At 39.3% G+C, this 51,507-nt stretch carries 45 protein-coding genes; 5 read left to right on the top strand and 40 right to left on the bottom strand.

Annotated features, from left to right (window positions below):
* Nucleotides 1-218: 218 nt before the first annotated feature.
* The 25 genes from A2536_10085 to A2536_09965 all read right to left on the bottom strand — a co-directional run bounded on the left by A2536_10085 (nucleotide 219) and on the right by A2536_09965 (nucleotide 30,223).
* Nucleotides 219-770 carry a hypothetical protein gene (locus tag A2536_10085; GenBank protein ID OGF46636.1) on the bottom strand — a complete coding sequence of 184 codons (552 nt, stop codon included), beginning with the start codon at nucleotides 768-770 and terminating at the stop codon, nucleotides 219-221.
* A gap of 63 nt (nucleotides 771-833) precedes the next feature.
* Nucleotides 834-2,075 (bottom strand): hypothetical protein, encoded by a 1,242-nt coding sequence (locus tag A2536_10080; protein ID OGF46635.1) that lies wholly within the window; start codon nucleotides 2,073-2,075, stop codon nucleotides 834-836.
* A gap of 68 nt (nucleotides 2,076-2,143) precedes the next feature.
* The gene (locus A2536_10075) at nucleotides 2,144-3,232 is read right to left on the bottom strand and encodes a hypothetical protein (GenBank protein OGF46634.1); all 1,089 of its coding nucleotides are present in this window, start codon (nucleotides 3,230-3,232) and stop codon (nucleotides 2,144-2,146) included.
* The gene (locus A2536_10070) at nucleotides 3,229-5,643 is read right to left on the bottom strand and encodes a hypothetical protein (protein OGF46633.1); all 2,415 of its coding nucleotides are present in this window, start codon (nucleotides 5,641-5,643) and stop codon (nucleotides 3,229-3,231) included. The genes A2536_10075 and A2536_10070 overlap by 4 nt, the downstream gene beginning before the upstream one ends.
* Nucleotides 5,640-7,010, bottom strand: coding sequence for a hypothetical protein (locus tag A2536_10065; GenBank protein OGF46632.1), 1,371 nt, complete (start codon nucleotides 7,008-7,010; stop codon nucleotides 5,640-5,642). The genes A2536_10070 and A2536_10065 overlap by 4 nt, the downstream gene beginning before the upstream one ends.
* A complete protein-coding gene (locus A2536_10060; protein OGF46631.1) occupies nucleotides 7,007-8,137 on the bottom strand; it encodes an oxidoreductase in 1,131 nt (376 codons plus the stop codon). The genes A2536_10065 and A2536_10060 overlap by 4 nt, the downstream gene beginning before the upstream one ends.
* 3 nt (nucleotides 8,138-8,140) lie before the next feature.
* Nucleotides 8,141-9,691: a hypothetical protein gene (locus A2536_10055; GenBank protein ID OGF46630.1), complete on the bottom strand. Its 1,551-nt coding sequence runs from the start codon at nucleotides 9,689-9,691 to the stop codon at nucleotides 8,141-8,143.
* A 144-nt stretch (nucleotides 9,692-9,835) separates the two neighbouring features.
* Nucleotides 9,836-12,034, bottom strand: a complete 2,199-nt coding sequence (locus A2536_10050) for a hypothetical protein (protein ID OGF46629.1) — start codon at nucleotides 12,032-12,034, stop codon at nucleotides 9,836-9,838.
* Between the two features lie 44 nt (nucleotides 12,035-12,078).
* Nucleotides 12,079-13,116 carry a hypothetical protein gene (locus tag A2536_10045; GenBank protein OGF46628.1) on the bottom strand — a complete coding sequence of 346 codons (1,038 nt, stop codon included), beginning with the start codon at nucleotides 13,114-13,116 and terminating at the stop codon, nucleotides 12,079-12,081.
* A 183-nt stretch (nucleotides 13,117-13,299) separates the two neighbouring features.
* Nucleotides 13,300-14,736 carry a hypothetical protein gene (locus A2536_10040; protein OGF46627.1) on the bottom strand — a complete coding sequence of 479 codons (1,437 nt, stop codon included), beginning with the start codon at nucleotides 14,734-14,736 and terminating at the stop codon, nucleotides 13,300-13,302.
* 69 nt (nucleotides 14,737-14,805) lie between these two features.
* Nucleotides 14,806-15,240: a hypothetical protein gene (locus A2536_10035; protein OGF46626.1), complete on the bottom strand. Its 435-nt coding sequence runs from the start codon at nucleotides 15,238-15,240 to the stop codon at nucleotides 14,806-14,808.
* 76 nt (nucleotides 15,241-15,316) lie between these two features.
* Complete coding sequence (locus tag A2536_10030) at nucleotides 15,317-17,161, bottom strand: hypothetical protein (protein OGF46625.1); 1,845 nt, start codon at nucleotides 17,159-17,161, stop codon at nucleotides 15,317-15,319.
* Nucleotides 17,162-17,306: 145 nt separating this feature from the next.
* A complete protein-coding gene (locus A2536_10025; GenBank protein ID OGF46624.1) occupies nucleotides 17,307-18,200 on the bottom strand; it encodes a hypothetical protein in 894 nt (297 codons plus the stop codon).
* A gap of 11 nt (nucleotides 18,201-18,211) precedes the next feature.
* Nucleotides 18,212-18,661: a ribosomal-protein-alanine N-acetyltransferase gene (locus A2536_10020; protein ID OGF46623.1), complete on the bottom strand. Its 450-nt coding sequence runs from the start codon at nucleotides 18,659-18,661 to the stop codon at nucleotides 18,212-18,214.
* 151 nt (nucleotides 18,662-18,812) lie between these two features.
* Nucleotides 18,813-19,559 carry a tRNA (adenosine(37)-N6)-threonylcarbamoyltransferase complex dimerization subunit type 1 TsaB gene (locus A2536_10015; protein OGF46622.1) on the bottom strand — a complete coding sequence of 249 codons (747 nt, stop codon included), beginning with the start codon at nucleotides 19,557-19,559 and terminating at the stop codon, nucleotides 18,813-18,815.
* Nucleotides 19,522-19,833, bottom strand: a complete 312-nt coding sequence (locus A2536_10010; GenBank protein ID OGF46638.1) for a hypothetical protein — start codon at nucleotides 19,831-19,833, stop codon at nucleotides 19,522-19,524. Before A2536_10010 ends, A2536_10015 begins: the two co-directional genes overlap by 38 nt.
* Nucleotides 19,834-20,042: 209 nt before the next feature.
* The gene (locus A2536_10005; GenBank protein ID OGF46621.1) at nucleotides 20,043-21,455 is read right to left on the bottom strand and encodes a hypothetical protein; all 1,413 of its coding nucleotides are present in this window, start codon (nucleotides 21,453-21,455) and stop codon (nucleotides 20,043-20,045) included.
* Nucleotides 21,436-23,979 (bottom strand): nucleotidyltransferase, encoded by a 2,544-nt coding sequence (locus tag A2536_10000; GenBank protein OGF46620.1) that lies wholly within the window; start codon nucleotides 23,977-23,979, stop codon nucleotides 21,436-21,438. Before A2536_10000 ends, A2536_10005 begins: the two co-directional genes overlap by 20 nt.
* A 111-nt stretch (nucleotides 23,980-24,090) precedes the next feature.
* Nucleotides 24,091-24,282, bottom strand: coding sequence for a hypothetical protein (locus A2536_09995; GenBank protein ID OGF46619.1), 192 nt, complete (start codon nucleotides 24,280-24,282; stop codon nucleotides 24,091-24,093).
* Nucleotides 24,279-25,964: a hypothetical protein gene (locus A2536_09990; GenBank protein ID OGF46618.1), complete on the bottom strand. Its 1,686-nt coding sequence runs from the start codon at nucleotides 25,962-25,964 to the stop codon at nucleotides 24,279-24,281. The genes A2536_09995 and A2536_09990 overlap by 4 nt, the downstream gene beginning before the upstream one ends.
* 386 nt (nucleotides 25,965-26,350) lie before the next feature.
* Nucleotides 26,351-26,830 (bottom strand): hypothetical protein, encoded by a 480-nt coding sequence (locus A2536_09985; protein ID OGF46617.1) that lies wholly within the window; start codon nucleotides 26,828-26,830, stop codon nucleotides 26,351-26,353.
* 403 nt (nucleotides 26,831-27,233) lie between these two features.
* Nucleotides 27,234-27,707: a hypothetical protein gene (locus A2536_09980; protein ID OGF46616.1), complete on the bottom strand. Its 474-nt coding sequence runs from the start codon at nucleotides 27,705-27,707 to the stop codon at nucleotides 27,234-27,236.
* A 140-nt stretch (nucleotides 27,708-27,847) separates the two neighbouring features.
* Nucleotides 27,848-28,537 (bottom strand): DNA-binding response regulator, encoded by a 690-nt coding sequence (locus A2536_09975; GenBank protein OGF46615.1) that lies wholly within the window; start codon nucleotides 28,535-28,537, stop codon nucleotides 27,848-27,850.
* Entirely contained in the window at nucleotides 28,534-30,048 is a 1,515-nt protein-coding gene (locus A2536_09970) for a hypothetical protein (protein ID OGF46614.1), read from the bottom strand. The genes A2536_09975 and A2536_09970 overlap by 4 nt, the downstream gene beginning before the upstream one ends.
* A complete protein-coding gene (locus tag A2536_09965; GenBank protein ID OGF46613.1) occupies nucleotides 30,035-30,223 on the bottom strand; it encodes a hypothetical protein in 189 nt (62 codons plus the stop codon). The genes A2536_09970 and A2536_09965 overlap by 14 nt, the downstream gene beginning before the upstream one ends.
* Here A2536_09965 and A2536_09960 point away from each other — a divergent pair.
* Nucleotides 30,216-31,934 carry a hypothetical protein gene (locus tag A2536_09960; GenBank protein OGF46612.1) on the top strand — a complete coding sequence of 573 codons (1,719 nt, stop codon included), beginning with the start codon at nucleotides 30,216-30,218 and terminating at the stop codon, nucleotides 31,932-31,934. The two genes, A2536_09965 and A2536_09960, sit on opposite strands and share 8 nt — an antisense overlap.
* 222 nt (nucleotides 31,935-32,156) lie before the next feature.
* Here A2536_09960 and A2536_09955 read toward each other — a convergent pair whose 3' ends face one another.
* From A2536_09955 to A2536_09940, 4 genes are read right to left on the bottom strand one after another with little or no spacing between them, the layout of a single operon-like run.
* Complete coding sequence (locus A2536_09955) at nucleotides 32,157-32,432, bottom strand: hypothetical protein (protein ID OGF46611.1); 276 nt, start codon at nucleotides 32,430-32,432, stop codon at nucleotides 32,157-32,159.
* A gap of 19 nt (nucleotides 32,433-32,451) precedes the next feature.
* Nucleotides 32,452-32,739, bottom strand: a complete 288-nt coding sequence (locus A2536_09950; GenBank protein OGF46610.1) for a hypothetical protein — start codon at nucleotides 32,737-32,739, stop codon at nucleotides 32,452-32,454.
* 47 nt (nucleotides 32,740-32,786) lie between these two features.
* A complete protein-coding gene (locus tag A2536_09945) occupies nucleotides 32,787-33,863 on the bottom strand; it encodes a hypothetical protein (protein OGF46609.1) in 1,077 nt (358 codons plus the stop codon).
* Nucleotides 33,863-34,432 (bottom strand): hypothetical protein, encoded by a 570-nt coding sequence (locus A2536_09940; GenBank protein OGF46608.1) that lies wholly within the window; start codon nucleotides 34,430-34,432, stop codon nucleotides 33,863-33,865. The genes A2536_09945 and A2536_09940 overlap by 1 nt, the downstream gene beginning before the upstream one ends.
* A 268-nt stretch (nucleotides 34,433-34,700) precedes the next feature.
* Here A2536_09940 and A2536_09935 point away from each other — a divergent pair, with 268 nt between their 5' ends.
* Nucleotides 34,701-35,249, top strand: coding sequence for a hypothetical protein (locus tag A2536_09935; protein ID OGF46607.1), 549 nt, complete (start codon nucleotides 34,701-34,703; stop codon nucleotides 35,247-35,249).
* A 38-nt stretch (nucleotides 35,250-35,287) separates the two neighbouring features.
* On the opposite strand, the gene A2536_09930 is transcribed toward A2536_09935, so the two are convergent.
* From A2536_09930 to A2536_09910, 5 genes are all read right to left on the bottom strand, one after another.
* Nucleotides 35,288-36,358 (bottom strand): butyrate kinase, encoded by a 1,071-nt coding sequence (locus A2536_09930; GenBank protein ID OGF46606.1) that lies wholly within the window; start codon nucleotides 36,356-36,358, stop codon nucleotides 35,288-35,290.
* On the bottom strand, nucleotides 36,348-37,247 hold the full coding sequence (locus A2536_09925) for a hypothetical protein (GenBank protein OGF46605.1): 900 nt from the start codon (nucleotides 37,245-37,247) through the stop codon (nucleotides 36,348-36,350). The genes A2536_09930 and A2536_09925 overlap by 11 nt, the downstream gene beginning before the upstream one ends.
* Nucleotides 37,237-37,728 (bottom strand): acetolactate synthase small subunit, encoded by a 492-nt coding sequence (locus tag A2536_09920; protein OGF46604.1) that lies wholly within the window; start codon nucleotides 37,726-37,728, stop codon nucleotides 37,237-37,239. The genes A2536_09925 and A2536_09920 overlap by 11 nt, the downstream gene beginning before the upstream one ends.
* Nucleotides 37,725-38,783, bottom strand: a complete 1,059-nt coding sequence (locus tag A2536_09915; GenBank protein ID OGF46603.1) for a leucine dehydrogenase — start codon at nucleotides 38,781-38,783, stop codon at nucleotides 37,725-37,727. The genes A2536_09920 and A2536_09915 overlap by 4 nt, the downstream gene beginning before the upstream one ends.
* A 127-nt stretch (nucleotides 38,784-38,910) precedes the next feature.
* Nucleotides 38,911-40,269, bottom strand: coding sequence for a beta-glucosidase (locus A2536_09910; protein ID OGF46637.1), 1,359 nt, complete (start codon nucleotides 40,267-40,269; stop codon nucleotides 38,911-38,913).
* A gap of 132 nt (nucleotides 40,270-40,401) precedes the next feature.
* Here A2536_09910 and A2536_09905 point away from each other — a divergent pair, with 132 nt between their 5' ends.
* On the top strand, nucleotides 40,402-41,691 hold the full coding sequence (locus A2536_09905) for a hypothetical protein (GenBank protein ID OGF46602.1): 1,290 nt from the start codon (nucleotides 40,402-40,404) through the stop codon (nucleotides 41,689-41,691).
* Between the two features lie 316 nt (nucleotides 41,692-42,007).
* Here the strand turns inward: A2536_09905 and A2536_09900 are convergent, their stop codons facing one another.
* From A2536_09900 to A2536_09890, 3 genes are all read right to left on the bottom strand, one after another.
* Complete coding sequence (locus A2536_09900; GenBank protein OGF46601.1) at nucleotides 42,008-43,141, bottom strand: hypothetical protein; 1,134 nt, start codon at nucleotides 43,139-43,141, stop codon at nucleotides 42,008-42,010.
* Between the two features lie 83 nt (nucleotides 43,142-43,224).
* On the bottom strand, nucleotides 43,225-43,470 hold the full coding sequence (locus tag A2536_09895; protein ID OGF46600.1) for a hypothetical protein: 246 nt from the start codon (nucleotides 43,468-43,470) through the stop codon (nucleotides 43,225-43,227).
* Nucleotides 43,467-43,676, bottom strand: a complete 210-nt coding sequence (locus tag A2536_09890; protein OGF46599.1) for a 2-oxoisovalerate dehydrogenase — start codon at nucleotides 43,674-43,676, stop codon at nucleotides 43,467-43,469. Before A2536_09890 ends, A2536_09895 begins: the two co-directional genes overlap by 4 nt.
* Before the next feature lie 206 nt (nucleotides 43,677-43,882).
* On the opposite strand from A2536_09890, the gene A2536_09885 reads away from it, so the two are divergent.
* Together A2536_09885 and A2536_09880 are read left to right on the top strand one after the other, a co-directional pair.
* Nucleotides 43,883-44,785, top strand: coding sequence for a hypothetical protein (locus tag A2536_09885; GenBank protein ID OGF46598.1), 903 nt, complete (start codon nucleotides 43,883-43,885; stop codon nucleotides 44,783-44,785).
* Nucleotides 44,782-46,329 (top strand): hypothetical protein, encoded by a 1,548-nt coding sequence (locus A2536_09880; protein ID OGF46597.1) that lies wholly within the window; start codon nucleotides 44,782-44,784, stop codon nucleotides 46,327-46,329. Before A2536_09885 ends, A2536_09880 begins: the two co-directional genes overlap by 4 nt.
* Nucleotides 46,330-46,632: 303 nt before the next feature.
* On the opposite strand, the gene A2536_09875 is transcribed toward A2536_09880, so the two are convergent.
* The 3 genes from A2536_09875 to A2536_09865 are packed head-to-tail and all read right to left on the bottom strand — an operon-like array spanning nucleotide 46,633 to nucleotide 51,350.
* Complete coding sequence (locus A2536_09875; protein ID OGF46596.1) at nucleotides 46,633-49,380, bottom strand: hypothetical protein; 2,748 nt, start codon at nucleotides 49,378-49,380, stop codon at nucleotides 46,633-46,635.
* Nucleotides 49,364-50,515, bottom strand: coding sequence for an N-acetylglucosamine-6-phosphate deacetylase (locus A2536_09870; protein ID OGF46595.1), 1,152 nt, complete (start codon nucleotides 50,513-50,515; stop codon nucleotides 49,364-49,366). The genes A2536_09875 and A2536_09870 overlap by 17 nt, the downstream gene beginning before the upstream one ends.
* Nucleotides 50,516-50,561: 46 nt before the next feature.
* Complete coding sequence (locus A2536_09865; GenBank protein ID OGF46594.1) at nucleotides 50,562-51,350, bottom strand: hypothetical protein; 789 nt, start codon at nucleotides 51,348-51,350, stop codon at nucleotides 50,562-50,564.
* Between the last annotated feature and the right edge of the window lie 157 nt (nucleotides 51,351-51,507).

Raw genomic sequence — 51,507 nt, 5'->3', positions numbered from 1 at the left:
GCGAATTTGCTTAAACAGGTAATAATCGTTTTTCTCAGGGTATATACAGGTTTTTATAGGGCTATTTATTATAGTTGCGGAATCGCTGGCCCGAAATGACGAAAATACTAATTCGGGCCTAATGACACCGATATAAATGAGATGGCACAGATAAAACAAGATTAAAACATGAAAACGGATGTCTTCATGTATATATCATTCCTGCCGTTAAAACTTGCTTATGAACCTTTTCGAACTTTTTTCAGTTCGGCAAATATTTTTTCCCAGATAATTGCATCACCTACATTCCTTAATTGGGGTTTAAAGCCAAATTTTAAATATAGAGATATGGCAGGCAGTTTCGGAGGCTGCGTGGTAAGATATGCGTTTTTATGACCAAGTTCTTTCATTCTCATTAAAGAAATTGAGAGCATCGGTTTTGACAGCCCTTTTCCCTGTTCCTCCGGCAGTATTGACACCCAGTGTATCCGGCCTGAACCTTTATCTTTCCCTTCGGTACCAAACCAGGAGGTACAGGTCCCGACAGGTTTTCCGATACCGTTTAAAATAAATAATTGTCTTTGGCTGATAATATTTGCATCTTCGCCAAACTGCTCCTTATACTTTTGCAAATTTCCAACATAATTAAGTTCTGCGGCAGAAACAATATTCACCCAGGTTCTTTCATCTCCTTTTTGATACCACTTTACGGAGTAAGGGGCCGGTAATTCGCAGGCCAAAACACCCTCAAGATTATCCCTTAACATATATACAGTAGGCAATTCACTCATTGTTATACCTCCTCTTTTCTTTTCGTTAGCAACTTGATAACGTGGAACGTTCATAACGTTTCTCTACGGTCTATATCCTGTCTTTTTCCAGATCTCCTTTGCTTTTTTTCTCATTGCCGGAGTCCATTCCATATCGCCTTCTATACTGGAAGGCGGAAGGCCGTTCTTCTTATCCTCTTTGAACGGGGACCAGTTGTCATTTTCGTACTTTTTTCTCTCAGACTCTTTGCTGAAATCAGGTATAGGATAATAATTACCGTTATCAAGACAACTTCTCCAGCCCTGAATAGCAACCGCAGACTGCGCAACGCTCCTGTAAACATTCATAAATGGCTGCTTGCCGGTTCTTATAGCTTGTGCAAAAATATGATTTGTGAAAAAATCCCCGCCGCCATGATCAGCTTTTTCCGCCAACTCTTTTGCCCAGCCGGGAAACTCAGGTTTGTAGGATTTTTCTCTGCTTTCTCCGGACTTGAGGTCAAAAGGTTCATGCACTATTCTGACCTGACCGTTACCCCAGTATCCCTCGCTTCTTACATTTTCCATACTTCCCCTGGTTCCATGAAGACGGTACCAGATTGAATGTCCGGGAGTGAATGTACCGAATATTCGAAAAACTGATCCGCCTTTAGTTCTGACAAGCATCACTGACCCCGGATCCTGAAACCTTATCATTTTTCTTGCGTATTCCCAGTTTGCCATCGCCTGCCCGTTCACGGAAACCGGCATTTCCCCCGTAATTGCCATAAGCGGTGCAAGCGCGTGAGTACAGTAGTAAGTAGCCGGCATCCAGCTTCTCCAGTGGTTCCACCCCGGAGATATTCCGAGAAGTTGTTCCGCTGACATCGGATGATTATACTCACCTTCAGCATAAATAATCTTTCCTATCTCCCCGGTTTTGTACAATCTCGCCATCTCCTGGTTAAAGGCCGTAAAAGGATAATTCTCCGCCAGTACGTATATTTTTTTACTTTTTTCCACTTCTCTGGCAAGCTCAACACATTCCGCCATGGTCTTTGCGGGAGTGCATTCACTCATCACATGTTTTCCCGCTCTAAGCGCTTTGATAGCAAAAGGTGCATGTTCGTGAAAGTAATTTGCCACAATCACCGCATCCATTTTATGATTAAGGAACTTGTCATAGTCAGTATATACCGCAACATTATATTTTTTATTAACTTCTTTCAGCTTTTCTTTCCATTTGTCACAGATCGCGACCAGCTCCATTCCTGCATATTTGGTACCATTCATAAAAGATCGCCCCCTGCCTACACCAATTACCCCTACTTTTATTTTATCTTTCATAAAGCCTCCTGTAATTTCATACCGATGTTGCTGTTTTCGCTTTATACCTTTAATATTATACTTGTATTTCATCTGTCATGCGACCATTTTTCCGTATTTTTCAACAGTGTTTCAACATCTTCTTTGGATCCTAAAATATTATTGACATGAATAAACAATCCCTTTGCTGAAAGAAGTTTAAGAGCTTCTTCAACTTCATTTTGTTCCAGAGTTATATGCAGGTTCTTTTTTGCCGCCTGGACTTTTTTCAAAAGCGGAAGATAATGTAAAGGAGTTGGTTTACCGTCCCCCGGCAGGATCTGCACTGCTTGAAGTTTTTTTATCTCAAGTATCGCATCAAGATGATTAAAACATCCTTCCCCGTCAACATGATAAACGGAATAATCCAGAAACTCCATTTGTTTCTCCAACGACGGCATAAATACTTTTCTGAAAGACTCCGGGGATATCATATAGGCAAAATCATTTTGCAAAGGATAGAATTTTCCGGGAGCCCATAAAGGAAACCAGGCAGAGGAACCCTCTGCAGCCTCTTTTGCCAATTCATAAAAACAAGAATAATATTTGATAAATAATTCTATTAAGCGAAGATCCGCTTTTTTTACCTCTTCCGGAATATCCAGAATATCATAAAGGAGCTGTTCACTGCCCCTTATCCCGGCAAGCGCATCACCGCAGGCACCGAGCGCCGTCACAACCGGAGGAACAGAACAGCCCCGGGCCTTTTCTACGGCAAACTTCTGCCATTTCAGAGCAAACCTAAAATGTGGATTATTCTCATTAAACACAAGTTTATCAGTTTCATATTTTTCTACGGTACATAAAGGATTCACCCAGCCGGTTGTTTCCTCAAGTTTTACCTTGCACCCGAGAAAAACAGGCATGGAATCATGTCCGGGATGACCTATGTCCCAGGAAGGAAAAGCTTCTCCGCCATAGAAGGTACTTTTTTGATTATTATCAATTTTAATTGCATGATATTCAAGGTTGCGCCATTTAACCTCCGGATCCGAGGAAACTTCAGGAAGCATGGCCGGCTTTACGCCTTTTAACCGTGCCGTTACCCACATACCGCAGCGGCCGTTATTGTCATGAGCCCACCAGGCTTTATATCTCTTCTTGGTTTCTTCCCAGTCGCTTTTATATTTCAGGTTCATAGACTTCTCCCTAATAACTTCACCGCATTGTTATAGAAAACATCCTCAACTTCTTTTGAAGTGATTTTCATTTTCTGTGCGGCTTTTTTAAAGGCCAGTAGCTCTTCATATATAAATAAAGTCATCTTCTCTATCGTTTTTGCCGAAGCCTCCCGCATTGACGGATCTCTTGACACATCCCCATAGAGTCCGGGCGGAACAAGATTGACATATTTTCCGTTCTCATTGATTCTTTTCATCCTCATTCTGGTTATGGGAAAATCCGAGCCGAAAACCAACCGACCCGGGCCAAAGGTCCTCAAAAATTTCTCCATTATTTCCGAATTAGTATTAGCACTAAAATCAAACATCATATTTTTTGTTTTTACTAATAATTTACACGCATCCCCAAGATCCTCTTCGCAATACGTCCTGCCCAAATGCGCCACCACAAGTTTTATTTCCGGATATCTCTTTTCTATTTCCAAGAGTTGTTTTATATTGACAGGATCCTTAAGCCTTCCCGGGCGGGGAATATGAAGTATTATTACAAGGCCAAACCTGGATGCAACTTCAAGCTGCTCCTTTGGAAGAAAATCAAATATTTCTATATCTTTACTTTTAATATACCCCGGCGCAAAATTCAAATAGGGTTTTAATCCGATAAATCCCCCGGTTTTCACTCTATTCTCCAGTTCTTTTCCTCTCCATTCCGGCGTACTGACCAGAAGGCTTGGAAAATTTTCTTTTTTGGCAGCTATTGACGCATAATTATTAGTTTTTTCAAGCGACAAGTATTTTTCAGGCATACCAAAGACAACAGGGATAACCTTCTTTCCCGGAAAAAGAAGAGAGTAGGTAGCTTGAAGATCTTCCATAGAATTTTCCTCAGCCACAAGCTTAGGCCACTCTGCCCCTCTGTCTTCTGATTCTGTTTTAATTTTAAACTTCTTAAGCCAAATATGTGAGTGTATATCTAGAATTTTTTCAGGCAAAAACTCAGCCAACTCTTTAGAATAAACATCCTTGTCAATTTCTTTTATGTTAAAAAGTTTTTTTCGTATGCCGGATTCCGGTTTAAAGACAGTTACGTTCTCTCTTCTTTTCTCCCACGCCTCAAATTCATCTTTAAAAACTCCTGCACCTATTGAAGCAGTCAGAGCAGCTCCTGCCGCGCCTGTATATTCTTTATTCAGGCATCTTATTTCAACTCCGAGCGTTTCCGCCATTATTTTTGGCCAGATACCGCTCCTTGACGGCCCGCCGGCCATATATACTTTATTAGCCTTTATCCCTATTTTCTTTAATTCTTTGATCTTTTTTTTCATCAATATACATAACCATCTCATAACATGAAAAGCAGCTTCTTCTCTTCTCATTTTTTTAAATGTTGTAGACCAGGAGGATGGTTTGGTAATCCTCTTTAATCTGCCATTATAGGTTCCGGCCAGAACATCAAAAAGCTTATACCGCCCTTTCCCCGCAATTTCTTTTACCGCTTCGTCGATAACAGTTCCAAGTTCAGGAATGGAAAACATACCTGCCCAGGTATTCTTCTTACGCAGGAACGGATCCGCAAGCATTTTTAACTTTAATATCTTCTTCCTATCTTTAACAGGGAAAAATCCAACCCAGGAAGTTCCACAGGATAAAAGGATCTGACCGGGACAAAGTACTCCGGCACCCCTTGCGCAGGCCGGATGATCAAAAGTACCCGGTATTACAATTACCTCTCTTTTTAAACCTGTTTCTTTAGACGCATTTTTCGTCAAACACCCTAAAATACTGTTTGCTTTCATAATTGCAGGAAGCATTTTTCGTTTAATATTCAACTGATCAAGATATGGTTTGTAGTATTGAGCCTTTTTCTGATCCACCAGGTAAAAAGGTGTAGCGGAAGACGGATCCATTCCCCATTTACCGGTTAAACGAAAAGCCGCATACTCTGAAGTCATTCCTATAAGCGCGGTTTTTTTAAAAATAGTTTTTTTAAACTCTTTAAACCAGGTAATATGCGCTAACGGGAACATTTCAAGAAAAGGCCAGCCTAAAATTTCCTGAACCAATTTTGTATCAAGCTCTTTGAAACATCCCTTAAGTCTGCCTATCATTCTTTTATCCTGCCAGCTTATTGCATTCCAAAGCGGTTCTCCGTTTTTTCCGATTAAAAGAGTGTTCCCGCTTGCAGAAGCCATGCTGAGAGCTCGTATTTTGTATTTGTTTTCCTGCACTTCTACGGCAAGCGCCTTAATCAGTTTGCAGATCTCAAAGTAATATTTTTTTGAATCTATTTCAAACTTACCGCCGCCTTTTTTAATTACCGGTGAAATACATTTTTTGGCAATAAGAATATTTCCTTCTTTATCTGCCGCTACTCCTTTAAGTTGGGAAGTACCCAGGTCCAATCCTATAAAAACATCTGTTTTTCTCATATTTTTAATGCCTGCATCCCTAAAACTGTTCCGGCATTCAATATATCCCCTGTAATATTGCCTTTTGCTATATAAATATGGTGACCTCCCCCGGCCATAGAGTATTTTTCCAGAAAATCCCCCACCGGAATAAAGGGTTTAACCGAAAACTGAGGCATATCCAGACAATCAAATAATTTTTCATCAATAATATTGAGAAGCCCGGTTACCAGTTTAAATCCGCCATCCGGCAGTTTGGAAATATTCACAAAGGTGATCATTCCCTTCTCTGCTTTGTATTTATGGTACATAGTAAGTTTATCACTGCCAAAAGCTTTTTTCGCTATAATGCTGTGACGTGTCTTTTTTTCAGCAAACACAGGATTACTCTCTCCCATATGCGACATCAAAATAAGCCCCCGTTTCCAATCCGGACAGAAAAACTCTGTAAACATTAAATTGCGGGCAAATGGTTCTATGAGTTTTTTTAACATTGCAGTCAGTACATCACCTTCACCTGCATAACCCAATCCGTCTTCCATTAATCTGTCAATTGCATAAAAAGGTACAGATATTATTTTATAATCCAAAAAGTTCATGGTAAAAGCATCCAGTTTTTTCCTGCACACAATACTCTTCATCGCAAGATAGCTGCGCACGCCTTCTTCATGTACATTTTCCGGAACGTTTAGCATGCGGTATTTTATCCTGTCACTCTTTATCTCTTTTGTTATTGCCGTGGATTTTATTTTCTTCATTTCGGAGACAACTTCAGATTCTTTTACAGTAACTACACTTGCTCCGTACTTTTTCTTTAAAAGCCCAAAAGGTACTGCAAAATCACCCATCATCTCAAACGGTTTTCCAGTAATACCTATCTTTTGCCCTTTAAAAGATCCGGCCGCAGCTATATTCTTTAAAGTTTTCTTTATTTTTTCTTTAAATTCTTTATCTTTATGATACCCTGAGATAATATTATAACTTTTTCCATACGAACGTAAAACAGAGGCCAGGTCCATAACCCCGTGAATACCATGATTTTGCATAAGAAATTCAGGCTTCATTCTTTTATAACTCCCGGTCATCGTGGTATTTAGAAAGAACACCGGTTTACCAAACCTTGCCAGAATGCTTGAGACCAGATAACTCGGAGAGTACGAAAGATGAAAAGTAAAGACAGCCTCAACTTTTGCTTTTTTAAAAATTCTTTCCATGCAATCTGCTTCTTTTTTTTTGGTTACAATCCCTGAAGAAACCACAAAAGCGTTCAAAGAAAGCATCTTCTTCAGCTCTTCTACTATATTTTTAAATTCATCTCTTATTTTCGGATCAAACTTATCGTAAAGTTCAAGATAAAGAGGTAAAAATCCGATTTTTGGTTCTCTCATTTTACCTCCACCGTCATATTTGTTTTTTGAGATTCTAAAGCCGCCGTATGAAGCGAGTGGGATATTTTTGTCTCTTCCGGCCTGAAACATCCGAACTTTATTTTTTTCCCAGCAGCTTCACAGATAAAAGCCGCCCACATCTGCAGGATTGCGTCGGTAAATCCAAATTCAAATATATTTCCGGTAATTACCGGAAACTGAGGTTTACAGCCGACAACTATCCTCGACCACGGCTGTTCCTTTCCGTCAGTTTTCAGATAATGAAAGGCGTTAGAATCATCCGTGGTAAAATATGCAGACCCGTTCATACCTTTGACCTGAAGATACCACATATTTGTAGCACCGGGATCCATTCTCTTAGTTTCTATAAACATAGGGAACGGTCCCTGCTCTGTTTTTACCTCGCAAGAAAGAGAAGCATTATCCCAGACATCGCATTCTGCCATTTTACCACTGCCGTCAGGACGTTTTTCAACAAACTTTGAAAGCCGCGCGTGGACATTTTTTGGAACCCAACCCGCCCGGAAGGGTATATGTTCTGCATGTATTCCCAGGTCTCCCAAACAGCCATATTCCCCGTTGTATTTTGACTGTCTCTTCCAGTTAACAGGTTTATTTAGGTCCATATCGCTCGAATGACAAAAACCGGCTTTAACTTCTAATATACGCCCGAACTCTTTCTTCTCTATCCAGTCCCAGAGTCTCTGAGCCGCAGGATAGAACGGAAACTCTGAAGAACACCTGACAAAAACCTTTGGGTTCTTCTTAACAGCGGCAAGTATATTTTCATTTGCAGTCTTGTCAATTCCAAAGGGTTTTTCACCAAGAAGATGTTTTCCCGAGTTTATTATATCTATATATAATTTCTCGTGAAGGTTGTGCGGTACGGCGCAATAGATTGCCTCTATTTCTTTCATATTTAGAAGCTCATTACAATCAGAACTTTTCTTTTTTATTCCGGGGAAATGTTTATCAAACCAACCAAATGACGCGGCATTCGTATCCGAGATGCCTATTATCTCGGGCGCCGGAATATCTCCTTCAAGATGGCACCACCTTGCAGCTGCACTTGCAAACTCCCGGCCCATAAGACCGCATCCTATTATTCCAAACTTAACTTTTTCCATAATTTACTCCGTTTTCATGCGCATAAACGCTGATTCCATTTTACAGATAAGGTACTTCACCATTTTTTTTGTAGAAATAATGGGAAGTTTTGTTAAAGCCGCGGGCGGACAATTTGCTTTGTATGTCTGGGCGCTTATGTCAATGCCTTCAGCAGCCAGCAACTCGGCAAACTTCGCAGCTTGTTCGGCTGTTTTAAAACATATTGACGAAAGAAGTTCCCTGCCTTCAATCATATTTACGATACCCTTGTATTTTTCCGCCATTTTTCTCAGAGATTTTTCATAGTACTTTCCGATTTCATTTATATGCGGCGCATTCGCTTCCGCAAAAGCCATAGTTATCAAATACGCAAGCGAGGCCAGCTCCTCCTGCCCGTTCGTAACAAGCGCGCCAAACTGGTTAAGAGTATCCATTTCTTTTGTCATTATTATTTTTGATGCAGGATATTGTCCTCCCGGAAAACCCTTGCCGATTGCGACGAAGTCGGGATGCAGCCCGTAAAGTTTAAAAAGATACATTCCGGGATACCAGATGCAGGATTGAATCTCGTCAACAAGAACCGGGACATTATTTTTATGGCAAATTTTATAAACTTTTTTCAGATAATTCTGTTTTAATTTTATCCCGCCATAATTCATCATTATTATCTCGTGCAAAAACCCGGCAATCATGTATTTGCCTGTATTATACTTTTTAAATTTCTTTTTGAAATCTTTAATATCATTTATGCTTACAGGAATAGTCAGCGAAACACCCGCCTTAACCGCTTTTTCATGCATCTTTGGCCACATACCGCGCATCATCTGCGCGAAAATAGTCGTTCCGTGATAATTTGAATTTTTCCCTCCCTCATTATCTCCCATTACAAGAAAGACCGGCGTCTTTCCAGCATTTATGGGCACGTCCGATTTTTTATCCAACCGGTAAAATCTCGAAAGCATCATCTTAATCCCTGCTTCTACGGCCAGTGACCCGGTTTCGAGATTTAAAACCCTGCTAAGAATGTGTTTATCTCCGGATATCCTTATCTTTTCAACATCTTTAATATCGTTTTTTTTCAATCCATTGACCGTGCGGATCAGCTCTTCCTCAAGACGGCGGGTAATAAAACCCCGAGTATTGTTATGGGTGATATTGGTAATACCAAGCATTCCGGCGATCTGCAGCAACCTATATCCGGGGAAGTTGTGACCCAGCGATGCGTGGTAATGCTCGCTCTTAGAGATCAAATAAAGGCGCCCATCCTCGCCGATGCGAAAAAACGCAAAACCGCCAAGAGGAGCCGCTTTTAAATTCGTTGCCTTATTAAAACTATCAGTTGCCGCTCCAGAAGCCGTTTTATATAGTGATTTACAAACCCGGGTCCCGATACTTTTAATAAGATTATCCGCCCTCTTCTCGTAATCCCCGGGATAAAACTCCACCTTCTCAGCCGCAAGTTTAAGAGCTTCGTTTTTCTTTAACCCTAAAAATAGAACGGCGTTTTCAACAACACCTTCCATATATTCTTTTCCTAAAAGGTCTTTGAGAGATAATTTAATAGAACGTATCATGTTACCTCCGGCTTTTAATGATTTAGCAGTTATTTGAAATTAATCTATTTTTCTTTCATTATACCCCTGTTCACAAAAGACAATTCTCCCGGAGAATTTCAGTGTATAGCCTTAAATCGAGTTTTTCAACAGATTACTAACTCACTATTTAACTAAAAAGATCCCTTTATTTGATGCTTCTTCAATAAGAGTTAATGTATCTTTTTTGGGTTTATAACTGCCTATCTTTTGAATAGCTGCCGGATTCCAATAATTCCAGTCCGGCTTGATTTCTTTTAAAGCGGCATCTATTTCGCTTTGAGCAGGCAGTTTTCCCTGCGCTATTGATTTCTCAAGGACCCTTAATGATGCAACATATTGTCTGTAAAAATTAAGGTACCAATTTTCATATACTATAATTTGAAAGGTTCTTGATCCTATTGTAAGGGCTACTTCAGATTTATCTGCCATCGGAGACCTGGAAGTAATACTATCAAAAGTTATACTCAATTTATCGCGATTCTGACTTGCCATAATATCGTTCAACATTTCTATATATTCTTTGGCTTTAGCAAGATATTTCTTTGTATCAGAAGATTTCGGGTCTTTACTGAAAGAATCCTTTATAAGCTGATATTTTGCCCACCCGGAGTCCCAAAGAGCCTGCGTCACCATGTCATACATATAATACACATATCGCTGATTGTCTTTTTGTCTGTCTTTCTCTTTTAGCGCCAGTTTTACGGCATTATCTATTATCTTGTCTTCTCCTTCAATATATTTACCGTCTCCAAGGTTCGCTTTAAAAGTTTCTTTTAAGCTTGCTCCCATATTAATTGCAGATTCTTTTCCGTATCTTTCAATAATATACCTTTCCAGCCATTCCCCTTTGTCAAAAGACTTCTTTATTTTACCCGGATTCCACTCGGTATCCATAGCTATGGAGAAAGCAAGAAAATTCCCGGAATCAAGCTCATTATAAAAAGTAGCACCTTTGCATCCGACAGGTATCTTACTCTCAGCAGTAACCCCGTCATTTATTATTCGGTCGCCCCTGAAATCCCCGAAACCTTTGCCTAATCTGTCTCCAGAAAAAAACTCCCCTATGGCTCTTTCACAATGTATCCAATCCCTGCCGCCAAAATGATTACCCTCGGACTTTAAACCCCGTTTTGCTTCGGATTGATCCTGAACTAAACAATCCTTGGGAAGCCTTTTATTAAACTCTTCTATGTTTTTATTTCCCGTCCCCCAGTCCAGGTCCCAGCTCCAAAACATAAACTTAGCAGTCGGATCCAGCTCCCTGAATATTTTGACGGCCTTATCATAAGCATCATACCTCATCTCCGCCTTGCCCTCAGGATTATATATGATAAAATATCTGTCCGCTTTTCCAAATTCTTTTATATACTCTGCCCATATTTTTTTCATTATTGCATCAAAATCCTTATCTTCCGGCAGTAAAAGAGTAGCATTTAACATACTATGCCCGGGGTAAGCTGAGTTAAAAGATTTTGGTACAGAACCCCAGGTACCGCCAAATCCGTACCAGATATCAACATCAAGAGTTCTCATATAATCAAGCATTTTCTTATTAAGGGCTGACCTGTCTTTGGGAGCCAAAACATCCCCTGACCGGTTGACAGCATCATTTATATCAAGTTTGTCAAATACTTTATAGGGAATATCACCCCACATAACATAATGATGCAGAACATTCGCCCCTGTCTTCACTGAAAAATCCGCCCATAATTTCCAGTACTCAAAATCCCAGCAATTGGAGTACTTGGACATCGGTCCTTTAATAGACGTAAACGCAAATCCCTCCCTTATGGGAAAAACAGGTATGTCGGAAAATTCTATATTTTTAACCGGAATACTTATTCTTTTTGGAATATAATCCCCATCTCTGAAATACCCGCAGTCACAATATTTTCTCAGATAGTTATAGACGGCATACATCGCACCCCTGCCCCTGGTCCCGGCAAACACTATATTTGTTCTGCCGTCATCAATTACACTCTTAATAAAATATCCGCCCTCTCCCAAAGTTTTCGGAACGGGAATTTTTCCTTTTGACATTAAATCCTTTGTTAAATCATTTACCGCGCTGTCTCCAATAATTAATCTAACCTTGTCTTCAGGTTTTACTTCCTTATCCGTCTTTATAGCAACAGCCACGCCGCTCATTTCTTTAATGTAACGCGCTAATTCATTCGCCGCATGCTCATAAGAAAAATGAGCCTTTACAGGTTTATAGATCACCCACCCTGTTTTCTCTATCTTTTCACCTTCCTCCGCCCCGTAAGAAAAAATACAAAATCCAATTGCGACAATCATTACACTTCTGATTATTCTATGCATATTCCCTCCTGTCATTATTTATTAAATAATCTACAAATCTCAATTTACTCCAGCAGCTTCGTTGATTGCCTTACAATCAGCTCCGGTTCAATTATTGCCGTTACAGTATTTTCTCTTGAGCCGGATATCCTTTTTAAAAGCAGTTCCAGCGCCTGCTCCGCTATAACGGCTATCTTATAATTCACGGTGGTAATGGGAACTTTAAAAAAACGACTCAATCCGATATTGTCGAACCCTGTTATCTTTAATCTTTCAGGGACGGATATTTTATTTTCTAAAGCCGCATTTATTATACCCGCAGCTGTCAGATCGTTATAACAAATTATCGCCTCCGGCAGACCGTTTTTCAAAAAGCGTTCAAAGAGATTATGTTCGCCCTCTTCACCGCTTACGTCAGAACAGACAAACCATTCGTCTCTCACTTTGATTATCTTATCCGCAAGTATATTTTTTAATTCACGGCCTCTCTCGCTCATAAATTTCGATTTTTTTTCAGCTTCCACATATCCTATTTTTTTTACTCCCAGGGAAATCAGATGTTCCACAAGCAGCAACATTCCTTTTTTATTGTCAATTGTTACCCTGTCATTTTCCGAATCAGCAGGGATCCCGCCGCACCACACTAGAGGAATTTTAAATCTGCTTTTTTCTAAGGCAATGTTAAGAGATCTTGAAGCAAGAACACCTACGGCTCCGTTTTTTACCAATCTTACTACAGCTCTACTTTCCTCCTCGACCGTTTCACCACTCGCAGCAACTGTAAGACCATATCCTTTTTCGTTTGTCAGTTTCTCAACACAGGAGATCATGTCGGTATGAAAAGGGTCTGAAAGATCCGGAGCAATATAACCGATAATTATTCTTTCTCCCGGTTTTCTGAGAATAAAACTGCCTACTGAAGGTACACAGGAAAGCACACCTTCATTAACAAGGACGCGTACAGCATTCTTAATAGTAGGCCGGCTGACTTTTAGTTCCCCTGAAAGATCCGCTTCGCTTGGCAGCTTAGAATTTACAGAATATCTACCGCCAGCAATTTTCTTTCTTATTTTCTCAGCTATCTCCCTATATAATAAATCCACCCTACCTCCGTTATTACTGGTATGTTACTGGTAGTATACATCAATATTTCATTTTTGTCAATAGGCAAAAATGAAAAAGGACTGTAAATTGCTCCCTTACAGTCCTTTTTGCTTATATTAAATTCAGGATCTTTTAGCCCGTATGCTCTGCGTTGATAAGCGCGGATCCAACTTATTGCTTAACTATTTATTTACAATCTGATATATCGGTAAATAACGATAGTATATTTCCAGACATAATACTGCCATCGCAGTTGTATAATTGAAGCCGATTTTATTTTCAAGACCCTGCTTTAAAGGCTGAAAACTCCCATCCTGGTTTTGCTTTGTTACAATGAATTCTCTGAATGTTTTATTCCAATCTTCCCATTTTTTTCCGCCTATTTGAAACAGCGCCAAATTATTGTAATACATCTGATAATAATCCACTTTTGATATATCCATACATAAACTGTCAGTCAATTTTTTAATCAACGGATCATCCGATTTTCCCGTAATAAAAAGACAAAATATTGCAATTGGTCTGGTTGCATCTGTAGCACTCGCAAAGGCCCCCTGTGTCATGTAGCGGCCATCTGTTTTTATAACATATTTTGCCGATGCCTCCAGAGCATTCTTAATTTCCAATTTAAGTATGTTGCTATAGAAGGCATCCTTAAGCGCCATTATAGCCCAACCGCTTACGGACAAATCACTATCTCCGCTTCCGGGTCCATACCTCCAACCGCCTTTGTTAGCTTCGGTTTTTTCAACTTCTTGCGCCGATATAATTATTTTTATCGCTTTTTCCAGATTCGCTTTTATATTACTCGCCCCTCCTACTGCGAACGCCTCGGATAATGCTATTGATGCTATGCAATGAACATACATTGTTTCCGGCTTATATGTCGTATCTCCGCTGATATAACCATTGGGAGTCTGCTTCGAAACTAAATATTTAATTGCCTTTTGCAATGTTTTCGCATATTTATGAGGAGAATCCACTCTATACCCTGCACCTAAAAAAGCTAATGTTGCAAAACTGCTAATTGCTATTTCCGGTTCTCTTACCTGCCAGCCTTCAAATACTTTTGGCTTGACTTCCCATGAACCGTCGGCATTTTGTTTCGCAAATAGATATTCAAGACCTTTATTGACCGAAGTTTCCGTCATCGGAGATCCGCCATATTTCTTTGCCATTTCCGTCCTGTTCATTCTGGCAGAGAAAATACCGATACCCGCACCTATTCCTTTACCGATACCGGTACCCATACCGCCGCCCTCACCGCCTCCGGCTCCGACAATATCCAGCGGCTTAATAACAGCGCTTGACTGATTTTTATCAGCCATCGTTGTGTTAATAACGACTTTAGCGTCAGTAACCTTGATCTCTTGCTTTGTCATTGAAGGAATATCGACAGATTTTGAAGACGGAAGTTGTTTTTGTGTTTCCCACTCCGGCGTCTCTGCCTTTCCGCCGCCGCCCATTTGAAGGATACCTCTAAAAACTGTTTTCCTCATTGTCGGATTTACTATAACTATTCCACTGACTAAAAATAGTATCAACAAGTGCGCAGTGAATGAAACAAAGAAAAACTTTGATTCTTTAACCTTTTCTTTAATTCGCTTTATCAAACCCATTAGACCTCCTCTCTATCAATTATAAGGACCTTTTATTCTCAACTTTTAATTATTGTAATTTTACTTTCTTTAATCCGATATTTTTAAAAACACCGATATTGAATGAGGGGATATATCATCCTTAAACACCTCAAATAATTTATTTATATCGTCTATTACTATATTTCTCACTCCTTTATCGTGTATTATTTTCTCTAAATAGCTCCCCTTGAATGACAATATACTCTTAAGTACTTTTTCATAATCCGATATTACGAATAATTTCTTTTGTTTTATTGCTCCGGCTAATTTCCATTTAAAACTTTTTCCGTAGTTTACTATCGTTTTTTCCGTCTCTTTTGATGAGATATATATTGCAGGCTTATTGCCTTGATATATGAATTGCAGGCCAAATATTGTTTTGCCGCTTCCGGGAGGGCCTTCTATAATGATAGAATTGCCCCTGTAAATTCCTCCATCAAGTATTTCATCCAGCCATTTTATTCCTGTTGATATCAATTTCATATTACTCTTCCTTCCTTTGAGCCTAAAGAGAGCACTCGAGGAGTTTCTTCCCTAATATCTTTTTCCTTCAGCGAATCTAAATCGGGATATGAAAACAGGCAAGATCCTTGTAAAATTTTAAACTGCAAAAGGGGAAATCACCGTAGCATTTTTGCGGCTTTTCTTCTAACTCGGGAATTGAGTCAATCTTTCCGCTTAAATATTCGTTTACTCTTTCTTTGAAGACATCAAGGCGTCCGAGAAGTCCGGCATACCGCAGATCAAGCACATCCAATCCAAATGGCTTTCTTTCTTTAAGCCAGATAATTCTTTGAACCTGCCAGAGTTTTTTAATTCTCTTTTTTAGTTCTCCGGCATCTTTTACCATTTTTTTTAAGGCAGTATTATTTCCGGAATTGTAAGCTTTGTAGGCATTTTGTTTAAAATCCGCTTTTAATCTTAAAACATCAGCAAGTAAAAGAGGAAAGCTTAAGAGATCTTTATTTTCTTTTTCTTCCGTAATTGCCGACTTGATCGTCTTGTAAGCTTTTTCATAGTACGGGTTTAGTTTTCTCCCAAAAGCATGTCCCGAAAATATACCGGTTATAGGATCATCATAGAGAAAAGCCCTGCCGACAGAAACTGGAGTACGCAAATACGCGCTTTTTTTATCCGTCACATCAAGAACCCACGGAGAGACTAATGCTTCAAATGAGTTTCCTGAAATAATTTTTACCTGCTTTTTTACAAGGCCCTTATCCGCTTTTTTCGACCAGCAATATTCGCTATGAAGAACAAGCGCCGGCCAGCTGGCATCAAACGGAGCTTCATTCCCGTCATCACCCCAGGCCGTAATAAGAGATTCCGTAATACCATGTTCGGAAGCTACAGGCATGAAAAGATCCAGATTGTTCTCTGCTTTAGGATATATCGGCCAAAGCCTGTGCCAGTTCCAGATCCCGGGAGAGATCATCGGATTAAAACCGGCCGCTTCATATTGTTTAATATAATTATCATAGACTTCCTTCTTTGTACTGTAATAATCCCAGTACACTACTTTAAGATCTTTTGGAATCAACTTTCTTTGTTCCGTAGTAAATGGTTTTGAACCGCAAAAGCCTACCATAGTATCCCCGTAAATCATCGGCTTTAACCTGAGTTTTTTGCAAAGTTTCATAACTCTTATGGTATGTTTAACAAACAACTCTCTCGGATCGTTTACTTTTCCCGGTAAAAAAGCATTTCCAAGCCCCAAACCGTGCACCTCGTCCATGCTCAGATGTATCCTTTTTGATCTGAAAGGTTTTGTAGCGCTTTTCATCATTTTTTCAAGCAAAACATAGCTTTTTTTATATCTAACATTAAAGCACCGGTCATCATCTTTATATTCAAAATATTTATTATGTTTAAAAATATGAGGCATGTGTCCCAGGGTTTGGATACAGGGAAACATTTCAATCCCGAACATGAAAGCATAATCATCCAGCTCTTTCATCTCCTTCATGGTATATTTTCCCCTCAAATACCCGATAAGCGGTTCATTTTCGACTTCATAAGTATCTTCCGTATAAAAACAAAGCGCATTATATCCTAAGAGTGCAAGTTTCATTATCATCTTCTTTCCGGCTTCCACGGTCATAACGGCATTCCTGGAACTATCCAGCATCAATCCCCTGAATTTAAACGGAGGGATCTGTCTGATCTTTATTACACCCTTCTTATTCTTCTCCAACTCCACCATGAGAAGACCCAGAGCTCTGAAAATCTCACCCTCTTCGTTGTACATTACCGAAATATCTTTGCCAAAGGAGAACACAGAAAATCCTTCCGAGTCCCATTTACCAAAAACTATAGACCGTCCTTTCCCGTGAGTGAAATACTTTGGATAAGCCTTTACCAGTACAGCAAATGACTCTGTTCTTTCAAGTTTAACCTTTTGCATAAAACCCCCCTGTAATGAAACTGTTAGAACGTTGCACGTTATCACGTTACTCACGTTCCACATTAATATGGTATCTCTATATTGGCAAAGCTTTTCCTGCCTACATTAAATTGTCAATCGTCATTCGTAAATCGTAATTTTGTTTTTATTCCTTGCTCGTTTTAGACGCTACTGTTATACCTGCAAGAATCAGAACCATTCCAATAAAGGTAAACAATGTGAATTTCTCATGAAAGAAGAAGACGCCAAAAACTGCAGTCATCAGAGGGATAATAAACTGGAATAAACTTAGTACTCCGGCTTCAACATACTCCAGGGCATAATACCAGATGGTAAAACCGTAAGCTGTGGGAATCAGACCTATATAAATAATTCCAAGGAGCGGTAACGGCGAGAAAGCATCTGCTACCGGAGCTTTCATAAAGAATATCAATGCAAATATCATAAGCGCGCCAAAGATAAAATTCAAAGCAGTAAGATGAGTTGAATCCACATCCTTTACTTTTGCTTTTCCTATTACGGTATAAGCCGCCCAGCAGACCGAAGCGCCCAGCGCGAGAAGATCGCCTTTTATTGTTTCACTACCCAGCATTTTAAAAGCAAACCCGTTGTTAATTATAAGATAACAGCCCAGCAAACCCATTATTACAGCAAATATTTTAACTTTACTGATTTTTTCTCCCAAAAAAAGCGAAAAGAAAATAATAAAAAGAGTGTTTGAATTCATAAGTAGAGCAGAGTTAACAATAGTAGTGTATTTAATAGACAAAAATACCAGAGAACCCATTCCAAATACTCCGAAAAAGCCGAGTATAATAGCCAGCCCCCAGTGGTTTTTTAAAGTCATCCAAAAGGCTTTATCTTTTTTAACCAAAAGAAAAATTAAAAGCGCAACACCTGCAAAGAGGAACCGGAACGCCGCAAAATAATAAGGGCTAAGATCATAGTTGTTGTTTATCCATTTACCCAGCGGCCAAATAGTACCCCACGTAACACAGGCGATAACGCCGTACCATATTCCTTTTGCCTTGTCTTTCACTCTGCTCCTTTTTAAAGTTTAATCGGATTAAGCCACATAACCAAGGCATCTTCCTGATTATCAGTATAATATTTTTTCCTTACTGCTATCAAAATAAAACCGGCGCTTTCATAAAGTTTTTTTGCCGCTGTATTATTGACCCTTACATCCAGAGTTGCAAACTTAGCGCCTTCTTTCAAACCTTCTGTTAATAAGTGTTTGAGAAGTTGTTTTCCCAGTCCTTTTTTCCTATGCTCAGGATGAACTGCGATATTAACAATATTCATCTCATCTTGAAGAAGCCAAAAGCCTCCGTAACCGACAAGTAAATTATCCTCTCTGGCAGTAAAAAACCTCGCACTATTATTTTCTTTAATATCTTTTAAAATAAGAGCCCTCGACCAGGGCAGGGTAAATACGTTCGCTTCAAGAGCCGCAACAGAGTCTACGTCGGATTCGAGCATTTTAGCTATTTCAAGCATATTCCCTCTTCGTTATGTGCTCTTTTTACTTATTCCACTGATACAAACACCGACACTGGATCCTGGATAAAAACACTCCAGGATGACAAAACATATAACGAATACTATTTTAATGTTTTGTCACTTTCTTCTTTTACTGTCCTTTCTGCCCTTACTTCTCTTTCTTTCCCTGCTTTCCTTGCTTCTTTATTACTGCGTCCGGCTTCCTTATGTACAGGGGAAGAGTTTTATTAAAATCCTGCTTTTCACCTTTTTGGAGTTTTAAAAGCGCTAAAGCGCCAACTGCAGAAGCTTTGGGAAGAATATCAGGGAAAGAAGCATTCTTAAAGATTTTTTCAAGTTCTGCTCTGCACTTAAGAGTTCCGTTGCCAATAAATACTATTTTTTCGGATTTAATACTTTTCACTGTTTTTATTAAGGCGGTAAGGGATAGAGAATTTTCTGGAAGTATTTTTATGATGCCTTTACCGGTTTCAGAGTAAAGGGAAAAGTAATATTCCTCTTTTCTTGCGTCCAAAAGAGGGCATAGAAGATTCACTGACTTCATTTTTTTTCCTGTCAATTCAATAATATCTTTGCCGGATTTAGAATACAAATACGCAAGAGCATCAAGTGTAGGAATTGAATAGAAGGGTTTCTTTGCCGCATAAGCAAGGCCTTTTGCAAGAGAAAAACCGACACGTAGCCCGGTAAATGAACCGGGGCCGGCAGAAACAGCAATAGCATCAATAGAAGAAATATCAATACGGGCGATTTTAAACACTTTTTCAATACTACTCATAAGAGTCGAAGAATGACCAAATTCAATGAAAGAATCAGATTCAGCTAATACTTTATCCTCTGAAACTAACGCAACGCTTTCAGCGCTTGTTGCCGTTTCTACTGCCAAAACTATCATTTTCACTCTCTTTCTTTATTATGAATTTGTAGACCACTTCGCCTTTTTTTATAAGACCCAGCTCTTCTCTGGCAATCCTTTCCACGGATTTTAAGTCGCTGCGAAGGGCTTGTATCTCCGCTGTCGCTTTTCTGTTTTCTTCTTCCAGTGAGTTTATATCTCTCTCTATTTTTGACTTTTCAAGTTTTGACTGAACAAGGTGAACAAGGCCCGCATTGCCTGCCAGAAAAAAATAGGCAACAACGGCAAGCACCGTATATATCAATACTTTTATAAGTTTTTCTTTTAAAGGCCAATTACTGATTTTCACCCTGCCGACAGGGAGGACGGTGGTATTATATTTTCTAAAGCGGTTATTCTTTGACATCAAGCTCCATATTTTGAAAAAGATTCCACCGATTACAGTTCTACAGGATTCCACTGATACAAGCTTAAAACAGCTCTCAATAATCTTTTATACTTTTCTATATTTCACAGATTTTCTTAAAAACCAAGTACATACTTTTTTCCTAAATTTAATAAAGCATTAAGCTGTTTATCCGAATCTGACTCAGCATAAAGGCGTACCAGCGGTTCTGTACCGGAAAGCCGGATCATAATCCAATTTTTTCCGCCAAGCAAAAATTTATAACCGTCCAGCGTTATCAATTTTTCCACGGTATAATTACCGAACTTAACAGGCGGCTTTTTGGAAAGAGCAGAAACAAGTTTTTGTTTTTTTTCCTCGGTCAGCCGGACATTTCCCCTACCGGTTGCAATATAGCCGACTTCTGCATACAGCTTTTTTAAAATCTCTTTTATGGTCTTCTTTTCAGAAGCTACCATTTCCAGTACCAGCAGACAGGCTAATATACCGTCTTTTTCCGGAATGTGGCCGTAAATCGTTAGACCTCCGCTCTCTTCACCGCCTATTATCATAGACTCTTTAAGCATTACCTCCCCGATGTATTTAAACCCCACCGGAGTTTCTCTTACAGGTATCCCGTATTTTTCCGCCAGAGCATCAACGAGATGGGTAGTGGCAACAGTGCGAACCACACAGCCATTCCAACCCCTGCTCTTTTTCAGATAAACCATTAAGAGGGATAAGATCTCATTTGGAGTAATAAACGTCCCGTCGCGGTCAATAATACCGTACCTGTCCGCATCTCCGTCGGTAGCCAGTCCGATATCCAGCTTTTCTTTTTTTATCGCGGCATCAAGCTCGCCTAAACGTTCTTTATTTGGCTCAGGCGAACCGCCCCCAAAATACGCATCTCTATAGTCGTGAAACACTACAACTTTTTTACAGGATTCTGTAAGAAAAAGATCCAGATAATCTCTTCCGGTGCCATACAGGAGTTCCACTCCGACTTTCATACCCATTTTTTTTATCAGTTTAAGATCCACCTTGTTTCTAATAACTTTTAAATATTTTTCCCTTGGATCCAGGGAAACAACATTTTTATTATCCGGGGACAACACTTTAAGCAGAGGATCATTCGCGTAATTTTCAATTAACTTCGTAGTTTCCGGAAGCGCCGGGCCTCCCCAGGAAGGAGAGAATTTCATTCCGTTATAGGACGCCGGATTATGACTGGCTGTAATATTAATACCGCCTGCAAGTTTTTTCTTTATTATCTCACAGGAAATAACCGGAGTCGGAGTATCTCTTTGGGTAAGAAAAACCTTAATGCCATTGGCAGAAAGTACGCCGGCGGCGGTTGCGGCGAACTTCTCGGAAAGAAAACGAGTATCATAGCCTACGATCACTCCGTTTTTGACCGTTTGCTTCTCCTTTTCCTTCACATAGCGCGCAATAGCCTGCGCTACTTTAGAAACATTCTGAAAAGTGAAGTCGTCGCTGATTATCCCGCGCCACCCGGAGGTGCCGAACTTAATTTTCGCTTCCGTCATAGACGGTATCTCCTTCCGGGGCGCCCACTTTCTGCCAGGCCTTTATCATTTGTCCGTACTTGGTAATAAGTTTTCTCGCTGCTTCAGCGGTCTTAGCTTCGGCATTAAGATGAAATAAAGGTTTTTCACCGTCAGGCAAGATCATTATCCAGCCTTCTTTTTCGAATATTTTTATCCCGTCGATAAGCTCGGCTTTTTTATCTTTGGCATATTCATTTAATTCCCGCATCACGGTGCCTTTGGTTTCCCATTGACAGGCAACATATTCACGGATTATTTTAGATTCCGGCACCTTTTTAATTATATCGGAGATCTTTTCATCTACTACCGCCATAGCGTCAAGTATTTTCACAACCGACATCATAGCATCCAGGGACGGCATAAATTTAGGGAAGATATAACCTCCGAGCGCTTCCCCGACAAAATCAACTTTTCCCGAAATAGCTGTTTCCATCATGCTGCGATAGCTCGTTTTGGTACGGATAACTTTACCTCCGTGTTTTGCGGCTATTTCATCGATTGCTGAAGAAGCAGAGATAGGCACGGCAATAGTTCCGCCCTTATTTACTTTAAATTGAAGATAGGTCAGGAAACAAAGCGCCTGGTCACCGCTCAGCACTCTTCCCTTTTCATCAACAATAAATATTTTTTCCGCGCCGGCATCCAGCATAATCCCTAGGTCGGCTTTCAACGTGGAAGTTATATTCGAAAGCTGTTCTATTGATTGATTAAATTCGTTCGCCGACTTTGTAAGTTTTTTTTCATCCAGATAAGAATTGAGCGACACTACATCGCATTCGAGTTTTCCAAGTAGCGACGGAAAGATTGTGGAGGAGCTTCCAAAACCATAATCTATCACGAGTTTAAATTTTCTTTTTCTGATAGCTTCTTTATCCACTTCATGGAGAAATCCTTCTCTGTAATGATCTATGGCATGCGAAGGGAAAGAAACTTCTCCGACTTCCTGGAATGGGGCGCGTCTAAAATCTTCCCTGAAGAATAAGCCCTCTATACTTTTTTCTTTTGAGGAAGCCAGATCAATACCCTGGTCGTCAAAGAATTTAATATCCACTTTCTCCGCGTCAAAGGGAGACATTCTAACGTGCATTCCCCCCACACTTCTTAGCGGCTTTAAGACATATCTTGCAACACCTATAGGCGTAACCCCGATATCAAAAACATTTACACCTGAAGAAAGAAGCCCTGTCATAAAAGCACGGTTTGTCATTCTGGAAATCCTGTGATTGTCTCTGGAGGTGATTATTGAGGAACCTTTCGGTACTCCGGCTCCGTAGGCCGCTCCAAGTTTAGCCGCAAACTCCGGAGTAATCTCTATATTTGCAAGACCGATAACACCGTATTCCGAGAATATGGTGCGGGACCATTTATCCCCCCAAATCAGACTGGTAGAAAGTATCGCGCCGCTTTCAACATTTTTATGCGGCCAAAGTTTTACATTTGCTTTCAAAACAGCTTCATCACCGATTATGCAATTATCTCCTATTACACAATTCGTGTGAATAGCTGCCTTTTTACCGATTTCCACGGCATGACACATGACACTTTCAAAGACAGTCGCATCCTGCCTGACAAAACTTCCGGACCAGAGAACGCTATTGGTAATTTTTGCGCCTTCTTCAATTATGCAGTTATCACCTATAGTCGAGTTCTCAATTATTACATTTGCTTTTATTTGGACGTTCTTTCCGATAACCACGGGATTTTTCAGTACTGCAGTCGGGTGGATCTGAACACCTGCTTCTATCCATATACCTTTGCCGACTTTGTTTGTCTTTTTACCGGGAATTATAACATCAACTTTCCCGTCCATAATATCATAATGCGAAATTCTGTATTCTGACAAACTGCCGACATCCTTCCAATAACCCTTCGCCACATAGCCAAAAAGCGGCATTTTCTTTGCAAGCATAAGCGGAAACAGGTTCTTAGAAAAGTCAAACTCCCTTTCCTCCGGAATAAGATCCAGAACTTCTTTTTCCAGGATGTAAATACCGGTATTTACCGTATCGGAGAATACTTCTCCCCACGAGGGTTTTTCCAGAAAGCGCACTATCTTTCCGTTCTTATCCGTAATCACAACTCCAAAAGCCAGCGGGTTATCCACACGCGTAAGAACAATGGTTGCCAGAGATTTTTTCTTTTTATGAAACTCTACTGCCTTGGTAAGATCAAAATCAGTAAGCACATCCCCGCTCATGACGATAAATGTTCCATCTATATATTTCGTAGCATATTTCACGCAGCCGGCAGTGCCCAGTTCGGACTCTGTCTTGATATAATCCATCTTTATCCCAAAATCAGAACCATCTCTGAAATAATCAGATATAGATTCCGGCTGGAAATATAAGGCGGAGATCATCTCCGTAACCCCGTGTTTTTTCAGAAGGTCTACGATATGTTCCATCATAGGTTTATTAGCGACTGTAGCAACAGGCTTTGGAATATTACAGGTAAGCGGACGAAGTCTCGTCCCAAAACCACCGGCAAGAATAACAGATTTCATCTAAACCTCCTCCTTTATCCAGCTAGCTTCGAATACAAATATAAAAATATTCACACTTTAGCAACCTTCTTCTATATTGTATTATACTGAATGGATTTAGTCAATTAAAGTTTAATGCCGCAGCTCACGTAATAACATCAGAAGTAATAGGTTAAAATGATATGGAAATATTTTTTCTTGTACTTTCTTTTCCTGTTTTTCTTCCCGCCACAAAACGCTGGCGACCAGGCTATACTTTTTATCTTCTGTACTTACTGTATTTGCTGTTTGTGCTTCCCTTACTTTACTTGCTGTCTTTCTCATTCGGCGGGGGCGTTTTCAGGCCAGATTACTTTACCGTAATAGCCCAAATGAAGTTTTTTTATATCCTGAAAAAACCTGCTGTAGCGGTTTTTTGCCTGATCCGCGATCCAGGGGTCTTTTATCAGATCCTGTATTGAAGCCAGGTCCTTGTTGCCTTTTTTATAAAAGAAACATCCGACTTGCGCATCAAGCGGAACGTGTTGTCCCTTATAATGCACAGCCATTATCATATGGCCGCTTAAACCCAGAATATGACCTGTCCAGCATTTCTTTGTACTGCCTATTCTTAACTTTTCCAACACTCCGAGTAAAACATCCGCATAACTTCCGCATTGGGCATTTTGAAATCTGAGAATTGAAAGAGGTGTTAAGTTATCTTCAACAAATGCTGAGATATTCACATAATTCATAAACGCCGGCTGATGTATTAAATAAACTGCGCCCAAGAGCCTGTCAATATCATTATGAAATCGATGGTGGATAAAATCAGCTATTTTTTTTAGCACACCCGGCTTCATCAAATTAAACATAATTTTTTTATCTGCGCTTCTAATGCAAAAATCCCCCGGCGCCCCTTGTGCCGTGTTAACTCTTTCAAACAGGGGTAAACTTGACATGATATACCGTCTCTTATTGATATAAAAATCAGGATCCTCCGGTTTGGGATCCTTAAAGCTATGAGCAGGCTGTGCATAAGCAAGTTCCATACCGTTTTTAAATGAAGCATGAAAATCACCGCTGTAGGATATTTTTCCGTCTTGCTCCAATATTTCAACTTTTATTTTAAGCCAACCCCCTTCCAGCGGATCAAGCCTATACAGAAGGCTTATATCCTTCTTCTCCTCCGGCTTTAGCTCAAACTTTACAGAGTTTCCCGAATAATAATCATATTGCTCCCCTGTAAGAACAGTGACTTTTAAAATCATTTCTGCCGTATCTTTTTTAATATTTCTTATTGTCACGCAAAGTATATTGTCCGCATCCGCATACATATTATCCAAAAATATTTTTTCAACTCTAACGCTCTTTTTTTCTAAAACCATGTCGTTAAAAACCCAGGGGGAATGAATACTGTTGCCGTTAAAAATATCCGTAGTTACAGTTTTACCCTCGCTTGCTCTGTTTCTCAGAAAATTTATACCCAGAACCATTGAGGGATCCATCTCTATTCCAAGAGATCTGTATGGGATCTTCACAAGCGTAACCCACTCTGTTTTTGTTATCTTTATTTTTGATTCCCATTTCAGATTAGCCGGTTCTCCGCTTACTTTTCTTTCATATCTTACTCTGCCCTGCCCTGCGGTCATTAGCGAACTTTCCTTTTTACCCAAAGCACTTGTAACGAACATATAATATTGTCTGTGACTATGCTTTGGATCGATCATTAATTCGACAGTATCATCAGTCCAATAAGGCGGTTCTTTACGGTATTTTCGTAAACCTTCCTTTCTGTCAATCTTGCTCTTAAAAAGTATAAACAAATCCTTTGTGGTGGAGAACAACAAAGCTGCGTCTCTTTTATCATTAAAACTTTTAAATATAACTGCTTTTTTAACAGGAAAATTATTCAAAGTTATCTTTTTCCCGTTAAACTCTTTTAAAACCGGGCAATTAATAGTGTAAAATTCCGATTCCCACGGAAAAAAACTTAAAGGAAGCCATTTGTTCTCTTCTTTTTTCATAATTCACTCCTGTTTTTAAAGCATACAATTACTAAGACAATATATATCATGATTTAAGGTATAAGAGCAAGTCAATAAGAGAACCCGAAATCCGGAGTAGAAAGCATGCTGTTGTTAACTTGCAAAATATTAAGAGTTTACGGGATTTCGGGTTCGATTACGCTTCCGCCAGTGATATAGGGCGGATCACTCGATGATCCGCCTAACATAATTGGCGGATCTTTTGATGAGATTGAAAAGCTACGGGATTCCGCTGATTATGGAATAGACATGAAGATTTCATTAATTTCTAATTTGAATAGTTCTACTTAGTTTTTAAAAGAGGAACCGCCCGATTAGAGGCGGCTCTCTTTACTTAAGGCAGAATGACCCTGTTTCTACCCGTTTCAACTAACCGGAATATCATACAAATTTTCATCAGAAGCGTTTTCCTGCTTTGATCCCTTGAACGTGTGGCGATTTGTATTTATCGGCGGTTCGACATCATCATCCGTATCCTGCTTCGCATCCGGCCCGTAGCTCCCTATAAGATAGTTATTCGCCGTCTTTGCGCCTTCAGATTCATTTACAGCTCCGGAACCTGTAGACAAACGATACCTGTATTGCCGGCCCCAGGTGTCTTTGTCTCCGCCTTCCCCCAGATACCCTTCATTAATAGTTACAAGCAAATTATCAGGATAATACTTATAATGTGTGTAGTACAGTTCCAGCGCCGATTGCACGCCTTGGAGCGAGGCCACACAAGATCTTACCTCTGCTTCCTGCCTGGCCCTCAGTAAATCCGGCACAACTATAGCAATCAACAATCCGATGATCGCTATAACAATCATCAGTTCCAGCAGTGTGAACCCTTTTTGTTTTCTCATAGGTACCTCCAGTAGTCAACTGCAGTTGATAATAACTTCTTTCCTCTTCCAATACAAGATTAACACAACCAATTGTAAAAAATGTCACAGAGGTGTAATAACAAAAACAGAGGCATGGATGCGCAGATGCTCAGAGGCGCGGCAAGAGAAGAAGATAAGACTATGTATTTTTTTTATCAGCGGAATCCGAAAGATTTGTAATCGGCGAAATCACTGCCGGCTTCAAGTTTCAGCCTTAACCTTCAATTTAGTTTGTATGCAAAAACAATCCGTCGCTATGGAATAAAAAAAGCCCGGGAGGGGGTCAGCCATCCCGGGCATAGGGTCGGTGATACTTTTCAATATTTTATTTCTTGTCCCCCCTTATTCGCAAACTACAGTTAATAATACTCCAGTATATTAACTATTCTTCTGAAACGCCCTCACCGGTTGATTCAGAAGCAGTTCTATTGCTCTTAAAAGAATGCCGCTTTGTATTAATTGGCGGTTCAACATCATCATCCGTATCCTGCTTTGCGTCCGGCCCGTCGCTTCCTATAAGATAATTATTCGCAGTCTTTGCACCTTCAGATTCATTCGCAGCTCCGGAACCGGTGGCCAAACGATATCGGTACACCCTGCCCCACGGATCCTTGTCGCCGCCTTCCTGCAGATACCCTTCATTTATTGGTGTCAGTAAATTGTCAGGATAATATTTGTAATGTGTATAGTAAAGTTCCAGCGCCGACTGCACGCCTCGAAGCGACGCCTTACAGGATTCTATCTCCGCCTGCTCCCTCGTCTTTAGTAAATCCGGTATTACTATAGCTATTAACAATCCAATAATCGCTATAACGATCATCAGTTCCAGCAGTGTAAAACCTTTCTTTCTTCTCATAAACTCCTCCGGTAAATTACAATTTACTATCTGTAATAAATATATCAAAAAGTAACGAACAAATTGTCATCAAATTGTATTTTTTTCAGAAAATACGAGAGATTGACTTTTGCAGTATTTGCCTTTATTTACAAAGGGTTTTATTGAATAAATTTGTAGCCGACACCATATATTGTTATCAAATGCCTTGGATTCCGGGGGTCTTTTTCTATTTTTGACCTCAATTTTACGATAAAATTATCTACAGTCCTGGTAGTGGGATATTCATCATACCCCCAAACCTCATCTAAAAATGTATCCCTGGAAATGACTTCCTCGCGCTTGGATATGAAGAACTTAAGTATCTTAAATTCTGTCTTTGACATATCAATTATTTTACCGCTTCTTTCTGCTTTAAATTTTTTAAAATCTATTTTTATATCGTCAAAGGCGATTATCCCCGAACTTTCTTTTTCATCGCTTCTTTTCTCCATCCTTCTGAGTAAGGCTTTCACCCTGGAGACTAACTCCAGCACCGAGAAAGGTTTAGTAACATAATCATCAGCTCCAAGTTCCAATCCTACCACCTTGTCGGTTTCGGTACTTTTTGCAGTCAGCATAATAATCGGAGTCTGATTACTTTCACTCCTTAATCTTTTACAAACCTCCAACCCGTTCAATTCAGGAAGCATAATATCCAATAAAACAAGATCCGGCTTTTTTGAGAGGATCATTTTATAACCCTGTAGTCCGTCTACGGCTGAAACAACCTTAAAACCTTCCTCCAAAAAAGTATCACGGAGCCCCTTTCTTATGGGTTCTTCATCTTCTACTATCAATATCGTCTTCATATAAGCCTCTTTGGATTAAAAAAAACGCTGAACGTACTGCCTTTATCTTTTGCACTTTTAAGTTCAATACGCGCTCCATGATCTGCCGCAATCTGTTTTACTATTGATAACCCTATGCCTATGCCCTTTTTTGTCTTTACATAAGGATCACTTGACCTGTAAAATTTTTCAAATACAGCTTCTTTCTCCTCTTCATCAATACCAATGCCTTTATCTTTAACCGAAAGGCACACTTCGTCCCCTGCTGCGGCAACTCCTACTATTATATTTCTGTTATCCGGAGAATATTTAATGGCGTTGTCAATAAGATTCATAATCAGATGATTTATCCCTACTTCATCGCCGGGGATGAGCGGAACTTTATGAGTAAGCAGTTTTATCCTGTAACCATACTGCAAGGCATAAGGTTTCACCAGCGCTACCGCTTCTTCCGCTACTCTTGATAAATCCACGGGATTAGAGGTTCTTTGTTTCAGCCGGTATTCTCTTCTGGAGAATTCAAGAACATTATTAATAAGAAAAGACAACCTCTCGCTTTCCGTTACTATTGTTTCAATATAGGATCTTAACTTCTTTTTATCCTTTATTTTCCCGCCTTTCAGTAATTCAGAATACATCTTTATGGAAGTGAGAGGAGTTTTCAAATCATGTGAAACCGTGGCAACAAAATCAGACCTGAGTCTTACCACTGCGGATTCGCTTACCACCATAACAATCGCGACATATAGAGCAACCACCATAAAAACAGACAGAAATATCATTATCTCAACATATATCTTCACTTTACTTTTTCTTTGAAATTCCACATTCTCAAGACCTTTATCCTTTACTCCGACTTTCCAAAAAGTAAATATACTTTTTAAATCCTTTCCGTTAACCTGAAGTTTCTTTCTGTCAATCTTTTCAGAATATGCAACAAGTATTCCGTCCTTGTCGGTAACTTCAATATAGGCTTCAAGAGGTCCGGAGATCTCCCTTATATATTTTTTTAATATTTTTTCAATTTCTGTAATATCATACTCGACCACCAGATAAGCAGGAGTATTAATTACACTTACTGCATAAAGCTCTTTTTTCCCCCCTGCCGTTTTTTTATTATTAAATTCCGGATTCGAGCCAAAATATCTCACTCTGTTTTTACCCGCACTTTTTTGTTTATACTCATAAAGCGCCGCATCAATGTAACTTACTCCTGTTCCGGCTTCTAAAGACAAAACAGAATATACATTCTTAATATACATAAGGTAAGGTCGTTTATTATTTATTTCTTTCAAGGAATGAGTCTTATCTGCTCTTCCGGAGAATTCTTTAATTACCGCGCCTTCAGCCTCGAATAAAATATTTTCCAGGCGTTTACTGATTAAATTCATGATACTGAGCCGGTATGCCTCCTGACGTCTCACTATAGATTGTGTTTCAACAGTGAATATCTGATATCCGAAATAGGCAAAAATAATATTAACCACTACAATAAGCAGAACCAGAATAAAAAGTGCTTTAGTCTTTTGCATACCTGATTCTACCATTTTTTTTTAATTGTATCAAACTGCTTTTTATGGTAAAAAACATCATGGCATTTATGGCTTTTTTGATACCTTTGTACGTGTATCTGATGACCCTGGCACCTTCAATCGTTGCGTCAGGAGACTCAGCAGAACTCACAGTAACAGCCTGGCAAATGGGCATTGCCCACCCGCCCGGGTATCCTTTATATAATTTACTCGGTAATTTTTTTATACATATAATGCCCTGTTCAACTATTGCTTTCCGGGTTAATCTTTTTAGCGCTTTTTTTGCCTCTCTGGCTTCAGGGCTTATTTTTCAAACTATAAAAAGACTGACTAAAAGCAGTATCATTTCATTAACCACCGCTTTGTTCTTTGCCTTTTCACCGCTTATATGGAAATACGCAGTTTTAGCCGAAGTCTTCGCTCTTAACTCTTTCTTTGCGGCACTTTTATGCTATATTGCTGTAAGATGGGAAGAGGAGACTTCTCAAAGCAAGTTTTTACTTTTTGTTTTTATTTTTGGCGCGGCCCTGGCACATCATCAAACAATGCTTTTTGTGTTTCCAGCCGCAGTATTTCTCTTTTTTACTCAAATAAAAAAACCAAAAAGCTGGGTTCCCGCGATTATTCTCTTTATCACGGGTTTGGCCTTTTATCTTTACCTCCCTCTTCGCGCTGCTGCTGCTCCGGAAATCAACTGGTTCAACCCGCAGACCTGGGAAGGTTTTAAGAAGATTGTATTAAGAACGATTTACGGTTCCCCCGCGCTGAATCTCTCTCAACTTTCTTACTTTAACAACAGCCCGTTCTATCATTATCTCAAGGAGCTCTTTTACGGGTTTTTTATTTTGGGCGCGTTTATCGGATTACTCGGATTTTACCGGCAAATCAGGAAGGGTCTTTGGTTCTTTTTCATTGCCTTCTTTTTCACGGGCCCGGTTTTCATATTGTTTACAAAATATGACAACAATCCCATATATTTCAATATCATCTCCCGTTTTTACCCGCTCTCTTTTATTTTTCTCGCAGCCGGTATAGGCACAGGTTTACACTCTTTGTCTCAATATTTAAGCAAGAAAGCTCTTCTTTTGCTTCCTCTTCTTTCCTTGCTTCCTTTGCTTTTTAATTATTCCCGATGCGATCTTTCAAAGAATTTATTCTTGGATAATTTTTGCAAGGCCGCGCTCTACTCCTCGGGAGAAAAGCAAGCTATACTCGTCGTGACGGGAGACTCTACCATCATGGGATTTGACTATCTGCAGATGGTGGAACAGAAAAAAAGAGAAACAAAGATCTTTTCCCTCGAAAAGCTTTCGCACAAGTGGTATGTAGACCAGCTGAAAATTACGAACCCTTCTATTATTTTTCCATTTGAGCGGATCCAAATTAACGAAACTTTGGAAAGCTTCATTACGGCAAATGAAAGAGAATACGACTTTCATGCTATCGGCATAACAAACGAGCGTTTGGGAAAGACTTACAGACAAATCCCTTCAATTATTGGTGCACACCTCAAAAAACAAGAAGCAAAATTTGAAAAATATTCAGATTCAATAAGATATATAGAATCAAAAGTTTCAATTCTTGATCTTACCCTTCATTCAAAGGAAAACGACTTTGAGAAAGAACTCCATACCTACATCGTCAGAGCTTACACAGGCACAGGCTCAGAATTTCAGGTCGCAAACGACAATACAAACGCTTTAATTTATTATAATCGCGCGTTATCTCTCGATCCTTCATTTTATGGAGCCTGGAAGAATATGGGAGTACTTTATTACACGCTTGGAAAAAATAAAGAGGCAAATAATGCTTTTAGAAATTTCCTAAAATACGCCCCATCAGATGAGAAGGACAGAAAGACGATTGAGAATATAGTGAAGCAGTAGAAGATAGTTCATAAGGTTTTTAAGGTTTGTAAAATTTATAAGGTCTAAAATCATTGAAAAATATTAAGTAAAAGCAGGGAAACTATCACGCAGTTTGTCGAAAGATCTCGTCAGAACTTGGACGGATGACTGTACCCCGAGGATGGTCTAAGCGAAGCGCTAAAAGAACCTATTATTTAACAAATCCTGATAATTTCTCTATTTGGCTAACAATTCCCTTCGCTACCATATAATCTTCATTTTTGAAAGCTTCATCCTCCCGCCCTGCGCAGCAACGACATTCTGGGTACCGCTATAAACCGTGGTTTTGGTCCAGTCGTCAGTAGTGAGTACCGTACCGTTTGTATCACTCTGTGTTGTATTTGAATCAGAAAATCCTGTATTACCGGTATACGCCAGATTGGCGGCACCGCCGACAGGAAGAGTTCCCCGCCAGATATCCCAGGTAGACTGGTTACCATATATTACAGTACCTCCAAGAACCATCCCCGAAGACATAGGAAACGCAAGGTTAAACTTAAAAGGAGAATTTACCCCGGTTCAATAAGCCCCTGAATCTATCGTAACTCTGCCCTTTGTCGTCAAAAAATAAATTGGCCGGATTCCTCAAGATATCAAGCCCGTTAATTTCTCTGTCAAGGATAACACCTTCAAGAGAACTTCCGTAATTTAAACCATCAAATCTGTCCCCTGCGAAAACAGGAGCTATTAAAAAAACTGCAAGTAAACCAACGATCAATTTTTTCATGATTTTATATCCTCCGTTATCGATTTTGGATAAAAAAAAAGAAAAACCACCTCCCATTAATAATGCTTCTGCAATTTCCAGCTTTTCATCATTTTAAACCTTTGTTATTCCTTAATAAACTCCACAGGAATACTCAATTTTTTAACCGCTTTTATGTAATATGGAGATAATATTTTGCCTGATGTATCAGTATTTAGAATTGACTTTAAGCTATATTTTACCTTGATCTTGTCTTTTTCGCTGATTATCCCTTGTAGTATTATATCTTTTGGGCTTTCAGCCTGCTCTCCAAGGAATATAACAACAATAATTTCATTTTTAAAATCAATAAAAGGCTTTGCCATCTCAGAAAAACATTTTGCCCATAACTTTTCAAACGACTTTTCGTCTTTTATTACAATATTTTCCACAACGCTATTCTTGCAATAAAGCCCTTTTTGCTCATAAGCACTTTCAAGAGGCGACAATCTGTCAACAGGCGATGATGAAGCCTTCGCAGTGTATTCAAGTTTTAACTCTTTTTCAAGAGGCTGACTAGTCTGTCTGAGCTGCTCTGCTGCATCTGTTTTTCCAACAGTAAATTCTCCCGCTATCTGTACTTTATTGACCGTAATTTTGTCTTCGGCTTTCTTTTCTTCCGTCTCCGTCTTCCTTTTCTCTTCTCTCTCTGTTTCTGCTGTCCCTGCCGTTATTGCTTTTCTTTCTGTAGTTGCTGTTTGTGCTTTCGGTGCCGCACTCTTTCTCTTTTTTTGCTGTACCTCGGATTTCAAGGTCTTCTCGTTTTTAGCAGCTCCGTTTTCCTGTGATGTCTTTGCAGCTTCTTTTACCCTTAAGATATCAACAACGTTTGTACCGTTGTAAAGCTGAAGACCGAACACACACAAAATCACCGCAGTAATAACGCCAAAGGTTCCTTTCAGAACTTTTGGATTAAACCTCTGCCACCATCTTTTATTTTTTTCTATGCGATTGTTGATCCTTACAATTATATTGGGATGCGCGGTATATCGCGGAAGATTTTTAAGCACCTGAACGGTTTTGTTAAAAGACTCTAGATCTTTTTTGCAAGCAGGACATTTCTTCATATGCATCTCAAGATCTGCCATCTCCTGCTCGGGCAAAAGCTCATCTATATAATCTGAGAATTTTTCTCTTATGTCGGTACAAGTTTTCTTAATCACTAAATTACCCCTTTAAGAGCGTCGTGAAGCTGCAGTCTTGCCCTGTGCAAGCGGCTTTTTACCGTACCTAGATCAATATTTAGTATCTTAGAGATTTCCTCATAAGAAAGCTGTTCAATATCTCTCAAAATTACAGCTTCCTTCATATCGACCGGGAGTCTTTCCAGCTCAGCCTGGATCCTGGTTTCGAACTCCTTTTTTTCCACGAACGCAGCAGGATTTCCTCTGTCATCCTTTACATCCAGGGCTTTTTCAATGATAGACAAAGTTTTTTCATGATTTCTATGCTCTGCGCTCTTTAATTTATTTTTGCAAAGATTCACAGTTATCGTAAATATCCAGGTAGATAATGAACTTTCCTCCCTGAATTTCCTGATATTTTTATGTACTGAGACAAAACACTCCTGTGTGATATCCTGGGCTTCCTGATAGTCGGCTAAATACCTGTAGGCAGTATTATATATTTTGTCTTTGTATTTAAAGACAAGCTGGTTGAAATAGTGCTGTTTACCCGCTTTTAAGCCCTTTAAAAGGTCAGAATCCTGCTCGAAAACCAAGTTAAACTCCAAGTCCTATAGATTTAGACAGATGGGTTTGATAAAAGTTCCATTCCATCTGTTGATGACACAGATAAAAGTAAAAACATCACAATGTATTTAAATGATATCAAAACAAAGCAGTTTTCGCAATAGAATTGATTCCCCTTAAATTATATTGCATTTTAAAATCTATTTATGTATACTATTGAAACCAAGGGGAAGCAATGTTTTAAAACAATAATTACATATATCTGAATAACTCTTCCTCAATATTTTATATCAACAAGGAGGAAAGAAGATGAATGAAAAACACCCTGTTCTAATTAATGCAATAGAAACAAAAATATACAGAATTAGGGATCAAGAAGTGATGTTAGGTCATGACCTGGCAGAATTGTATGCAGTTGAGGGATTCAGGCTAAATGAAACTGTTAAGAGAAATATTACACGTTTTCCTTTTGATTTTATGTTTCAAATAACCCAACTAGAATATGTTGTTTTGCTATCGCAAATTGCGATAGCAAACAGCCTTGCAAAATCAAGGTTTCTACCCTATGCCTTTACAGAGCAAGGTATCTCAATGCTATCTTCTGTTCTTAATAGCGAACGTGCAATTAGAATTAACATTGAAATAATGAGAACTTTTGTTGCTTTCAGGAAAAAGGTTTTCACACAGAGGGAAATACTTGCAAAACTTGAGAGCATCGAAGGTAAAGTCTCACTACATGACAACCAAATCACCACGCAAGGCGAAGTAATGAAGGACCTTGTAGAACAAATTCGAAGAATGATAAAAGCCCCCGCAAAAAAGAATAATAAATACGGTTTTAATAAAGAACGAGGATAATCGTTGTTCAGCTTTTCACAATAGAATTGATATAGAGCCTATTTATACGTGAGTATTCGTTCTTTCCCTTCCAATGCTCTCAAGGCACCGGAAGCCAGGGACGCCAGCTCATTTTCTCCGGCATAAATTTTGACAGGAGCTATAAATTTTACTCTTTCCTTGATGTGATGCACTAAGAGTCGGCTTTTTGCTCCCCCGCCTGTCAGTATTATGGCTTCTAATTTTCCGTTTAATACCGTCGAGGCCGCTCCAATATATTTTGCAATACTATACCCCATCGCTTTGTATATTAATTTTGCTTTTTTATCACCTTTTAAAATACGTTTTTCTATTATCCTGCAATCGCTGGTACCGAGATGGGAAACAAGTCCGCCTTTACCTACCAGAATTTTCGACATTTCTTTTTCACTGTATTTACCGGAATAACATAATTTTACCAGCTGAGCCGTCGGTAAAGACCCGCTTCTTTCCGGAGTAAAAGGCCCCTCCTCTAAAGCATTGTTTACATCTATTACTCTTCCTTTTTTATGAACGCCTACGGATATTCCGCCGCCAATATGAACAACAATTAAATTTATTTTTTCATAGGATTTTCCGATATTCTCCGAAAAACTCTTCGCTATGGATTTCTGGTTTAAAGCATGGAACACGCTTACTTTTTTAAAGAGAGCTGAACCTGTTATTCTGGCTTCCGGAGCCAATTCATCCACTGTCACAGGATCAGAGATAAAAGCTGGTATCTTATGCATTTTAGAAAACTTAAAAGCCAGAATTGCTCCCAAATTGCAGGCATGTTCCCCATGTCTCGCGGTAGAAAGATCCCCAAGCATTGTTTCGTTAATTTTATATACACCGCCTCTTAACGGCTTTAGCAGACCGCCTCGTCCGATAACAGCATCGATTTCTTCCGGGTCAATATTTTCTTTTACAAATTTTATGATCAGCTCAAATCTGTATTCCAGCTGCTGAAGGATAGAAGAGTACTTTTGAAACAGTTCAGTATCATGAGAAAACTCAAAACTTTTATGGTTTTTTTCTCCTTTAAACAAAGCTACCTTTGTCGAAGTTGATCCGGGATTAATTACCAAAATATTAAGATTATTTTTCATATCTTTCCGAGTAGACAGCAGCAAGTAATATTGAGAGAAACTTCGTTTCTGAATCATCCGTCCTGGAGGGCACCACCAGAGGGATATTAGCGCCGACAACCAGACTTGCTGCTTTTGCCCTGGCAAAACATGTCAAAGCTTTATACAAAATATTTCCTGCTTCAATATTCGGCAGCACGAGAATATCCGCATTACCGGCAACAGTGCTTTTAATTCCTTTTGCATTTGCAGAAGCTGCAGAAATAGCATTGTCGAGCGCAAAAGGACCGTCTACAACGGCATTTTTAAACCTTCCCTGCGTTGACATTTGCGCAAGAAGGCTGGCATCTTGTGTGGCCGGCATGGCGGGAAAAATAACTTTTTCAACTGCAGCCAGAACTGCAACCTTAGGGGTTTCAATGCCGATTACATTCGCAACTATTATTGAATTCTCTATTATTGCTATTTTTCTTGTTAAATCCGGACTAATATTTACCCCTGCATCAGTCACAATAACCAGTTTATTGTGAGTTGGGATATCAAAAAGCGCATTGTGAGAAAAAATAGAGTGCCTTTCCAAACCTTTTTCTTTATCCAGTATTGCATGCAGTAATACATCCGTATTGAGAGAACCTTTCATCAATATTTCATATTTATTATTTCTGACAAACTCCACACCTCTACTGACTTCCGTTTCATTTACTATTTCACATTTAAATTTGTATTTTTCCAACAGGGTCTCTATTCTGCTTTTATCGCCGATAAGAACAGCTTTTATAACGCCTGTTTTGCAGGCAACCTGCAACGCCTTTAAAGTAGAATCCTCATAAGGCAGCAAGACAGCAAGTTTTTTAGGCATTAGAAAATCCGACACAACAGGTTTTAATAATTCAAATATTCTAGATCTCATCGCCTCTTCTCACCGCTATCTTTCCGGTTCTCGCAACACTTTTTATTCCAAAAGGGGTCAAAAGTTTTATAAGTCCGGCTATTTTCCCTTTTTCCCCCGTTATCTCAATAGTAATTGTAGTATTCCCGACTCCAACAACACTTGCCTTATAAATTTCAACAATTTGCATAATCTGCGGAACATTATCTTTTTTACTGCTGACTTTTATCAATGCCAGCTCCCTGTCAATAATATCCTCTATTGTTAAATCATCTACAGCTATCACCTCTTTAATGTTGTTTATTTTTTCTTCGGCTAATTTTATCTTTCTTTCCTCATCATATACAACTATCGTCATTCTTGCTATCTTTTCGTTTTCTGTTTCTCCCACGGAAAGACTTTTTATATTTATTTTTTCTTTCGCAAATACTTCCGCAACCCGGAATAAAACCCCGGATCCGTTTCTAACCAGTCCGGAAATCGTATGCTCTCTTTTTTTCATGACTTTTTTCTCCTGTTCAGCCTTTCTTCCGCCATCAAAACAGCCGAAGAATATGTTGTTATGTTCTTCTTTTTTGCCAAAGCAAGCATCCTTTCGACATTTTGATAAATCTTAGACACATCAGCTTTGGCTTTTCGCGCGTTATATTTTCCTTCTATCTCCGCAAAGATATTAATAATTCCTCCGGCATTTATTACAAAATCAGTTATATATATTATCTTTTTCTTATCCAGCATTTCGCCGTGTCTTTCCTCAAAGAGCAATTGATTGTTTGCCGCGCCCGCTATCAACCTGCATTTCAGCCCGGGAATAGTTTTATCATTTAATATGCCTCCAAGAGCACAGGGGGAGAATATATCACATTCGGCATTAAAGATTTCATTTTCTTCCCGAATGATTTTCGCTTTAAATTCCTTCCCTGCCTTTTTGAGCCTGTCTTTTCTGATATCATATACTATTAATTTAGCTCCTTCAGCATGCAAGTGCTTTGCAAGAGAGTACCCGACATTTCCCAAACCCTGAATGGCAACTGTCTTTCCTTTAAGACTATCTTTGCCGTAAACTTCTTTTGCTCCCGCCTTAATACCGCAATATACCCCGTAAGCCGTAAAAGGAGAAGGATCTCCGCTGCTGCCGCAACTTTCCGGTAATCCGGCGACAAATTTTGTCTCTTTTCTTATATTCAGCATATCAGCTACCGAAGTTCCAACATCTTCCGCAGTAATATATTTGCCGTTCAACATATTAATAAATTTTCCAAAAACTCTGAATAAACTTTCACTTTTTGCTTTATGCGGATCTCCAATTATAACCGCTTTCCCGCCGCCCAGCCCTATTCCTGCAGCTGCAGATTTATAGGTCATGCCTTTTGACAACCTTAGTACATCTTCCAACGCCAGGGTCTCGTTTTCATAATTCCACATCCTTGTCCCGCCGAGAGCAGGTCCCAAAACAGTATTATGGACAGCTATAATAGCTTTAAGACCGGATTCCCTATCCTGACAAAATATTATGCTTTCATGACCTCTTTCTTTCATTTCTTTAATTATTTTCACAAAAGCTCCTCCTGCCATTGATTAGAACAACCTTGCAGTATTATACCAGTTTCCGGTTAACACTTAAACAAAAGTCATGATTCTCTAAACCGTCTTATTCTATCTATTGATCGGCTAAATAATAATTTCAGATCCTTATCCCATTGCTTTTCATAACCGACTTGTACCAGTACGCACTGTCTTTCCAGATTCTTTTCTGGGTCGGATAATCCACATAAACACAACCAAACCTCTGCGTATACCCCTGAGCCCATTCAAAGTTATCAAAAAGTGACCAGAGAAAATAACCGTCAACTTTGTAACCATCCTTAATTGCTCTGTGCATCTCAGACATATATTGGTTAAGGAAGTTAATTCTATCAGTGTCATGAATTCTTCCGTCGTGTGTTATAGTGTCGGTATAAGACGCACCATTCTCCGAGATATACAATTTCTTAATATTATAATTATCCCAAATATGCTTGATTCCCCAATACATTGCTTTGGGTGTAACGCCCCAGTTCATAGCAGTAACTGGAGTATCCGGATCAAAAAGTATCTCTTCCCAGCCGGACTTATTTTTGGAATTATATTTCACGTCACAACCGCCGTATACATTAAGCCCGAAAAATTCCAGAGGCGTAGAAATTATTTTCATCTCCTCTTTGTTTATTCCCGGCTCGGCCCCTTTCTTCCACATACAATCAGGATATTCACCTTTGTATATCGGATCCAAAAGCCGGCTGTTTTTATCCAGAAAACATTTCTCAGCAGCCCGCAGATCTTTTTTGTTCTCAGGGTCTCTTGGCATCCTTATCCACATCGCATGAACAAGGCCTATATTTATATCGTTTGTAGAATAAGCCCTCATTGCATTTACAGCAAGACCATGAGCCAGATGAGTATTATGAAGCACCTGGTTATTAATTTTTTCGGAAAGATGAAGGCCGGGAGCGTTCCAGTCGCTGTTGTAACATCCCTCCCAAATATGTTTTATTTCGTTAAAGGTAGTCCAATTTTTAACGCGGTCTCCAAGTCTTTTCACAACCGCAACAGAATATTTCGCGAATGCGTGAGCTGTTTCTTTATTCCTGAATCCGCCTTTTTGTTCCTGCACATTAGGCATATCCCAGTGATAAAGGTTCACGAACGGCTTTATGCCGTATTTTAAAAGCTCATCAATATACCTGTCATAGAAATCCAACCCCTTTTCGTTAACTTTTCCGGTTCCTCCGGGGACTATCCTTGACCAGGAAGTTGAAAGCCTGTAAACCTTGAAGCCTAAATCAGCCATTATCTTAATATCCGATTTATAACGATGGTAATGGTCTATCGCTATTTTTGCATCAGACCCGCCCTTTACAATACCCGGTTTTTTTGAGAAGACATCCCAGATTGACTCGCTTTTCCCATCCTCTTTCCATGCCCCCTCTGCCTGAAAGGAAGAACACGCCGCGCCCCAGAGAAAACCTTTCGGAAATTTCAATACTTTTGCGCCCTTTTTCATTAACTTACCGCTTCTATTTACCGTTCCAGGTTGAAATTCCATATGACGCCTCCAGGTAAGACAAAAGTATTCGTGTAATATATCAAATTATATCACGTTGAATATACTCTCTCAATATGATAAATATAGTATATGGAAAAACTGATTAGACTTACGAAGCAAGAGCTTTGTTCAAAATGCGATATATGCTGCCGCTTTCCGGAAGAAAAACCGAATCTAAAACCTACCGGGTTTGATCTAAAAAAGCACAAAGAAATGTTTATCTGCGAGGCATTTGATCTAAAGACGGGAAAATGCCTGAAATATTCCAAGCGTCCTTTAGACTGCAGGATATACCCTTTTGCAACGGCAAAAAGCATAGACAAAGAAAACATCATGCTCGTTCTGGACGAGCTCTGTCCCGCGGCTAAAGAGTTCAATAAAAACAAATTAATACTAAACACAAAAATAAAAGCAGAGAACCCTATTGAATGGGAAGAGACTTTTATACCTCTTAAATTCCTTGTGAAAACCGGAGCGGCTACTGATATTTTAAACCCAATAATGGTATCAGATTTGTTATTCTTCAAATCTTTTTTACCGAAAGATTCAAACTTGTCTGCTTTTTCTTTTGCTTATCATTTTTCCTGGGAGGATTTCCTTAAATTCTCCTGGAAAATAATAGACGGTTCGCTTTGCGTCTTCGCAAGAGACACGGATAATACGTTCATGCCTGTCCCTCCTCTTTCTGCAAAAAACGTCAAGCCGGCGGTATTTGAAAGATGCTTTGAGCTGATGGATATTCAGAATAAAGGCAGGACTGAGTCAAGGATAGAGAATATCCCCAAAGACACAGCTGAAGAGCTGGAGAAAGAGGGTTTCAGGATAACCAAAAAAGACGAAGAGTATATTTACAAGCGGAAAGACCTGGAAATGCTTTGCGGGGATAAATATAAACATATCAGATGGCTTATAAATACTTTTAAAAAAGAAAATGACTACACCTTTGTTAATTACTCCGCAAAACATCTGAACGGCTGCGCCGATCTTTTATTCAAATGGCTCGAAGAGAAAAAGAAAAAGTCCGCAACAGATAATGAACAATTCTTACTGAAGAATATAGACAAAGCCCACAAGCGGGCTCTTTTAGGACATGAAAGCCTGGGTTTGGAAGGCAGGGTGCTTCTCGTAAAAAACAAAGTTGCCGCCTACACCTTCGGCACGCCTCTCGGCAAAGAGACCTTCTGTGTGATGTTCGAAGTTGCCGACCACGATATAAAAGGCGCAAGCCAGTATATTTTCATGAAGATGGCGGGAGAGTTCTCAAAATATAAATATTTCAACACAATGGGCGACGAAGGAATAGAGACGCTTAGGGCGAATAAGATGCATTATCATCCAATCAAAACTATTCCCGAGTTTATGGCATATAATCGGGAATAGTTTATAAGGTTCATAAAGTTTTTAAAGTTTGTAAGGTCTAAAATCTTTGAAGGATATTTATTTTAGGGAGAAGTCGAAAAGCGAGTTCTTGTCATCCCGTGCTAAGACACGGGATCCAGCGTCTTTGTTTTAAAAATCAAGCTACTGGATTTCAAATGACGTTAAAAATGACAAAAGAAGAATTACTTGTTTTCTACCCGGGGTACAGTCCTCCGCCATTCTGTGTCGAGATCTAACGACAAAAAAAGGACAGTCCCCCTACTTTTACTTTATGCTTTTCCCAGCACCTAGAGCCCAGAGCCTAGAACCCTCTTTATCAAATATCTATTTGATAAAGTCTATACTTCTTATACAAAAACCCGCCGATATCGGTGTCAAATTTATTTACCATATCATTATCTTCAAGGTTCCAGCTCATCTCACACCATTCATATCTTCCGTTGGCCCGTACAGCAGTCTCGTAAAATATTTCTGCAATAAGCCCGGTCTTTCTGTACTCTTTCAAACAACCGCCGATAAGGGCACGGCAGCCTTTGATTTTAGGTTTATACCATAAGAATTTCATAAGTCCCCAGATACCCATACCCATTATTCCGTCAGCGCCTTTGAGATGCGCTAATACTTCATTGAGGTTAGGTAAAGTTATCGCGATACCGGCAGGCTTATTCCCGTCTTTAGTCTCGGCAATAATAACAATTTCCGGATCCATAAACTGCAGCATGCCTTCCGCCGCGCAATCCATTTCGGCTTCGGTCATCGGCACAAAGCCCCAGTTCTTCTCCCACGCCTGATTATAAACATCTTTTATTATCTGTACGTCTCTTTCCTTATTTTTAATATCAAAAGGTCTAAGGTTAAACTGCGAAGTCTTCTTCACCCTTTCCATCATCTTTTCAATTCTTTCGGGAACTCCGGTATATTTGCTTTTCATAAGAGCATAGAGATCTTTTACTTTTTTCATGCCGTAGTTTTCCGAGAGTTTAAGGTAATATTTAAAATTATAAGGCATCATGATAACAGGCTCAAACTTAAAACCTTCAAGGAGAAATCCGTATTCATCATTGGAGGAAGGCGACGCGGGACCGCGCATATAGGAAGCACCCTGTTCTTTAAGCCAGGCCTTCGCCGCATCAAAAAGTGCGTTGGCTGTTTCCTGATCATTTATGCATTCAAAATATCCGAAAAATCCGGCTTTTTCTTCATGCACTTTATTGTGCATATCATCAGTGATAGCCGCAATTCGTCCCGCCAGTTTATTGTCTTTATATGCAAGGAAGAGTTTTCTCTTGGCATGCTGCCAGAAAGGATAGATATTGACATCAAGCATCTTCCTGTACTCGCTCTTTAAATTGGGAATCCAGTAAGGATTGTCCTTGTAGAGTTCAAACGGAAAATCTATAAAATCCTTTACTTCCGACGCGCTATTCGCCTCTTTTATTAAGATCGCCATAATTTACTCCTCCTCAAAAAAGATTCCACTTCCGCCAATTATGTTGGGCGGATCTTTCGATGAGATTACAACACTTCCTGTTTTTACTCAAACAGTTCCTTTATTAGAACCTGTTTTTCCCGTTCCATATGAACTGCCAAATCTGTCAGGATACTATTTAAGGTCCCTATTTTAAGATAATTGTGATTTGGAATGGTTATACTGTGTTCACCTTTTTGAGTTGTTGTTAACCTGATGTGACTTCCGGTCTGGTGAGTTATTTCGTATCCGTACTTTTTCCTCAAGAGCTTAATGAGTTCGCCGGCACCTAAATCCCGTGGAATTTTCACGCCGTCAAAACCTCATCCTTTACCATATGCAACCGTATAATGCTCGGTATTTCTTTTGCATCAAAATGACATCTTACGGCATCTTTAACAGACTCTCTTAACTCAACCATAGTCTCAGCTTGTGTAAAAATAGAGAAACCGAGAGCTCTTGCCTCGTATCCGCCTTCTTGAGAATCCTCTACTATGAAAATGATTTCTTTACCCATCTGTATCTCCTTGCTGCTGTTCACTATCTTTACTGGTATTATAACAAATAGGAATATCCTTGTCAAACAGTGCTAATTTTGAATTTTGAAACCGGTTGCTGGTTTCGGATTTCACATTTAATGTGATATATTTAAATTGAAATATTTATCTTCTATCTGTATAATCTCTCCTAGTACTTTATACTTAAACTTAACAGGAGAAAGACATGCAAAACAAACAGGAATGGACCACAAACGAATTCGGACATATCTATAAAGGAAAGGCGCTCTGGAAGGGGAAAACACCTTTTCAATCAATGCAGTTGTTTAAGAACAAGACTTTTGGAACTTTATTATTTTTGGATGGAAAGATACAAATCTCAGAAAGAGACGAAAACCGTTACCACCAATATCTTGTTTCTGCGCCGGTTCTTGCTCATAAAAACGCGAAATCTATATGTATAGTAGGCGGCGGAGACTGCTTTGCCCTGGAAGAAGCCATTAAATTTAAAGGACTTGAAAGAATCCTGATGGTTGAAATTGATAAAGGAGTCGTTGATTTCTGCATTAAATACTATCCTGTTATACAAAAAGTTGTAAAAGATAAAAGAATAGAGATAGTATATCAGGATGCCAGAGCTTACCTCGAAAATACCAAAGAAAAATTTGATGTGATGATAATAGATTTAACCGAACCGCACGGACCCTCAAAGATGCTTTATACAAAAGAATTCTACAATATATGTGTGAACAGAATGAACAAGGGAGGAATACTGTCCATTCATACGGATAATTTCGTCCTCTTCCCTGAGTCCTTCGCTACTATATATAAGACGGTAAACAGTGTTTTCCCCCATATCTTTACCGCGCGTATTGATATGCCTTGTTTTGCCATGGGCTGGACCTATAGAATGGCCTCAAAAGAACCGCTCTCTCATGCAAGAATAATTAAGAACCTCAAAGCTTTAAAAAAGAGAGGACACGTGCTGGAACAATTCACACCTTCAAGTTATCTGCTGGAACCGACACCGGAAGAATCAAAGATAGTCAAGAAATTCGGCAAGGTTTCCACGGATAAAAAACCTTTTGATAAGTTCGAAAACCTCCAAAAATACGTCCTCGACAGGTGAAAAAGATTCCACCGATTACAAAGCTTTTGGATTCCATTGATTACTTCATCTCCATTTTTAAAAACGAGCGGATTCAACTTGCTATAATTGCTGTTTTTGCGGTTATTGTTCTTTTTGCAAAACTTGGAGCGGGCGGGCTGGCATCTCTCGACGACTGTTACTACGCACAGCAGGCAAAAGAGATACTTCAAACCGGGGATTGGCTTACGATGCACTATCAGGGTAAGCCTCTGCATGAAAATGATCCGGTCTGTCTCTGGTCTATGGCTTTTATGTTTAAGACATTCGGAATTTCGGAATTTTCCGCCAGATTTCACTCTGCCTTCTTCGGGGTTTTAACAATAATACTTATCTATTTTCTTGGACGCCTGCTTTATAACCACCGGGTCGGTATTTTTTCTTCCGTAATTTTACTTACCACCCAGATATTTACAAAATACGCAAGGCATGCAATGCTGGATGTCACTCTTACATTTTTTGTAATTCTCTCCCTCTTTTTCTTTGTCAAAGCTGTAAAAGAAGAGGGAAAAACAACTGACAATAAAAACGCTCTTTACTTTCTGCTTTTCGGCGTTTCAACGGGTATTGCAATACTAACCAAGAATTTACTTGGAGTTTTTCCTCTGCTTACTGCAGCTTTTCATACTCTCTTTAATAAGGGTTTTACCAGGCGTTTTTCCTTTAATCTTACTTTTGCGGCAGTAATTGCTCTTGCCCTTCCTTCTATCTGGTATTTTTACAGTTATAAAACAAGCGGATTAGAGTTTTTCAGGGTTCATTTTGGCTATATTATTTTTGACCGCTCGCTCAAGGAAAATGCGGGAAAGCAGGACTTTTGGAGTTATACTTCTTACGCCGCCGCTATTTTCAAATTTTATCAACCCTGGATTTTTCTCGCCCTGGCAGGTTTTATTCTTATGATTACAAAATGGATAAAAGAAAAAGACAAGGGCTCAATTATACTGATAATTCACGTAACTCTAACTCTAATAATTCTTTCACTTTCAAACGCAAGAAAAATTTGGTATATTATGCCCGTCTTCCCCGCTTTTGCTGTAATGGCTTCTTTATTTACAAATAATTATATTCTTAAAAGTGAAAAAGCAAGATCTATAGCACTTGTTTCTTTATTTGGAGCAGGAGCTATTCTTTCCGGCATAATACTTTTCACTCCGGTAAGATTGGACTGGAATAGAAACGCGGATATAAAAGCAATTGCTCCCTTTGTTAAAGAGATCGTACCGGAAGGCCAGAGAATCCTGACGTATCAAACAGAAGAATACTTTGCTGTTCAGCTCCCTTTGATATTCTATTCTGACAGATCCGCAAACTACCCGATAACGGAAAAAGAAGAGATGCTAAAGCTGGTTAAAGCCAAAGAACAGATCTACGGCCTGACCTACATGGAGAGCTTCAGCAAACTCGGCAAGCCGGCTGAGATAATAGTACGATACGGAGAGCTGGTTTTCTTCACAAATAAACCGATAAAAAATAAAAAACTTCCTCTCTATGAAAACCTGATTTCTTATGAGATAAGAAGGTAAAAAAAACCAGTCTATGAACCTCTCGAGCTTACGCACAGAGTTTCGACGATAGGAGATTTTTAATTATTCATGCCAAATTCATTCCACGAGCTCATCCGCCTAAAAGATTGGCGGACAGGCTGCTCGGGATTTTCTTTGGCATAACGTCATAAAAGTCCATAACGTCTTTAAATGTCCATAAAAGTAAAATCATTGAAATATATAAAAGAAAACCACTTTCAGGCTTTTACATTTATAGACGTTATAGACTTTTAAAGACTTTTACGGACGAGTTTTGATGTGTGCAACGTGAGTAACGTCTTTTTATGACTTCTTGCAAACCGATTCATACGGACAGAAGTAGCACGTATTCGATATTTTTTTCGGAAAATCTCCATTCAATATTGATTGGACTGCTTTCTCTGCGGTATGAAACGCTGACTCGTAAAGTTCGCTCACTTTATCCTTCTTAACAAACCTGACTTTACCTTCTTTTAAATCATAAACGCATAGTCCGCCCGGTAAACGGGAACCTTCCAATGCTACCATTCTTGCATATAATGGAAGTTGTATACTCTCACCTTTGACTGTTTTGTCAAAATACGTTTTAGCACCGCTGCCGGACTTATAATCTATGATTATAAATTCCTTATCATTGCAGTCCACCCGGTCTATCCTTCCTTTTACCGTAGCTTCTATATTTTCAAGCTTAAAGCGTCCCTTTTTTTCTACAGAGTAAACAACCGGATACTCCTCTAATATTATCTGTTCCTGTTTTAAAATCCGCTTTAAAAGAGTATCTACACGTTTTCTGATATGTTCCTTCCAGAATTCATGCAAAGCCGTTATTTTTAATTCCGTTTCAACGGAAGAAGTAATTTTTTCTTTAAGCAGGGCATGATTCTTAATTCCTGTAACAAAAGCACCCTCCATAACATTGTGAAGAACTGTTCCTATCTTTGCGCTCTCTATCTCAAATTTCGGTTCCAAAAGGATCTCTAGTCCCAGAATTTTTTCCAGATAGAAGATAAACGGACAATCCAAATACCGATCAATCGCCGTAACACTAATCTCCATATTTCCGGAAAAAACTGTCCGAATGTATTTTTCCGTCTTTATTTTGTCCGTCAATTCCGCCGGCTCAAAGAAAAAGCCGCTAATCCCTTCTTTTCTCCCCTCTTCAATTTGAAGCTCTTCATTAGTCACCGGCAACACCCCGATTATTTCAGCAGGAGCCTTAATTGCTTCCGGAAGAAAATTAGAAGCAATAACAAGTTTATCATCTTTCTGAACGGGATAGGAGAGATAGAGACCTGTTCTTGGAGATTGTATAAGCCTGTAAAAATGAAGGCGTTGAAGCTCTATTCTTCTTAAAAAATGCACAAGCCCCAGCTCTTTTCTTGTTTTATCGGGGATGATCATTTCCTGCTTTGGTTTTAACGGAAACTCTCCGTCAGAAAGACCTCCAAAGAATAAATGCTCCGAAAAAAGTCCGCGTGTATCAAGAACTCCAAGGACTCTGACAGCGTCAGGATCTGCATTTTCTTCTTTATGATACGCTTTTGAGAGTATATTCAAAAACAACTGCGCATTTTCCTCCGGCTTATTCTTCTTTCCTTTAAATACTTTAAGCATTTTTTCCATACCGTTCAGAAGTTCATCAAAACCTTCTTTTATCTCTTTTTCCTCAATGAAATACTCAAATAGAACAAGCGCCTTTTTCATTTCTTTCGTAAATTCGAGCAAATTTAGAGGCTTATTAAGCACTGAAAGAGAAAGAAATACTTTTTCTATATCCCGCGCTAATGTGTTTATATTTTTCTCGTTTTTTTCAAAGTAATCAGGTTCTTCATTTTTTAGCCTTTCCGCCAGTTCTTTCCATTGAGCAATCCCTCCGGTAATTCCCGCTTTTCTTGAAGCATGAGATATCATTTCTCCGGAGACACGACTAAAGCCATGTAAACGCGGAGAGTTCATCAGATCAACCATCATTCTTCTGGGAAGTTCTTCTAATACACATTTTAACAGTAAAGAGACCGGTATAAGCTGGGGCAACGAAAGATACGGTCTGTCCACAGAGGTGGAAAACGGAATTTTATATTTTGGAAATATCCTCTCGACATAGTGAATATAAGTAAACATCGAAGGAAAAGTCACCAGAATATCACGGTATTCACTTTTGTTTTTTTTCAGCTCAAGAATACGGCGGGCAATACCGTTTACTTCCGCTTCCATAGAAAGAGCTTTGTTTACTTTTTGACCTGATAAATTACGCAGTTCACTCCCTCTTTTAATTTTGATCACGGCAGTTTCACCAAGGGTTTTCGCAAACTCAAGAAAATCGCTCTTTACTCCTCTTATTTCTTCAATATCTTCTTCCTGATAATGAAGTAAAATTGTTTGCTCACTGCTTTTAATAAGCGAAGAAAAGAATTCTTTTTGCTTTATTGTGACATCAAAAAAACCGTCCAGAACCAGTATATCATATCCTGTTTTATTTTTTCCGAGAAACTCACCCGCCAGAGACAACCTGTCGACATCATCCGTAAACCCGAGTTTTTTTATCGTTTTCTGATATTTTTCCAGTATATCAACGGCGAAAACAGCCCTTTCGACTACTCTGTCGTAAGTATTAAGCAGCGTTCGGAGTTTCATTTTTAACTCCGCAGTGTTTGCGCCAAAACCGTAATTTTTCAGATCCGTGATCAGCTCTACAAGCACATTCACTGTTCCGGGGGATTTATTAAAAAGAGAAGCATGTTTTTCGTCAGAGGAAAGTATCTCAGTCACAAGGATAAGCTTTAATTTATCATCAACATATCTTCCCGTGCTTATACCGGCCAGGACTTTATTAACGAATCTGTCAAGAGAGTAAAAACCCCAGGTTTTACATTCCGCGGTAAAACTGCTCTTTACTTCCTCGGCTTTCCTGCCGGAAGGCGAGATATACAGAATACTTTTACCGGGCTCTTCGATTTTGAGTCTTTTTAGAACTTCCTCAGAAGGAGTCTTACCTTTATGCAGCGAAAAAGGACAAACATATATTTTTATCATACTATTTTTTAAAAGCAATTTTTCCCTCAACTATCACCGTGTAAACATTGAATTTTCCGTCAACAATTGCAATATCGGCATCTTTGCCCGTGCTTATCCGGCCTTTATTCTTTTTTCCAAGAACCTTCGCAGGTACGGTACTCAGCATACTCACTATTTCTTCAAAAGCAGCACCTGTATAATCCATCATTCTTTTTGCCGCCAGATTGAGAGGAAGCGCGGTTCCCACCAGAGTACCATTGTAATAGTAGCAGGTTCCCTTGATGTTTTTATATTTTATACCGTGATAGATGTATTCACCATCGCCCAGACCGAGGGAAGAGAGTCCGTCGGTAATAAGACATATCCTGTCCGCACCGAATATTTTGTAAATCAGTCTAAGCACCGAAGGATGAAGATGTATGCCGTCAGCTATAACCTGCACTGTTACATTTTTATCCTCAGCAATAGCCCCTAGCACACCCGGCGCCCTGTGATGCAAGGACGGCATTGCATTAAAAAGGTGCGTGGCATGACTAATTCCTGCCTTGATTCCGGCTTTTGCTTCTTCATACGAAGCCATAGTATGCCCGGCAGAAGCCACAACCCCTGATTTTTTAAGCCTTTTTATAAGAGAAAGAGCCCCTCTTAACTCAGGAGCAATAGTCATCATTTTTAGCGTGCCTTCCGAAGCCTCTTCAATTATTTCCATTATTTTATTAGAAGGGCGCATAATTCCGTCAGATCGAATCATACCTTTCTTTTTGATATTAATAAACGGCCCCTCAAGATGAGTCCCCAGCATTTCCGCACCTTCATTATTAGAATATTTCAAAAAATCCGCGATTGCCCTCAAATGTTCTTGTTTTGTATCCGGAGTCAATGCTGTAGTGGCAAGATAAGATGTTGTACCTGAAGAAGCAAGTGCTTTCGATATTTTTTTAAAAGCAAGCAGTGTCCCGTCAAATATATCAACCCCTCCAGCACCTTGAACATGGACATCAATAAATCCCGGAACAGCAATCTTCCCCCGGCAGTCAAGGACAGGAATTCCTTTTGCCTTTATTTTTCCGGAAATACACTTAATCCTGCCATCTTTAACCAGAATATCTTTTTTTCCCGGTATTATTTCAGGCGCAAAAACATAACAGTTCTTAAGTAAAATATCTCTCATTTGTTTTTTCTCCCGGCAAATACAACAATCGCAAGTTCAAAGGATTTCATTTCAATTTCTCTAATTCCGCTTTAATTAATCTGTGAACGGGGTTGATCTTTAAACCCTCCATCCAGATTTCCTTTGCTTTAATCTTATTTCCGCTTTCTTTATAGTAACAGCCCAGCCGGTATAAGAACCAGGTGTTCATATGCTTCAGTTTTATTGCTTTTTTCAGACATTCTATTGCTTTTTTTACATCACCCTTCTTGTACCGGCAAAGACCCAGGGCATAATAATTATTGCCGTTTGCTTCCAGCTCCACCGCCTTCTCTGCCATTTGCAGAGATTCATCCAGTTTTATTCCCGCCTCGCAATTTATCTCCGCCAAAAACGAATAATTACTGCTCTCTTCTTTGTTTTTCTCTATCTCCTGCTTGAGATATTTCTCCGCAGCCTCAGCTATTTCCTTAATATCCGCTTCCTTATTTGTCTCTTTGCAGATCAATATCTTGTTCAGATATGGATATGAGCTTTTTTTTATTTTAAGAGTTTTATCAAATTGTTTTACTGCCAGATCAAACTCTCCCCTTATGTAATAAAGTTCACCTTTACCATTCTCCGAAAAAGAGGAGGGTCCCTTAGAAATTGCCTTATCGAAATCCGCTATTGCAAAATCATATTTTCCTTTTATCAAATACGCATTACCACGGTTGCCATAAGAATACTCATCATCATCTCCCAATTCTATCGCTTTATTACAATTTTCAATTGCCAGATCATAATCACCCATTTTTGAATTTATATACGCAAGCTGACCATAGGCATCCGGATCTTTTGGGTTTAGCTCTATCATTTTATTAGTATCCGCTATTGCTTTTGCATATTCTCCATGATGGGCATATTCACTTCCCCTAGAGTTAATGTCAAATGTTGTGTTTGAGAAGTAGCGAGCATCCTTGGTTACAAAACCTCCTTTCTTGAAAAATCTGAACTTTTACCTCTAAAATTCT

This window comes from Candidatus Firestonebacteria bacterium RIFOXYD2_FULL_39_29, assembly GCA_001778375.1.
In the GTDB taxonomy this organism is placed as follows: Bacteria; Oederibacteriota; D2-FULL-39-29; order D2-FULL-39-29; family D2-FULL-39-29; genus D2-FULL-39-29.
The sequence above is the reverse complement of the archived record's forward strand: the minus strand, read 5'-3'. Positions and strand labels throughout refer to the sequence as shown.

Coding starts and splice junctions, on each gene's coding strand:
- A2536_10085 (OGF46636.1), bottom strand. CDS start 770: ATGAGTGAATTGCCTACTGTATATATGTTAAGGGATAATCTTGAGGGT.
- A2536_10080 (OGF46635.1), bottom strand. CDS start 2,075: ATGAAAGATAAAATAAAAGTAGGGGTAATTGGTGTAGGCAGGGGGCGA.
- A2536_10075 (OGF46634.1), bottom strand. CDS start 3,232: ATGAACCTGAAATATAAAAGCGACTGGGAAGAAACCAAGAAGAGATAT.
- A2536_10070 (OGF46633.1), bottom strand. CDS start 5,643: ATGAGAAAAACAGATGTTTTTATAGGATTGGACCTGGGTACTTCCCAA.
- A2536_10065 (OGF46632.1), bottom strand. CDS start 7,010: ATGAGAGAACCAAAAATCGGATTTTTACCTCTTTATCTTGAACTTTAC.
- A2536_10060 (OGF46631.1), bottom strand. CDS start 8,137: ATGGAAAAAGTTAAGTTTGGAATAATAGGATGCGGTCTTATGGGCCGG.
- A2536_10055 (OGF46630.1), bottom strand. CDS start 9,691: ATGATACGTTCTATTAAATTATCTCTCAAAGACCTTTTAGGAAAAGAA.
- A2536_10050 (OGF46629.1), bottom strand. CDS start 12,034: ATGCATAGAATAATCAGAAGTGTAATGATTGTCGCAATTGGATTTTGT.
- A2536_10040 (OGF46627.1), bottom strand. CDS start 14,736: ATGGGTTTGATAAAGCGAATTAAAGAAAAGGTTAAAGAATCAAAGTTT.
- A2536_10035 (OGF46626.1), bottom strand. CDS start 15,240: ATGAAATTGATATCAACAGGAATAAAATGGCTGGATGAAATACTTGAT.
- A2536_10030 (OGF46625.1), bottom strand. CDS start 17,161: ATGCAAAAGGTTAAACTTGAAAGAACAGAGTCATTTGCTGTACTGGTA.
- A2536_10020 (OGF46623.1), bottom strand. CDS start 18,661: ATGCTTGAAATAGCTAAAATGCTCGAATCCGACGTAGACTCTGTTGCG.
- A2536_10015 (OGF46622.1), bottom strand. CDS start 19,559: ATGATAGTTTTGGCAGTAGAAACGGCAACAAGCGCTGAAAGCGTTGCG.
- A2536_10005 (OGF46621.1), bottom strand. CDS start 21,455: ATGACGGAAGCGAAAATTAAGTTCGGCACCTCCGGGTGGCGCGGGATA.
- A2536_10000 (OGF46620.1), bottom strand. CDS start 23,979: ATGAAATCTGTTATTCTTGCCGGTGGTTTTGGGACGAGACTTCGTCCG.
- A2536_09995 (OGF46619.1), bottom strand. CDS start 24,282: ATGAGAAAGACAGCAAGTAAAGTAAGGGAAGCACAAACAGCAAATACA.
- A2536_09990 (OGF46618.1), bottom strand. CDS start 25,964: ATGAAAAAAGAAGAGAACAAATGGCTTCCTTTAAGTTTTTTTCCGTGG.
- A2536_09985 (OGF46617.1), bottom strand. CDS start 26,830: ATGAGAAAACAAAAAGGGTTCACACTGCTGGAACTGATGATTGTTATA.
- A2536_09980 (OGF46616.1), bottom strand. CDS start 27,707: ATGAGAAGAAAGAAAGGTTTTACACTGCTGGAACTGATGATCGTTATA.
- A2536_09975 (OGF46615.1), bottom strand. CDS start 28,537: ATGAAGACGATATTGATAGTAGAAGATGAAGAACCCATAAGAAAGGGG.
- A2536_09970 (OGF46614.1), bottom strand. CDS start 30,048: ATGCAAAAGACTAAAGCACTTTTTATTCTGGTTCTGCTTATTGTAGTG.
- A2536_09960 (OGF46612.1), top strand. CDS start 30,216: ATGGGCATTGCCCACCCGCCCGGGTATCCTTTATATAATTTACTCGGT.
- A2536_09965 (OGF46613.1), bottom strand. CDS start 30,223: ATGCCCATTTGCCAGGCTGTTACTGTGAGTTCTGCTGAGTCTCCTGAC.
- A2536_09955 (OGF46611.1), bottom strand. CDS start 32,432: ATGTCTTCGGGGATGGTTCTTGGAGGTACTGTAATATATGGTAACCAG.
- A2536_09950 (OGF46610.1), bottom strand. CDS start 32,739: ATGGGAGGTGGTTTTTCTTTTTTTTTATCCAAAATCGATAACGGAGGA.
- A2536_09935 (OGF46607.1), top strand. CDS start 34,701: ATGAATGAAAAACACCCTGTTCTAATTAATGCAATAGAAACAAAAATA.
- A2536_09930 (OGF46606.1), bottom strand. CDS start 36,358: ATGAAAAATAATCTTAATATTTTGGTAATTAATCCCGGATCAACTTCG.
- A2536_09925 (OGF46605.1), bottom strand. CDS start 37,247: ATGAGATCTAGAATATTTGAATTATTAAAACCTGTTGTGTCGGATTTT.
- A2536_09920 (OGF46604.1), bottom strand. CDS start 37,728: ATGAAAAAAAGAGAGCATACGATTTCCGGACTGGTTAGAAACGGATCC.
- A2536_09910 (OGF46637.1), bottom strand. CDS start 40,269: ATGAAAAAGGGCGCAAAAGTATTGAAATTTCCGAAAGGTTTTCTCTGG.
- A2536_09905 (OGF46602.1), top strand. CDS start 40,402: ATGGAAAAACTGATTAGACTTACGAAGCAAGAGCTTTGTTCAAAATGC.
- A2536_09900 (OGF46601.1), bottom strand. CDS start 43,141: ATGGCGATCTTAATAAAAGAGGCGAATAGCGCGTCGGAAGTAAAGGAT.
- A2536_09890 (OGF46599.1), bottom strand. CDS start 43,676: ATGGGTAAAGAAATCATTTTCATAGTAGAGGATTCTCAAGAAGGCGGA.
- A2536_09885 (OGF46598.1), top strand. CDS start 43,883: ATGCAAAACAAACAGGAATGGACCACAAACGAATTCGGACATATCTAT.
- A2536_09870 (OGF46595.1), bottom strand. CDS start 50,515: ATGAGAGATATTTTACTTAAGAACTGTTATGTTTTTGCGCCTGAAATA.
- A2536_09865 (OGF46594.1), bottom strand. CDS start 51,350: ATGATAGAGCTAAACCCAAAAGATCCGGATGCCTATGGTCAGCTTGCG.